We start from the raw sequence: 57,671 nt of genomic DNA, 5'->3' as shown, positions 1-57,671 counted from the left end.
TGATATTTCAAAGTGAATTGGTAAACCGCCGCTATCAACAGCTAAGTGGATTCTTGTCGTTTTACCACTCCGACTGCTGCCAATTGCTTCATTTTGGCTGTTACGAATAGTTGTGCGGTCTTGATGAGCTTTGACAATGCTACCGTCAATAAATACCCACTCAGGGTCATTCGGTGTTCTGGTTTTTTGTAAATTCGGCCCGTTAAATACATCACTCGTGATAGTAAATCCCAGGTTTTATCTGTTAGCATTAGTCTCGGCATTTGAGTTTTGTTCGGCGTCAACTATCTTGGCCGGTCATCCTAATTGTCGCCGAACACATCAACTGCCAATTAAGCTTATGGCAATGGCCTAACCTTGTAAATACCGAGGATCTAATGGCAACACGACCTCAGAGCGCATGCTATACAAATTAATGAGTGCTTATACCGAAAACACTTTACTAAGCAATTGCCAATCGGCGCTAAAGCCAGGTATAACATTAACCAAATAGAATATGCTTGGTATTATCATCTGGTTGCACATTTATCTGGAGTGCTCAATCATGTTTATTTTTCAACTCCTTAAAAAGTGTTTTAGCTTTGTTAAAACAAGTCCGAAACCCCCTGATGCTGGTGGAGTCTAAATCTTCTGATGATTCACAAGAAATGGATAAACTCCGTCACTTCGACGTATCCTTCGCTTGTTCCGAGTTAGTTGATATCGCGGGAATTCGGAGCGCTATATTTCAGTGGAAACACGATGAGAATGAAAAGAGTAACGAAGTATTGCCAAAAGCAGCTGCCAAGCAATCCCAGCTTGATAAAAGCTGAGTTTGTTTCCATAAACTCAGAGATCCTTGCTACAGATTCGGGGTTGACAGCCTGGCAGTGCGCAGTTCTTACCTCTCGTTTAGACGATTACAAAAAAGATCCAGAACAAGGTGAAAACTGGGATTCTGTTATCACTGAACTTCGCTGCTACGCAACATAAGCTTAATCCCATCGAATTCGATGGGATTAGCGGTGTAGTAACAAAAAGCAAAGTCATCGAATTCGAGGTCTTTAAAGGCTTACTTAAATTGAAAAAATCAGCTGGAAATAAAAATCAGTGGCAAGTTAGTACCCGGAATACCGCTGTCTGCCATTAATACCGAAAGCCAAAGCAGAATAGCCAATAAGCCGCAGTAGGCCAGGATAGTGACTAAAATACCGGTGTCTGTCATCGGCTGCAGGGCTTTATCTCGTTCGTTGGCGTCACTTAACAAGTCGAAAGTGCCGAGGATGCCAAACAGCATTAACAGGTAAAAGCCAAAATACCAGGCGGCGCAGGACAGGCCGCCGGTAACCAACAGTAAACCTATTTTTGCGGCTTTACCTTTTCTGCTATAAGCGGCAGCTTGCACGATCCGGCCACCATCCAGTGGCACCATGGGTAATAAATTAAACAGGTTAAGCAATAAACTGATCGCAGCAAATAGCGCCAGTGCTGGCTGCCCGGTTTCCAGCCACAGCCAGTAGGCAACCAGTGCCCCTGCAGTACCAAAAGCTGGCCCGGCTATGGCAATTTTAAAATCCTGCCAACGGCTTACCGCGCGTTCACTGACTGCCACTCCGCCAATAAAAGGTAACAGGTAAATGCCCTTTACTTTTAAACCCGAGCGCTTCATCGCATAAACATGGCCATATTCATGGATCAATAAAGCCAGAATCAAACTGATCGCAAATTCAAGATTAAATAACCAGGCCCAGCCGGCCAGTGCTGTTCCGGCGAGAGCGGCTTTAATAGCGCCCGCACTTTTTGACAACTTTAACAGCAATATGCCAAGCACCAGTAAGGGTCTAAACCAGTTACGATCGCTTTTATTACTGGTCGTTGCGACAGGTTGAGCAGTGGCTAGTGGTTCAGTGGCGTCAACAGCCGGCTGCTCTGGCTCGGGTGAAAGTTTCTGTTCTAATTTACCCAGCCATTTTGGTGGTATGGCCTTGGTTTTACCCTCGCAGAGTAAGGCTGCACTAGTCTCTAAGCGGTAGTTAACTTCAGCAGTTTTTAACGACACTTTAAAGTACAACCGCATTGGCCCATGGGTCGGGCATAAAAAACGGTGATCATTGCTGGTACTAAAAAAAGCCCGTCCCTCAGAGACCAACTGACCATTGCGGAATACTTGCTCTTTACCGAAGTTATTCGCTTTTACCTGATATAAAACCTGGTCGTGATAAAACTCAAATAGCGTTTGCATACGAACGAACTGGAACTGAAAAAATGAATAATGCAGTTTAACAAAATTAACAATTAAGTTAAGGCGCAAAGGGAAAAAGATAAAGAAATGACAAGATGGAGCGGGTGACGGGAATCGAACCCGTATCTCGAGCTTGGGAAGCTGGCATTCTACCACTGAACTACACCCGCAACGCAGAGCGCTAAGATACGGATTACGCTGCAAGTCGTCAAGCATCATGCACTAACGGCAAAGCAGAATTAGCACTGCGCTCCAATCCAGACTGCGACTATGCAGGCCTATGGGCGCAATTTCAACGCCGCAATAAATACCCAGCATTGGGATCTGAGCTGCAGTGAGTTGTTGTTGTATCAAAACAGCTTCAGCTTTGGAGCCTGTCATACGGCCGGCACAATCGAAATACAGTGCGGCTACAGGTTGGCTTTGCTCGGCGCGCATTTGGGTAAACAAGGCTGTTAGTTGGTTGGTAGCAGCAGCCTGAATACTTTGGCTATTGCGCTGCATTAAATGAACGGTAGTGCCTTCGGCCAGATCTGGTTCAAACAGAATAATGCCCTCGTCGTTGGGCAGAATGCCATTTATCAGTCGGGTGACATAGCTAGTGCTGTATAAATTGTGGGTTTGCTCCGGGTATTTAACGCCCAGGGCAAAATCAAGTACCGGCTTTTGATTGCGCCACGATCTGGTACCAATTACTTGGTCCAGCACTGCACAAACGGGTTGTTTATCTAATTCGTAAATAAACTGCCCGAAACTGCGGGTGATAGTAAAGCTACGTGACGTAAAAGGCTCACAGCCATGCATAGCCACTATGTAGGGGCGTAAGTTGCCACTAAATTGCAGTGCCAGAGCTGCATCATCGGTTAGTTGTCGCTGAAAAAACTGTTTCGTTGGTCCAAATACCAGATCTGCTAATAAACCCGCACCAGCGATAGGTAACTTTGCGGGTAAAGGCTTACGCAGAGCCTTAAGTAGCGGGGGCGAGGGGTTTAATATCGCAGGTTGCTGGGCATTGCCGGCATACCGAATTGAATCATAAAACAGAAGTAGCAGCTTGGCATTATTATTGGGAGCTAACTGTTCTGCCAGTGACGCTCCGGCTGCGCTGGGATCACGGCTTAACTGTTCGGCAAGTGCCGGGAAAAAATCCACATCGGTCGCCGCCAGCGCCATAGCGGCAGCAGCTTGACCGCCACTGACCAGGTGATTGTTAGTGATAACGCCCACGGCGGAGCCGCCGATAATAATGGTGTTGCCGCCACAATATTGCCGCGCACCATCCAGCAGGCGCTGATAGTCGGTCGCTGCATTGCAAAATAGCAGTAATACGGCAACTTCGGTAATGTTGCCCTGCGTTGCGGCGTCTTGGGCTAGTTTAAACCCGGCTGCAAAGGGCACTTTGGCGTCACAGTAAGCCACTCCGGCTTGCATAGAAAAATCCTTTTTTAGCAAATTGCTGCTATTTTAGTCTTGTCGGCGGCCTTTTGTAACTTTATTTTTATATTTTATCCCGATGCAGAAAACGCCCCTGATAATCAAAAAACGCCTCGACCAGTTGCCAGTGCTTTTGCTGCTTCTGCAACAGTAATAGTTGCGGTGGCTTAAAATAGACTGCCAGTGCAGCCAGCTCAGTCGCGTTGGTGAATGCAGGCAGTGGTAAGCCAGGTGCTTTGCTGTGTGGTTTGATAAACACAGCGTAAAGCGCCCGGCGCTGAGCCGCAGTGTCCAGTTTAAACCAGCGATAAAACGGCGTGCCATCCACATCATAATAAGTAACTTTTAGCTGACCTTCTTCGGCACTAAGTTGCATAGCGTCACAGCGAAATAGATGATGATGTTGCTGACTTAACACCTCACGCAGTCGTTTGTCGGGATCAACCAGAACTGATTGGCATTGTCCACAACTGCGGGCTGCGATGTCGTTCTCGGCACCACAATCCGGGCATTGGCGGCTGCGAAAGCGAAAGTCGCACTGTTGTTGGCTGTCGGCGATTAAACCCTGACAACGGCGGCCGTAGTGTTCGATAATATCGCCATCATGGTCAGTCAGACCCCAGAATAAGTTAGCAAACCCACAACTGGGGCAGGGTACCTGTACCGGTTTTGCTTTACTATGCGGCTTCGGCGCCCCGACTTCCGGATAAAAGATATCATAGCCATTAGCGGCATAGTCAATGATCAAACATTCGTCTTTACCGGGCGAGAGCCGTAAGCCACGTCCTACCATCTGCTGAAATAAACTGACTGAGGCGGTTGGTCTTAATATCGCAATAAAATCGACATGCGGTGCGTCAAAGCCAGTGGTCAGTACAGCAACGTTTACCAGAAACTTCAGTTGTTGTTGTTTAAACGCCTCTATCAACGCATCCCGCTCTGGATCCGGAGTATCGGCGGTAAGGATGGCGGCGGATTCATCAGCTAACAGTGTCATTATTTCTTTGGCGTGCTTAACGGTAGCCGCGAAAATAATCACTCCGCGGCGGTTAGCGCCTAAGTCGCGGATTTGTTTTACAATTAAGGTGGTGGCGCGGCCCATTTTTCCGAGCAGAGAATCGACAGCAGTTGCTGAGTAATCGCCATCCGGTGCCGGTGATAAGGCACTGAAATCGTACTGCGCGCTTAGCCCATCTAATAAACGCGGTGGTGTTAAGTACCCTTGTTTGATCAGTGGTCGTAACGGGTAATCAAACACACAGTGTTCAAATGCCGGATTGTCGGTATTACCGATTTTTCCAAAATAGTGGCTACGATAGATCCAGCCACTACCCAGCCGGTAGGGGGTGGCAGTGAGTCCCAGCAGTTTCAGCTGTGGATTAACGTTTTTCAGATGGCTAAGTAGTTGTTGATACTGACTGTTTTCGCTAAGGCTAACCCGATGACATTCGTCGATAATCACCAGTGAAAAAGGCTGTTTGAACAGTGTTTTGTTTGGCGTAGCAGACTGGACACTTGCGACCACGGTTTTTCCGGTGGGATCGCGTTGTTGTAAGCCTGCAGAAAAAATACTGGCACTCTGGCCCAGCTGAGCAACCTTATCTGCATTTTGTGCCACCAGTTCTTTAACATGGGTTAGCACCAATACCCTGCCACGCGCCCGGCGGGCTAACTCGGCAATCACTAAGCTTTTGCCGGCACCCGTTGGCAATACAATAACTGCGGACTCATCACGTTGTTTAAAGTGTGAGATGGCTGCCTGTACCGCTTGTTGTTGATAGTCTCGAAGTTTAATCATGGGGTTGTGATGTTCTGCTCGGACCAGGTAACACTATATTTCTTGATCATTCCGGTTATAGTAACAAGACGTTCCACCGGAGGTGTACATGTTATCTAAAAAACCTTTTGCGCTTAAACTGGAGCAGCGAGTTTTATGGGTTTCTGCGCAAGGTCTTTGGACCACTGCCAATGCCGAGCAGTATGTGCAGGAATTTCGGAACCTGGTCAAACCCATAGTCGCAGCGCCATGGGCATTGGTGCTCGATATTCGACAGTGGCAGATTTGCCCGGCAGATGTACTCAAGCTTTGTGTGGAAAATACCGAGTGGTGTTACCGGCACCGATTGGCACATGTTGAAACGATTTATGCTGACAACACTATGGTGCTATGGCAGTTTGCCAAGGCAACCGCAGCCAGTAAACCAGAACAGTTGGTTAGCCAGGCTGCTGCAGATGAACAAAGCGCGCGTCAGGCACTGCAGCGTGCTGGCTTTCTTCAGTAAGCCGCCTAGCCGCGAGGCAGCTGAATTTTCTTATCTTCTGACTGGCGGTACAGCACCAGAATTTTACCAATGACCTGAACTTTCTCCGCCTTGGTTTCGCGGATAATCGCATCCATCACCAGTACTTTTTGCTCACGATCTTCGCCGGGTACTTTAATTTTAATCAGCTCGTGGAAGTTCAGGGCGTTGTCAATTTCGGCAACCACACCTTCGGTGAGGCCATTGGCACCCAGTAAAATAACGGGTTTTAAATCATGGGCTTTACTTTTTAAGAACTGTTTTTGTTTATTGGTTAAACTCATAAGGTTAGAATATCCGGTAAAAGCTTGAATTATGCCTATTGTAGCGCCATCTAAGGCATAACACTATTTAAGAGTGGTAACATGACCAAGAAAAAACGCTCCGCCAGTTCAACCCGCTGGTTGAAAGAGCATTTTGATGACCATTTTGTGCAAAAAGCGCAAAAGCTTGGTCTAAGATCGCGGGCCTTCTTTAAACTGGAGGAAATCCAGCAGCAGGATAAGTTAATCCGCTCTGGGATGACAGTGGTTGATTTGGGTTCAGCGCCTGGCAGCTGGTCGCAATATGTGGCAGGTCTGGTGGGGCAGCAGGGGACGGTAATTGCCTGTGATATCTTGCCGATGGATCCACTGGCCGGTGTGGCATTTTTACAGGGCGATTTTCGCGAAGAGGCGGTTTTACATGCGCTACTGAGCCGGATCGGCGGTAAAAACGTAGATGTGGTACTATCAGATATGGCGCCGAATATGAGTGGCAATGATACCACTGACCAGGCGCGATCCATTTATCTGGTGGAACTGGCGCTGGATATGTGCCATAAAGTGTTGAAGCAAAATGGCAGCTTTGTGGTCAAAGTATTTCAGGGCGATGGCTTTGAACAGTTCCTGAAAGACGTTAGAGCAGTATTTAATACGGTAAAAATACGTAAGCCCGAATCGTCACGTGCCCGTTCACGTGAGACATATATCGTGGCGACCGGCTTCAAACTTTAGTAAAGTGGGCCGGTATTTCGATTTCTAGTTAATGATGAGGTTATAACCTTGAGCGACATGGCAAAAAATCTGATTGTCTGGTTAATTATCGCTGTGGTGCTGATGTCTGTATTTAACAGCTTTAGCCCGAACGAAAATGCGGATCGCCAGACGAGCTATACCCAGTTTGTCAGGGAAGTAAACCAGGGCCTGATCCGCGAAGTAAAGATTGAGCGCAGCGGCGTGATCACTGGTGTGAAACGCAGTGGTGAACGTTTTGAAACCGTGTTGCCGGTTAATGATCCCAAGTTGATGGATGACCTGATCAATAACGACGTACGGGTGCTGGGTGCTAAGCCGGAAGAAACCAGCTGGCTGGCCACGATCTTTATCTCCTGGTTCCCGATGTTGTTACTGATCGGCGTCTGGATTTTCTTTATGCGCCAGATGCAGGGCGGTGGCGGCAAGGGCGCGATGTCTTTTGGTAAGAGCAAAGCCCGCCTGATGAGCGAAGATCAAATTAAAACTACCTTTGCTGACGTTGCCGGTTGTGACGAAGCGAAGGAGGAAGTGTCTGAGCTGGTGGATTACCTGCGTGACCCGTCGCGTTTCCAGAAGCTGGGCGGCAAAATTCCAAAAGGCATTCTGATGGTTGGCCCACCGGGTACCGGTAAAACGTTACTGGCCAAGGCGATTGCCGGCGAAGCCAAGGTGCCGTTCTTCACAATTTCGGGTTCAGACTTCGTAGAAATGTTTGTCGGTGTCGGTGCCTCACGGGTACGCGACATGTTCGAGCAAGCCAAAAAAGCCGCGCCTTGTATCATCTTTATTGATGAAATTGATGCGGTTGGCCGCCAGCGTGGCGCCGGTTTAGGTGGTGGTCATGACGAGCGTGAGCAAACCTTGAACCAGATGCTGGTTGAGATGGACGGCTTCGATGGTAACGAAGGTATTATCATTATCGCTGCCACCAACCGTCCGGACGTGCTGGATGCCGCCTTGTTACGGCCAGGTCGCTTCGACCGCCAGGTGGTAGTAGGCCTGCCAGATGTGCGTGGCCGCGAACAAATTCTGAAAGTACATATGCGCAAAGTGCCGCTGGCTGAAGATGTGAAAGCCAGTGTGATTGCACGCGGTACACCGGGTTTCTCTGGCGCCGATTTAGCTAACCTGGTAAACGAAGCGGCACTGTTTGCTGCGCGCGGCAACCGTCGTGTGGTTAGTATGGAAGAGTTCGAGCGCGCTAAAGATAAAATTATGATGGGTACCGAGCGCCGCTCAATGGTGATGACTGACGCTGAGAAAGAAATGACGGCCTATCATGAAGCCGGTCACGCTATCGTGGGGTACTTGGTGCCGGAGCATGATCCGGTACACAAAGTCACTATTATCCCGCGTGGTCGGGCGCTGGGTGTCACCTTCTTCCTGCCAGAGCAAGACGCCATTAGCGTGAGCCGTCGTAAGCTGGAGAGTAAGATATCCGTCGCCTACGGTGGCCGTTTAGCCGAAGAGATGATTTACGGTACCGATGCCGTGTCAACCGGTGCGTCGCAAGATATTAAATATGCGACCTCGATTGCCCGTAATATGGTGACCCAGTGGGGCTTCTCTGAGAAATTAGGACCGCTGTTGTATGCCGAAGAAGAAGGCGAAGTCTTCCTGGGGCGCAGCATGGCGAAAGCTAAGCATATGTCTGACGAGACAGCATCAATCATCGATTCGGAAATCAAAGCCATTATTGATCGCAACTACGATCGGGCGAAGGAGCTGTTGGAACAGAATATGGATATTCTGCACTCGATGAAAGATGCACTGATGTTGTATGAAACCATTGATTCCCGTCAGATTAAAGAATTAATGGAGCGCCGCCCGGTCAGCCAACCTGAGAACTGGGAACCGCGCGACAAGGGTTCAAAGGATGATGGCGATAGCACTGCCAAATCAGATAAGCCGGCACCAACGGTGACGGATAAACCCTCTGAGGGCAATGTGCACTAAAGCTGTTGCTGATGCTACTCAAACCCCGGTTTACCCTGTCTCTTATACACAAATCCCCCGGTTTTTACTGGGGGATTTTTTGAACTCTCCGCACGCTTTCCGATCAGATCTTTCACTTAATCTAAAGGTGAATACTGATGAACAATGCACAATGGGCAAAAAGTACTTTTGGTCAGGCCGACTTAGGGGATCCCCGCCGAACCACACGTCTGGTAAAGTTAGCGGAAACCTTAGCAAACGATCCAGGAAAGCCATTCGTGTCTATTACACAATCCCCCGCCGATATGGAAGGCGCTTATCGTTTTATCCGTAATGAGCACGTCAATGCTGACGCGATAGCAAAAGCAGGCTATCTGGTCACAGCAGCGCAAGCCGCCAAACATAATTTATTACTGGCTTTAGAGGATACCACTGCCATCACTTACAGCCATCGTTCCGTGCGAGATGAGCTTGGTCATGTCAATCAAGGAAATAACTATCGGGGCATACTTGCGCACAGCGTTTTGTTATTCGCTCCTGAGCAACAAGAGCTTGTTGGATTAATTGAACAATCCCGCTGGACACGGGATATCAGCACGCGCGGAAAGAAACATGTGCGAACACAAACACCTTATGAAGAGAAAGAAAGCTTCAAGTGGCAGTCTGCTTCGGTCAATCTATCGGCACGATTAGGCGCTAAAATGGCCGATGTGATATCCGTCTGCGACCGCGAAGCTGATATCTATGAGTACTTGCAGTATAAGCTCTCAAAGCAACATCGCTTCGTGGTTCGTTCCATGCAGAGTCGCCATATTGAGCAGTCTGAACAGAAGCTCTACGACTATGCTGCAGGTCTTGAAAGCGCCGGACAAAAGCAAATCCATATAGCGCAAAAAGGTGGACGTAAAGCACGTACAGCAACAGTAGACATTGTCTTTGCGCCAGTCACGTTGCAAGTGCCGGCAAATAAGCGTGGCGAATCACTATCGCTTTATTATGTCGGGTGCGAAGAGCGAGCCGATGACAAAAACGCGTTAAATTGGCATTTGCTGACTACCGAACCAGTCCAGAGCAAAGCAGATGCACTGAACATCATCCGTTATTACGAGCATCGCTGGTTAGTAGAAGAATATCACAAAGCCTGGAAAACGGATGGTACAGATATTGAGAATGCCCGCTTACAAAGTAAAGATAACATTGAGCGGCTTGTGACCATCAGCGCCTTTATTGCTGTAAGAATAGTGCAGCTGAAGTTTGCGCGCGAACAACCAGACGAGATAAGTTGTGAACAGGTGCTGTCGCCAAAAGCCTGGAAATTGTTATGGATAAAACGGGTCAGCAGGACCTTACCTGACACCGTCCCCTCGATGAAGTGGGCTTATACCGAGCTTGCAAAGCTCGGTGGGTGGAAAGATACAAAACAAACCGGCAAGGCCTCGGTCAAGGTATTGTGGCAAGGATGGTTCAAACTACAAACCATCCTTGAAGGTTATGACCTAGCAAAGTCTCTTGAGGCTGACTTGTGATCAAGAGACAGGGTTTACCGGGGTTTGTCGTTTAATAAGCAGATCGTTCGACTAAGGTTTTTTGCATGCGTTTAGTTTTGCCTCGCCAGCGTGAGCTGGATTTAAGCCGCCCCCAGGTGATGGGGATATTGAATGTTACCCCGGACTCTTTCTCTGATGGCGGTAAACATCAGCAGCTAGAGCAGGCGGTCGCAGCCGCAGCCCAAATGTTACAGGATGGCGCCACTATTCTGGATATCGGCGGTGAATCAACCCGGCCGGGCGCTGCTGAGGTGGGTCTGGAGCAGGAATTAGAGCGGGTGCTCCCGGTGATTAGCGCGCTGCGCAGCCGCTTTGATTGTGTGATTTCGATTGATACCAGTAAGGCGGCTGTGATGTCAGCCGCGGTTCAGGCTGGCGCCGATATCATTAACGATGTAAGAGCCTTGCAGGAAGATGGCGCCCTGGCAACGGCCGCTGCGCTGCAGGTTCCGGTTTGCCTGATGCATATGCAGGGTGCGCCACGTACTATGCAACAGGCGCCGGACTATCAGGATGTGGTGCAGCAAGTGTTGGCATTTTTATTACAACGGGCGCTTGACTGCCAACAAGCGGGCATAGCGGCAACACAAATAATTCTGGACCCCGGCTTTGGCTTCGGTAAGAATCTGACGCATAACTATCAGCTGTTAGCAGCGATGGATAAATTTGTGCAAAGTGGTTATCCGGTACTCGCCGGAATGTCACGCAAATCTATGATAGGTCAATTATTGGATGTCCCGGTAACTGAACGTCTGGCGGGAAGTCTGGCGTGTGCGACTCTGGCAGCTTATGCCGGGGCGCAAATTATCCGGGTACATGATGTTAAAGAAACTGTGCAGGCTGTGCGGGTAGCCGCAGCGGCACGATACGGAGTCTAAGGAATGAGCAGAAAATATTTTGGTACTGATGGTGTGCGCGGACGAGTTGGGGATTTTCCGATTACCCCGGAGTTTGCGATGAAACTGGGCTGGGCAGCCGGGCGGGTGTTATCTGAGCGAGGTACCCGTAAAGTATTGATTGGTAAAGATACCCGTATTTCAGGTTATTTACTGGAGACCGCTTTAGAGGCTGGTCTGATTGCCGCGGGAATCGATGTACGACTGTTAGGCCCCATGCCAACACCGGCAGTGGCCTATTTAACCCGTACTTTTCGTGCTGAGGCGGGCATTGTGATCAGTGCATCACATAACCCTTATTATGATAACGGTATTAAGTTTTTCTCAGCCGACGGCACCAAACTACCCGATGAGGTTGAGCTGGCCATTGAGCATGAACTGGAACAGCCGATGCTGTGTGAGCCATCGGAAAAGCTGGGTAAGGCAACCCGGATTAATGACGCGGCCGGCCGTTATATTGAATTTTGCAAAAGCCATTTGAGTAACCATTTATCTTTAAACGGATTAAAACTGGTCGTTGATTGTGCCCATGGTGCTACCTACCATATTGCGCCGGCGGTGTTTAAAGAGTTAGGGGCAGAGGTTATTGCTATTGGGTGTAAACCAGATGGTCTGAATATTAACGATCAATGTGGTGCAACCCATACCGACTTACTGCGTGAAACTGTGTTAGCACAGGGCGCAGACCTGGGGATTGCTTACGATGGTGACGGTGACCGGGTAATGATGGTCGATAATTCCGGGCGGGTGCTGGATGGCGATGAAATTGTATACATTATTGCCCGCGCAGCGAAAGAAGGCGGCACCTTACAAGGGGGCGTAGTCGGCACTCTGATGAGCAATATGGGGTTAGAGTTAGCCCTGGCCCGTCTCGACATACCTTTTGTACGCAGTAATGTTGGCGATCGTTACGTGATGGAATTGTTGCGGGAGAAGAATTGGCGTATCGGCGGTGAAAACTCTGGCCATGTGCTGAATCTGGATCACACCTGCACGGGTGATGGCATTATCGCGTCACTACAGGTGCTGAATGCGATGTTGGGTAGTGGTAAGTCGCTGGCGGCACTTTGTGCTGATATGCGCAAACTCCCGCAGGTTCTGGTCAATGTGAAGTTTGCTAAAGGTTCGGCACCGCTGGATAAGTTGAATGTGCAACAAAGTATTCGCGAGGTTGAACAAGCGCTGACGGGTACTGGCCGGGTGTTAATTCGTAAGTCCGGTACCGAGCCCCTGATCCGGGTGATGGTTGAGGGTGAAGATGAAACGCTGGTGCGCCAATACGCTGAGCAAATTGCTGCCGCGGTTAAAATCGCCAGCTAACCAGTTAAAAAATGTGCAACCAAGCGCCATTATGACCGAAAAGCTTGTTCTAACGGACAAGCTTGGTTACTATCAGCCCGTTTTAGTAATGGATAACCATCAATGGCGCTTAAACCTCTGATTGCAGCCAACTGGAAGATGAATGGCAACCGTGAGCTGGTTAGCACGGTAACAGAGGCTGTCGCCTCGCTTTCGGCTGCGGTAGATGTGTTGGTATGTCCGCCGGCTACCTTGCTGCCGGTGTTTAAGGCGCAACGAAACTTTGCGTTAGGTGGGCAGGATGTTAGCGCAGCGCAAGCAGGTGCTTATACCGGTCAGTTAAGCGTTGCGTTGTTAAAAGAGGCATCAGCCAGCTATTGCCTGGTTGGTCACTCAGAGCGGCGGCAATATCAGTTTGAAAGCGATAGCTTGATTGCCCAGAAAGTGGCTGCGGCTATTGCCGGTGGCATTACACCGGTGCTCTGTATCGGTGAAACGCTGGCCGAGCGGCAGCAAGAAAAAACTGAGCAGGTTCTTGCGAAACAACTAGCTGCAGTGTATGCTTCGCAGCCCGAATTACTGAGCAAATCGGTAATTGCCTATGAGCCAATTTGGGCCATTGGTACCGGCGAGTCGGCAACACCGGAGCAGGCGCAGCTAACACATGCGTTTATCCGGGCGGAATTAAGCCGTTATGATGCCGAAGCGGCAACGCAGTTACGAATTTTATATGGCGGCAGTGTCAATGCAGCGAACAGCGCAGCACTTTTTGCACAGCCAGACATAAATGGTGCTTTGGTTGGCGGAGCCAGCTTAAAGCCTGATGAGTTTGTACAAATTTGCCTGAGCGCAAAGGACTAAGTATGTACGAGATTTTTATTGCTTTATATTTGTTAATTTCACTGGCTTTGATTGGCCTGGTACTGATTCAGCACGGTAAAGGCGCCAGCATGGGCGCAGCGTTCGGTGCAGGCGCTTCGGCAACAGTATTTGGTTCTTCAGGTACCGGTAATTTCCTGACCAAGACTACTACAGTACTGGCGACTTTGTTTTTTGTGCTGAGTATTGTGCTGGGTAACTTTACTGCTAAGCAAAGCAAGCCAGATGATGGCAGCGATTTCTTTCAGTCTGTTCCGGTAACGACCGAGCAGGCCCCTGCCAAAAAAGATGACGTCAACGACATTCCGGTAGGCAATTAAGTTTTACGCCGAGATGGTGAAATTGGTAGACACGCTATCTTGAGGGGGTAGTGTCTTCGGACGTGCGGGTTCAAGTCCCGCTCTCGGCACCAAATTAACGCAAGCATGCCTTGCGGACACAGTTCAGGCACGTTATAATGTGCGCCAGTTACGGACGCGGGATGGAGCAGCCTGGTAGCTCGTCGGGCTCATAACCCGAAGGTCGTCGGTTCAAATCCGGCTCCCGCAACCAACTTGATTGTTAGAAGTGATTATAGAAAGTCGCCCTCGGGCTCCTCTTTATAACCACGGGGCGAAGGTCGAAATCCGGCTCCCGCAACCAACTTGATTGTGAGAAGTGATTATAGAAAGCGCCTTCGGGCTCCTCTTTATAACCACGGGGCGAAGGTCGAAATCCGGCTAGCGCAACCAAATTTAAAACATTAATCATTGGCGATATGGTTAGTGTCTGGATACTGATTCGCCCCGCTCGTTCGGGGCGTTTTCGCATCTGGAGTCCGTGTTTTAAGTAGTAATGGGCGCTTCGCCCATTTTTTATTTGTGTTTCGGAGGTCTTTTTTGGCTAAACAAGAACAGCAACTAACTGAGCTGCTGACACCGACTGTGGAAGCAGCCGGTTATCAATTATGGGGTATCGAGCTGGTCCGTGCTGGCCGCCATACCACCCTGCGAATCTTTATCGATAAAGACGATGGCATCACTGTTGATGATTGTGCCGTGGTCAGTCGTGAAGTTAGTGCTCTGCTAGATGTTGAAGATCCTATCCCAACGGAATATACGCTGGAAGTCTCGTCTCCCGGCCTGGATCGCCCATTATTTACCGAAGCACAATTCGCACGCTACGTTGGCCAGAAAATCGAGGTTAAATTGACTGTACCTCAGGACGGCCGGCGCAAATTTAAAGGCATACTAACGGCGCTTGATGGCGATATGTTGGTAATGGAAGTAGATGGCAAACCCTTTAGTTTGCTTGTCGATAACATTGATAAAGCAAACGTGGTGCCGGTATTTTAACCGGCCCGGGTAGCATCAGAACGAGGCATAGACCATGGCAAAAGAAATATTATTAGTTGTTGATGCGGTGTCGAATGAAAAATCCGTGCCGCGGGAAAAAATTTTCCAGGCGCTGGAATTCGCATTAGCTGCAGCCACCAAAAAGAAAAATGAAGGCGATATCGAAGTTCGCGTTAGCATTGACCGCAAAACCGGCTCTTATGAAACTTTCCGCCGTTGGGAAGTGGTTGCCGATGACGCCGTAATGGAACATCCGTACCGCGAAATCACCTTATCGGCAGCACAGTACGACGAACCGAATCTGAAAATTGGTGACTTTGTCGAAGAGCAAATTCCATCAATTGAGTTTGACCGCATCACCACCCAGATGGCCAAGCAGGTGATCGTGCAGAAAGTCCGCGAAGCAGAACGTTCACAAGTGGTAGAGGCTTACCTGGACCAGGTCGGCGAGCTGGTGACTGGCGTGGTTAAAAAAGTTAACCGTGACAGCATCATCGTTGACCTGGGTAACAATGCCGAAGCCATGTTACCGCGCGAAGAAATGTTACCACGCGAAACCTACCGTCCGGGTGATCGTATTCGCGCCTTATTATTTGATGTGAAGCCGGAAGCCCGAGGTGCTCAGCTGTTTTTAAGCCGTGCCAAACCGGAAATGCTGCTGGAATTATTCCGCATCGAAGTGCCGGAAATTGGTGAAGAAATGATTGAACTGCGTGGTGCCGCCCGCGACCCAGGTTCACGCGCCAAGATCGCGGTGAAGAGCAACGATCGCCGCATTGATCCTGTCGGTGCCTGCGTAGGTATGCGCGGTTCCCGGGTGCAGGCCGTGTCTAACGAGCTGGGTGGTGAACGGGTTGATATCGTACTGTATGACGATAATGACGCCCAGTTTGTCATTAATGCGATGGCACCGGCGGAAGTGGCCTCCATTATTGTTGATGAAGACGCCCACTCGATGGATATCGCGGTTGAGGATTCTAACCTAGCGATGGCCATCGGCCGCAGCGGCCAGAACGTGCGTTTAGCCAGCCAGTTAACCGGTTGGGAGCTGAACGTGATGTCGGTTTCTGATATGAAGAAAAAGCATCAGGAAGAAACCGAAAAAGTTCGCCAGCAGTTTATGGACGCGTTGGAAATCGATGAGGATTTCGCAGAAGTGCTGGTTGAAGAAGGTTTCTCAACACTGGAAGAAATCGCCTACGTGCCGATCAGTGAGCTGTTATCAATTGACGGTCTGGACGAAGAAACCGTTGAATTGCTGCGTAGTCGTGCCAAGGACGTGTTAACTACCCGCGCCCTGGCCAATGAAGAATCACTGGAAGGTGCTAAGCCGTCTGAGGCGTTACTGGCACTGGAAGGTTTAGATACCCATACTGCTTATGTTATTGCCAGCAAAGGTGTCACCACGCTGGATGACCTGGCAGAATTAGGAACCGACGATTTGTTAGAAATTGTAGAAATGCCTGAAGAAAAAGCTGCAGCCCTGATTATGGCTGCCCGTAATATCGTCTGGTTTAATGAAAGTAACTAAGTAGTCAACGGAGGTAACAACACAAATGGCAGAAGTCACCATAGAAAAACTGGCCAGTGATGTCGGTACTACTGTTGATCGGTTAGTGCAACAATTTGCTGATGCAGGTATTACCAAGGCCCAGGGCCAGACGGTAACCGAAGACGAGAAAAAGGCGTTATTAGAGCACCTGAGCAAGCAGCATGGCGGCAAGCCAGCTGAGCCGGCAAAACTGACGTTAAAGCGCAAAGAAAAAACCACCCTGAGTGTGGCCGGCGGCGCTGGCCGTAACCGGGAAATCCAGGTGGAAGTGCGTAAGCAAAAAACCTATATCAAAAAGCCAATGCTGGATGAAGCCACGCTAAAAGCGCAGGAAGAAGCCCGCATCGCCGAAGAGCAGGCCGAAGCCGCACGACTGGAAGCAGAACGTAAAGCGCGTGAAGCCGCCCAGTTAAAGGCGAAAGAAGAAGCCGAGCGTCGTGCCGCTGAAGCGAAGAAACGCGAAGAGCAAAAAACGGCAGCGCCGGTCAATAAAGATGACCCGGAAGAAGCGGCTCGCCGTGCTGCGAAAGAAGAAGCCCGCAAAGAAGCGGAGCGTATTCGTAAGCAGCAGGAAGCGGAAGCTCTGCGTAAGCTGGAAGAAGAAGCTGCGCGTCAGGTTGAAGCCGCCCGCAAGCTGGCCGAAGAAAATGGTGAGCGCTGGTCACAGCAGGAAACAACCCGTTCTGATGCCGACGATTACCATCTGACCAGCAATAAATTCGCCAAGCAGGCTGAAGATGAAGTCGATGCTAAAGAAGAGCGTGCGGGTCGTCGTGGCGTAGGTAAAAAAGCCCCGGTAGCAAAAGCGAAGAAAGGTAAAGATGAGGCCAATGATAAAGAAGCCTTTAACCGCGCGAACCGGCATGCCAAGAAAAAGAAAACCCCTACCAGCATGCAGCACGGCTTTAATAAGCCAGCACAGCCGGTAGAGCGTGAAGTTAAGATTGGTGAAACCATCACCGTGGCCGAATTGGCAGCGAAAATGGCGGTCAAAGCGTCGGAAGTGATCAAAGTGATGATGAAGATGGGCGCTATGGCTACCATCAACCAGGTCATTGATCAGGAAACTGCGGCTATTGTCTGTGAAGAAATGGGCCATAAGTTTATTCTGACCAAGGAAAACGAACTGGAAGAAGCAGTGATGTCGGACCGTGAAGGTCAGGGCGAGCTGGAGCCACGCGCACCTGTGGTGACTGTTATGGGTCACGTTGACCACGGTAAGACCTCATTACTGGATTATATCCGTAAAGCCAAGGTCGCAGCCGGTGAAGCCGGTGGTATTACTCAGCATATCGGTGCTTATCATGTAGAAACGCCACGCGGTATGGTGACTTTCCTGGATACACCGGGTCACGCCGCCTTTACCTCGATGCGGGCACGTGGTGCCAAAGCAACAGATATTGTTATTCTGGTTGTGGCCGCCGACGACGGTGTGATGCCGCAAACCAAAGAAGCGATCCAGCACGCCAAAGCCGGTAATGCACCGTTAGTGGTTGCGGTAACGAAAGTCGATAAACCGACTGCTGATATCGACCGGGTGCGGAATGAGTTGTCGCAGTATGGCGTCATTTCGGAAGAATGGGGCGGCGATACGCAGTTTGTACCGGTGTCGGCTAAAACCGGTCAGGGCATCGACGACCTGCTGGAAGCCATTCTGAACCAGGCGGAACTGCTGGAATTACAAGCTGTCCATAAAGGCCTGGCGAAGGGCGTGGTCATCGAATCCCGCTTGGACAAAGGCCGTGGTCCGGTCGCCTCTATCCTGGTACAGGAAGGCACCCTGACTCAGGGCGATGTGGTGCTGTGTGGCTTTGAGTACGGCCGCGTGCGCGCCATGCGTGACGAAAACGGTAAAGAAGTGAAAACTGCCGGCCCGTCAATTCCGGTCGAGATTTTAGGTCTGTCCGGTGTACCGCAAGCTGGTGACGAGGTAACAGTGGTGAAAGACGAGCGTAAAGCCCGTGAAGTAGCGCTGTACCGTCAGGGCAAGTTCCGCGATGTGAAACTGGCGCGGCAGCAGAAAGCGAAGCTGGAGAATATGTTCGCCAACATGTCTGAAGGCGATGTATCTGAGCTGAATATCGTGCTGAAAGCAGACGTACAAGGTTCAGTGGAAGCGATCACAGAATCGTTGATGAAGCTGTCAACGGACGAAGTGAAGGTGAAGATTGTCGGTTCAGGTGTAGGCGGTATTACTGAAACTGACGTCTCGCTGGCTGCGGCCTCTTCTGCCATTATTATCGGCTTTAACGTCCGTGCTGATGGTTCGGCCCGTAAACTGGTCGAGGACGAAGGTCTGGATCTGCGTTACTACAGCATCATTTATGAGCTGTTAGACGAAGTGAAACAGGCAATGACCGGTATGCTGGCGCCAGAGTTTAAGCAACAGATCATTGGTCTGGCTCAGGTGCGCGATGTGTTCCGCTCACCGAAGTTTGGCGCTATCGCCGGCTGTATGGTGACCGAAGGTATCATCAAGCGCAATGCGCCAATCCGTGTACTGCGTGATAACGTGGTGATCTTTGAAGGCGAACTGGAATCGCTGCGTCGCTTTAAAGATGACGTTAGCGAAGTACGTCAGGGCTTTGAATGTGGTATCGGTGTGAAGAACTACAACGATGTGCGCGAAGGCGATCAGATCGAAGTGTTTGAAACGATCCAGGTAGAACGTACGCTATAATAGCAACGGCTTACCGATAAACAGGGGCACAGGTTGCCCCTGTTGTGTTTAAGTCTCGGCAGCACTACGCTGCGGCATGAGACTAAGGATAAGATAATGAAAGAATTTTCCCGTGTTGACCGTCTGTCACAACAGATGAAGAAAGAGATGGCGGTGATCCTGCAACGTGAAATTAAAGATCCACGGCTGCATACCATGATCACCGTCTCCGATGTTGAAGTGTCACGTGACTTATCACATGCCAAGGTGTTTGTGACCTTTCTTGGTATGGATGACAGCAAGGTCGAAGATAACCTGAAGATCCTGAATGATGCTTCAGGTTTTATCCGTAGTTTAATTGGCAAAAGGATCCAAACCCGTATCGTGCCACATATTCGCTTTGCCTTCGATCAGTCGCTGAATGAGGGCATTCGGATGGCCAATCTGGTGGATACGGTACGCAAGGATGACGAGCGTAAGCGTCAACAAGCTGGCCCGAACCCGGAAGCGGAAGAACTGGAATAATGCGCGCCCGTAAAAATGCCCGGCCAGTGCATGGCATCTTGCTGCTGGATAAGCCGTTAGAAGTCAGTAGTAACGGTATTTTACAACGGGTACGTTGGTTATATCAGGCACAAAAAGCCGGCCATACCGGCGCGCTGGATCCAATGGCGTCCGGTTTGCTCCCCATCTGTTTTGGCGAGGCCACTAAGTTTAGCCAATTTTTGCTGGATACCGATAAAACCTATCAGGTGACGGCCACCTTTGGTATCCGCACCACCACCAGTGATGCCGAAGGCGAAGTGGTGAGTGAAAAAGCGGTCAGTTTTAGCGACGCGCAGCTAGCAGCTGCGATGCAGCAATTGAGCGGGGATATTTTACAGGTGCCGACGATGTTCTCGGCGTTGAAGTATCAGGGGCAGCCCCTGTACAAATACGCCCGGCAGGGCATTGAGGTGCCACGCGAAGCGCGCCCGATCAGTATCTATCGTTTTGAGTTGCTGTCACGTACGGCACAGACCGCAGATTTTATTGTGCATTGCTCCAAAGGCACCTATATCCGCACTCTGATCGACGATCTGGGTGAACTACTGGGCTGTGGGGCTCATGTCAGCCGGTTGCACCGGGTGCAGGTAGGGCCTTTTCAGGCGGCGCAAATGGTCACACCGCAACAGCTGGAAGGGCTTAATGAACAGCAGGACTGGGCGGCGTTGGATGCATTACTGTTACCGATGGATGCCGGGTTACAGGGCTTACCCAGCCAGGTTCTGGATGCTGCGCAGCAAAAAGCCATTATGCATGGCCAGAGTTGTCAGGTTGCCGCCGCTGATGCCGAAGTGGTAAAGCTTTATGCCGAATCAGGTCAGTTGTTGGGTATTGGTGAAATTGTGTCTGGCGAACTGAGTAGCCGGCGACTGATTAATCTGGCGGCGTTAGCACCGACAGTTGCCGACGACAGCAGTTTACTTGCTTAAAACAGGCCGGCCCTGTACAATGCGTCGGCAGTTTTGCTGCCGCTGGATGAGTGATCGGCGGTTAGCGTATCTTAGTTCACTCACATTTGGAGACATACCATGTCATTAAGCGCTGCTCAAAAAGCACAAATCGTTGCTGAATACGCTGTTAAAGCGGGCGACACCGGTTCACCAGAAGTACAGGTTGCTCTGTTAACCGCTTCTATCAACCACCTGCAAGGCCACTTTGCCGAGCACAAGCACGACTTCCACTCACGTCGTGGTCTGCTGCGCATGGTTAGCCAGCGCCGTAAACTGTTAGACTACCTGAAAGGCAAAGATCTGGCGCGTTACAGCAGCCTGATCGAGCGTTTAGGCTTACGTCGTTAATCGACGTCAGTAAAAGAAGAGGCTTTCGGGCCTCTTTTTTTATGGCCAAAATTTTTTCTGGCAAAAGAACGGAACTATCTTTTGTCACAGCTTACAGAGTATACTAAGCAAGCAAATAAAACAGAGCAACACATCGCAATTCGGCGATTAAGACAAAGGAAAACACCACGTGACTCCCATCGTAAAATCATTCCAGTTCGGCCAACACACCTTTACTTTAGAAACCGGCGTTATCGCCCGTCAGGCAGATGCCGCAGTGCTGGCCAGTCTGGGAGATACTGCTGTTTTAGTAACAGTAGTGGGCAAAAAAGAAGCTAAGCCTGGTCAGGACTTCTTTCCGTTAACCGTAAACTACCAGGAAAAAATGTATGCAGCTGGCCGGATCCCGGGTGGCTTTTTCAAACGTGAAGGCCGACCAAGCGAAGGCGAGACGTTAACCTCACGTCTAATCGACCGGCCAATTCGCCCACTGTTCCCGGAAGGCTTCACTAACGAAGTACAGGTTGTTGCCACTGTGGTGTCAGTACAGCCGGAAATTCAGCCGGATATCGTTGCGCTGATTGGTACATCTGCCGCCTTAGCCATCTCTGGGATCCCGTTCAGTGGCCCTATCGGTGCGGCCCGTGTCGGTTATATCAATAACCAGTACGTGTTAAACCCATCAGAAGAAGAACTGAAAACCTCTAAGTTGGACTTAGTGGTTGCCGGTACGCAGAACGCGGTGTTAATGGTGGAATCAGAAGCCGGTATCCTGTCAGAAGACGTGATGTTAGGCGCCGTTATGTACGGTCACCAGCAAATGCAAACTGCGATCAATGCCATCGTTGAATTTGCCGGCGAAGCTGCTAAGCCAGCCTGGAACTGGGTTGCTCCAGCGAAGAACGACGCCCTGATCGCAAAAATCGCCGAGCTGGCGACTGCCGATTTGGGCGATGCTTACCGCATTACCGAAAAAGCCAAACGCTATGAGCGGATTGGTGAAATCAAAGCCGCGCTGATTGAAAAATTATCCGCTGAGCTGGCAGAGGGCGAAGCGCTGAACCTGACTGAAGTCGGCGAAATTTTCCATAATCTGGAATCAAAAGTGGTACGCGGCCGTATTACCAAAGGTGAGCCGCGTATCGATGGCCGTGATCCGGAAATGATCCGTGGTTTAAGCGTGATGACCGGTGTGTTACCACGTACTCACGGTTCAGCCCTGTTCACCCGGGGGGAAACTCAGGCGCTGGTGACTGCGACCTTAGGTACGGCGCGCGATGCGCAAAGTGTTGACGATTTACTGAGTGCCAAAAACGATACCTTTATGCTGCACTACAACTTCCCTCCGTACTCAGTGGGCGAAACCGGCATGATGGGCTCACCAAAGCGCCGTGAAATCGGCCACGGTCGTCTGGCTAAGCGTGGTGTGCAGGCGGTAATGCCGTCGTTTGATGAGTTCCCGTACACGGTGCGTGTGGTTTCAGAAATTACTGAATCAAATGGTTCAAGCTCAATGGCGTCAGTCTGTGGTTCGTCGCTGGCGCTGATGGATGCCGGTGTACCGATCAAAGCCTCAGTGGCCGGTATTGCCATGGGTCTGGTCAAAGAAGGTGATGACTTCGTCGTGCTGTCTGACATTCTGGGCGATGAAGATCACCTGGGCGATATGGACTTTAAAGTGGCCGGTACAGCTGAAGGTATCACAGCACTGCAGATGGATATCAAGATCGATGGTATCACTCAGGAAATTATGCAAATCGCGCTGAAGCAAGCGAAAGCGGCTCGTCTGCATATTCTGAATGTGATGGATCAGGCAATTAGCTCGCACCGCTCAGAGATGTCTGAGTATGCACCGCGCATCTACACCATGAAGATTAACCCGGAGAAAATCCGTGAAGTTATCGGTAAAGGTGGCGCCGTAATCCGTCAGATCACTGAAGAGTCCGGTACCACTATCGAGCTGGAAGATGACGGTAGCATTAAGATTGCTGCCACCACCGCGAAAGCGGCGCAGATTGCCATCGATAAGATCAATGCTATTACTGCAGAGATTGAAGTTGGTGCTATCTACCAGGGCGAAGTAGTACGGATCGTTGATTTCGGTGCTTTCGTTAATGTGCTGCCAGGTAAAGATGGTCTGGTGCATATTTCACAAATCTCTGATGAGCGCGTAGCGAATGTTGCCGACCATCTGCAGGTTGGCCAGAAAGTGGCAGTGAAAGTACTGGAAGTGGATAAGCAAGGCCGCGTGCGTCTGAGCATCAAAGAAGCCACGGCGAAACCAGCTGCAGAAGCGGCTACAGAAGCTTAATGTGACCAAAACGCTGTATAAGCTAGCCCTGCTTGCAGGGCTTATTACCCTAACCGGCTGCGCACAGCGGCCGGTAACACCGGCAGAGGCCTGGCTGACGCCAGAGCCACTGCAGGTGCCTTACCGTAATGAGTTGGCGATCGCCCGCTTATCTGAAATTCTGCAACGGGCTGAACTGACTGAAGCACAAAGTGCCCAGTTATTTTATGACCGTGGCGTGATGTACGACAGTGTAGGCTTGCGCTCACTGGCCCGGCTCGACTTTATGCGCGCTCTGCGTTTAAAGCCGGATATGCCGGAAGTCTATAATCTGCTGGGTATTCATTACACCCTGAGCGGTCAATTCAGCGAGGCGTATGAAGCCTTTGATTCTGCGCTGGAGTTGGCGCCGGATTATGATTTCCCGTATTTGAATCGTGCCATTGCCTTTTACTATGCAGGCCGGCTGGATTTGGCAGAAGCTGACTTTGCCCAGTTTTACCAGTTAAAACCCAATGATCCCTACCGGGTGTTGTGGTGGTACATAGGTGTGGCAGAAACCAGACCTGAGCAGGCGCAGCAGCAGCTGCGGCAACAGCTGAGTTTGCTGGATCCGGATGATTGGGCCACCAATCTGGTGCGTTTCTACGCCGGACAACTGTCAGAGCAGGCGCTGCTGCAATCCATTCTGCAGGGACTGAATAATCCGCGTCATCTGGCAGAGCGTTTATGCGAAGCGTATTTTTACCTGGCGAAGTGGCATCAGGCGCGGGGTAATCTGGAGCAGGCACTGATTTATTACCATAAAACGCTGTCGACCAATGTCTACGAGTTTGTCGAACATCGCTATGCCAGAATGGAAATAGCCAGGATCCGCGGCGATGAGCCGAGCCATGAACAGCATGAGCAGCACTAGCGCTGCGACTGTATTTAAAAAAAGCCGGCTTGCTGGCTTTTTTCTTTTGCTTGGTGTTGTCGCCTGTCAGGACGCGCCCACGACCGAACAACAGCTACTTTCCCGCGCCAGCACTGACGGCGCCGCTGCTGCGCAATTAGCCCGCTTACGACTGGCCGAGAACGATCTGACTGCGGCCTTACAGTGGTGGCGTCAGGCTGCTGCGTTGGATGCCCCCGGTGCGCTGGAGCATGCGCTGATGCTGCAAGTCCGGCTGGAAGGTAAACTGGCGACGGCACATTGGCTTACTGCGCAGCAAGCTGCGGGGCAAGACTATACTCATCAGCTGCAACCCCAGTTACTGGCGGAACTCGGGCTCTGGGCTATGCCACCGCAAACCGAGTTTAGCGCGGCGGAAAATCTGGCGGGCGCCAGTTGTAGTTTAAGGATCCAGCCGGTGGTGACCTCAGCCGCGGCTGAGCGTACCTATCAACTGTTAGCGCAGCAGTGGCAGCAGGATCCGCAACTCAGCCAACTGCCGGTTTGTTTTGCCGCTGTGGTCAGAGTGCAGTCAACCTTATTAAATTGCAGCGAACAAGCAGCCAGCCGGATCCATTGTGAGTATCAGCAATTGCAGCAGCTGGTGCAGCAAGGCCAGTTTCAACAGCTGTTATTACTGGGTGGTCGCGGTATTGCCAGTTTTAATAATGGCATTATCCAACTGCCAGAAGATGCCAATCTGGCTTTACTACGGCATGAATTTTTACATATTGCCGGTTTTCTTGACGAATATGCGCTCTCTGCGCTGGCTGCCCGCGCCGTTTGCCAGAGCGGGCGGATCGCCCCTAATCTGTTAGTCGGAGCGGATAACAGCACATTAGCGCGCTATCGGCAGCGGTATCGGGTTGCTACGCAGGATATCGAGCTGACCGCCGTTGACACCTGCCAGGCCGTGGGCCTGCAGGCTTATCGGCCGGTGGCGGCGGTAAACAGTATGCGGCATTTTGAGGCCCCGTTACCCCAACTGTATTTTGACTTGTTGCAACAAGAGTTAGAGCAGGCGGCGTTGTTAATGCCAGTGCAGTATTATTTTGCTTATCTGGCACGGCAGCAGGAGGCGTGGCAGGATTGGTATCAGTTGATGCACACCGCGGCGGGGTTCGGTTATCCGCCGGCGATCCGGGCTTTGAGTAAGCTTAATCAGACGACAACAGCCGCTGCCGCAGCAGCAGAAGACTAATCGTGACTGCTTAACTCGGCCAGCTCACGTTCCAGCAAGGCCGCATCACCCAGGTTTAGCTCCAGTAAACGGCGCAGATGACTGATACTATCAATATCGATTTTCTGGCAGTACAGACCCAGCAGGTCCTGATGCTGATGCGCGATTAACACCTGCATCGAGATTTCTTCTACACTATCACTTAGCTGCAGCCGCAATAGCATCGGCTCTGTCGTTAGCGGCAGGCTCTGCGCCGGGTTGCGGACCAGGGCGCCTTTCAGCGACAAGTCCAGTACTTCGGTCGGGTAGCTATGGCCAGCAACGTCCAAATGAGCTCTGCTGAAAAAGCGCACTCTTTTATAATGTCTCTGCTCCATACTACCCCCTAAGTTTTTAATTAGCTTAGCAGATATCTTCACCTGCTGCCTGACGGTCTGCATGATAGCTGGAGCGGACAAAAGGGCCGCAGGCAGCATGTTTAAAACCTAACTCATCGGCATAGGCTTTGATCTCTGCAAACTCTGCTGGTGGCATATAGCGTTTTACCGGCAGGTGGTGCTTACTTGGTTGCAGATACTGCCCCACGGTTAACATATCTACCTGATGTTCGCGTAGATCGCGCAGCACTTCTAATAACTCTTCAGTGGTTTCACCCAAACCCACCATTAGGCCAGACTTGGTCGCCACCTGCGGGTGTAATTGCTTAAAGCGCTGTAGCAGGGTCAGTGACCATTTATAGTCCGCTCCCGGCCGTGCCAGCTTATACAGACGCGGTGCCGTCTCCAGATTGTGGTTAAACACATCAGGTGGGTTTTTACTTAAGATCTCCAGTGCCACATCCATCCGGCCGCGGAAGTCCGGCACCAGCACTTCAATTTTAATCTCCGGGCTATATTTACGGATAGCGGCAATACAATCGGCAAAATGCTGGGCACCGCCATCACGTAAGTCGTCGCGGTCTACTGAGGTAATCACCACATACTTTAACTTCATATCGCGAATGGTCAGTGCCAGCTTTTCCGGCTCTTCAGCACTGGGTGGCAGCGGCCGGCCATGGGCGACATCACAGAACGGGCAGCGACGGGTACAGATGGCACCCAAAATCATAAAGGTGGCAGTACCGTGGTTAAAACACTCGGATAAATTGGGACAGGAGGCTTCTTCGCAAACTGAATGCAGGCCGTGTTTGCGCAGTGCGCCTTTGATTTCGTCGATCCGCTCGGTGCTTTTCGGCAGTTTGATCTTCAGCCATTCTGGCTTGCGTAACATCTCGTCGCGCTCGGTGGGCAGTACCTTTACCGGGATTAATGCCATTTTCTCCGCATCGCGCAGCTTAACGCCGGGTTCCATACGTGCTGTTTTGGTCATTTTAGTTCTCTAACCCTGTTTTAACCACCGGGCTGCTAATTGCCAGATGTTGTTGAAAAAGTTCGGCCATGACGGTTGCGGCCTCAGAGACTTGAAGCGGTCCGCCCAGCTCACTACATTGTACCATTTGCATACCGGCATAACCGCACGGGTTGATCCGGCTAAAGGGTTCCATATCCATCTGCACATTCAACGCCAGACCGTGAAAGGTACAGCCTTTACGTACCCGCAGCCCGAGCGAGGCGATCTTCGCTCCCGCAACATAGACGCCAGGTGCATCGGGTCGGGCTTCGGCGTTGATGTTATAACGGCGCAACAGCTCAATCAGAATATTTTCCAGCATGCTGACCAGCTGGCGCACGCCCAGATTACGGCGCTTGATATCCAACAGTACATAAGCCACCAACTGGCCCGGGCCGTGGTAGGTGACCTGACCGCCGCGATCAACCTGTACCACCGGAATGTCTCCCGGAAAGAGCAGATGTTCGGCTTTACCGGCCTGCCCCTGGGTAAAGACCGGTGGATGCTCTAACAACCAGATTTCGTCCGGCGTGTTACTGTCGCGCAGATCGGTAAACTGCTGCATGGCCTGCCAGATCCGGCTGTAGTCTTGCAGACCCAGCTGGCGGATCACCAGTTGCTCGGTAATAGACAAGGTAAGCTCCGTGCTGATTTAAGCGGGCATTATACTGGATAAGTCGCGGATTTCGAGTACCTCTGGCGGCGTAAACTGCTCAGAGTACGTAGCGCACCAGCTCAATTTTGCCAAGCTCAGTGTACAGTAATTCAATATGCGACTTACTGGTGACTGTCACCTGTACTGTCACCGAATGGTAGTTGCCTTTACCGCTGGGTTTAACACTGGGGCTGTAATCAGCGGCGTCGGCATGTTGGCGGATCACCATCATCACCTCGTCAACCAGCCGCGCATCGGCCAGACCCAGTACTTTAAAATTAAACTGGCAGGGAAATTCCAGAAACTCATCAAAACGGGTATTTTTAACTTCAGTGACCATGTGCTTTACTCAGTAAAAATAAAAAAGTCCCGGCCAGGCCGGGACTTAGCTTAATCTCGGTGTGGCGTTATTGAAACTTTAACTTCACAGCATCAACCAGCCGGCTGAAAAAGCCTGCCTGTTCAATACTTTCCAGGGCCACAAGCGGGTAGCTGCCAAGCTGTTCATTGTTCAGCTGCAGCACCACCTTGCCAACCACGTCGCCCTTGTTAATGGGGGCGATCAGTTGCTGATCCAACTGGATGTCTGCTTTTAAATTCCGACGCTGACCGCGTTGTAAGGTCACAGTCGCATTTTCCGCCAGACCGACTGCCACCGTTGACTGCTGACCTTTCCACAGTCGTTCGTCGGCCAGTTTTTCACCGGCCTGATGGGTAGTGACAGTTTCAAAAAAGCGGAAACCGTAGGTCAGTAACTTTTTATTTTCGGCGGCGCGGGCGCGTTCGTTAGCCGTGCCCATGACTACCGACACCAGACGCATACCTTCACGGGTGGCTGAGGTGATCAGGCTAAAGCCAGCTTCTTTAGTATAACCGGTTTTGATGCCATCCACTTCCAGGCTGCGATCCCATAGCAGGGAGTTACGGTTGTGCTGGGTAATGTTATTAAAGGTGAACTGCCGCTCAGAATACAGGGCGTATAAGTCTGGTACATCCCGGATCAGTGCCCGCGATAGCACGGCCATATCACGCGGCGTTGTGTACTGCTCGTCCAGATGTAAACCATGACTATTACCAAAGCGGGTATTGACCATGCCTAGCCGCTCGGCGTGCGCATTCATCAGATCGACAAAGGCACTTTCGGTACCGGCGATATGTTCCGCCATGGCAACACAGGCATCATTGCCTGACTGGATCATAATACCGCGCGCCAGATCTGCGACTTTGACCTGAGCGCCCACTTCAATAAACATCAGCGAAGAGCCGGGGAAGTTTCTCGACCAGGCGCGTTCGCTAACCGTGACCATATCGTCCAGACTGATATTGCCCTGTTTCAGCTCCATACCGATAACATAGATGGTCATCATCTTGGTTAAACTGGCAGGAGCCAGTGACATATCGGCATTTTCTTCCGACAGTACCGCGCCGGTATCATAATCGACCAGGATATGTCCTTTCGCTGCCACTTGCGGCGCTTGTGGCATTACACTTTGTGCGCTGGCTTGCGCTACCAGAAATGCACTGCTTACGGCTAAGGTTGCCGCACCAAAAACCTGATAATAACTGTTCATAGCACCTTTCTTATAAGTTCGGGACTAGCTGAAGTGATCAGCCGCACTGACCACCATCGACAAAAAATGCCTGCGGATAGCTGCCGGTGCGGAACTGATTCAGCCATTGTTGCGCCAGTTGGCTATCCGAGGTTGGACCTATTAACAGCCGGTGTAAGCCGTTACCGGAGCGGATCTCCGTTGGTACTGACCACTGGCTGGCAATTTGTTGCTGCAACTGACGCGCTCTGTTGTTGTCACTGATCGCAAACAGTTGGATATAGCATTGTCTGTTCGGTAGTTCAGCACTTCTAATCCGTGTTTCACCGGCACTGGGCGGCGCCGCGCGCTGCATCGGAATGCCTTGTTGCCCTTGTTGCTGCGCCAGCATCGCCGGCGATTTTAGCAGCTCAACCTTAACCCTGGCTGTACCGCGTTGCAGCATGCCGATTTTATGGGCTGCTGAATAAGAGAGGTCAATAATCCGGTCCTGGTGGAAAGGGCCACGGTCATTGACTCGGACAATAGCGCTCTGGTTATTATCCAGATTGGTTACCCGCACATAAGACGGCAACGGCAGGGTTTTATGGGCCGCGGTCATGGCGAACATATTGTAGATCTCGCCATTCGAGGTATGGTAACCGTGAAATTTATTGCCATACCAGGAAGCAATACCGACTTCGGTATGTTCGGTCAGCTGTTGTAACGGCAGGTAATCCTGGCCGAAAATATTGTAAGGGTTATTACCACCGCGGCTCAACGGCTCGGCCTTGGGTATCGGATCGGTCATTTCCAGCAAGGTCGGTAAGCGGGGTGGTTTACTGTCGGTTTCATCACGGTAGCGACCGGCATTCGGTGATACCATCGATGGTGGTTTTGCCGCCGGTGTACCCGGGGCTGGTGGTTTACTGCTGCAGGCCGCCAGGGTAGCGGCAGCAAGCAGTGTGATTAGGCTGAGGCGTAATTTAGTCATATCAGGTTTGGGCCATACTGCGTTTATGTGTACTTACCGACATAATAATGCCAAAAGCGGCCATCATGGTCACCATCGAAGTGCCACCAAAACTGACCAGCGGTAACGGCACCCCAACAACCGGTAACAGCCCGGAAACCATGCCTATATTTACGAACACATAGACGAAAAATGTCAGGGTAAAGCTGCCGGCAACCAATTTGCCATAATTATCCTGTGCCCGGGTGGCGATAAGCAAGCCCCGGCCAATAATAAACAAATAAATTGCCAGTAAAAACAATACGCCTACCAGGCCAAATTCTTCACTTAGCACTGAGAAAATAAAATCAGTGTGACGCTCCGGCAAAAATTCCAGCTGCGACTGGGTACCCTGCAGCCAGCCTTTACCATGCACGCCGCCAGAGCCAATGGCGATCTTGGATTGGATAATATGATAGCCTGAGCCCAAGGGGTCACTCTCCGGGTTGAGAAAGGTCAGAACCCGGCGCCGCTGATAATCGTGCATGCCAAACAGCCAGAGCACGGGCGCAAAGGCAGAGATCAGTGCCACGATAAAGGTGATGAGCTTCCAGCTCATCCCGGCCAGAAATAAGACGAAAATGCCGGCAGCAGCAATCAGGATAGCAGTGCCCAGATCCGGTTGCTTAGCAATCAGCAGCGTTGGGATCACACACATCAAAAAGCCGACGGTCAGATGGCGCTTTTTCGGTGGCAGGTTGTGCGAGGCGATAAACCAGGCAATCGCCATCGGTACTGCCAGCTTCATAATTTCGGACGGCTGAAACTTCATAAAACCCAGGTCCAGCCAGCGTTGGGCACCTTTACCGACATGACCAAACAGCAATACCGCCACCAATAGCAGGGTACCGACAATAAACAGCGGCAATGACCAACGCCGGATAGTGAGCGGGTTGATTTGCGCTACCCCGATCATTACCGCAAAGGCCAGACCCAGGCGGATAATCTGCGCTTCGACCATCCGCTCGCTCTGGCCAGAGGCGCTGTAAAGCACCAGCAGACCATAGCCGATCAGCGCCAGTAGGCCCAGTAACAGCGGCGTATCGATATGAAAAAACGCCAGCCGGCTGATGCGGGTTTTCGGGTTAACCAGACTGTCATTCATTGCTATTGACTCCGGCACTGAAATAATAATCCATCAACTGACGGGCAATGGGCGCGGCTGTGCTGCCACCACCGCCAATATTTTCTACGGTAACGGCGACAATAATGGTTGGATCAACCGCCGGTGCATAACCGACATACATGGCATTATCGCGCAGCCGCTCATCCAGTGCATTGGCATCGTATTTGGCATCCTGCGCAATTTTTACCAGCTGGGCAGTACCGGTTTTGCCGCCTGAGCTATAACTGGCGCCACGAAAGGCGTTAAAGGCGGTACCCTTTTGCGTACTGACGGTTTGCTCCATCGCATCGCGGATCACTTGCCAGTTGCGTGGGTTAACCACATTGACGGTCGGTTGCAATTCGGTACTGACCTGCTCGGTGCCGGCATCATTCGTCAGAGTTTTCGCCATATGGGGGATCGGCAGCATGCCATTATTCAGTAAGGCGGCGGTGGTGGTCATCAGCTGGATTGGTGTAGAAGTCCAGTAGCCTTGGCCGATACTGACCGCGACGGTGTCACCATGATACCAGGGCTGGTTATGCCGGGCGCGTTTCCAACCCCGTGACGGCATATTGGTGTTGGATTCTTCCAGAATATCAATACCGGTTTTTTCACCAAAGCCAAGCCTGTTCATATAGTCAGAAATGCGGTCAATACCGAGTTTAACCCCCATATCATAAAAGAAGGTATCACAGCTCTCGATAATGGCACTGTAAACATCGACCCAGCCATGGCCCCAGCGTTTCCAGTCGCGGTAACGATGCTCGACGCCGGGTAGCTGAAAGAAGCCCGGATCCCAGATCCGGGTGCTGGGAGTAATAGTATTGGTTTCCAGCCCTAATAATGCCAGATGCGGCTTAATGGTAGAGGCCGGCGGATATACGCCTTGCGTCACCCGGTTAATCAGCGGCCGGTCCGGGGAATTTAATAACGCATTGTAATTGGTACTGCTGATCCCATGCACAAAGAGGTTAGGGTCGTAGCTGGGGTTACTGTAAAACGCCATCACGGCCCCATCGCGGGGATCCATTGCAACAATAGCCCCGCGCTTACCTTCCAGTAACTGCTGGGCGGTGAGTTGCAGGCCCACATCCAGATTAAGCTGAATATTTTTACCCGATTGCGCCGGTACCGAGCGTAATACCCGGATCAGGCGGCCGCGGTTATTCACTTCAACTTCCTGATAACCCATGGTGCCGTGTAATTCGGTTTCGTAGTAGCGCTCTAAGCCAATTTTGCCGATATCGCGGGTGGCGGCGTAATTTGCCAGTTGGTCGCTCTCTTCCAGCCGTTTCAGATCGTTGGTATTGATGCGGCCGATATAGCCCAGTGCATGGGTAAACAAATTACCAAAAGGGTAGTGGCGGCTAAGACGGGCTTCGACAGTGACGCCGGGAAAACGGTGCAGGTTAACCGAGATGATTGCCACTTCTTCATCATTGAGCTGCTCTTTCAGCGCTATGCTATTAAAGCGACGCTGTTGGCGCACATCACGCAGGAAGCTTTGTTGTAACTCGTCCGGGATCTCGATTAGTTGTGCCAGCTCTGCCAGTGTTTCGGTCATATTTTCGACCTGCTCTGGTACTAATTCGAGGGAGAACACCGGCCGGTTCTCAGCCAGCAAAATACCGTTACGGTCAGTGATCATGCCGCGGTTTGGCGCCAGTGGCACCACTTTAATCCGGTTACCCTCGGAGCGGGTTTGGTAGACCTGATAGGATTTCACCTGCAGGTGATACATATTAACAATTAACACGCAAAACAGCAGGCTAACTACCAGCATAGCGGTCAGCGCCCGCCGGCTGAACAAGCGGGCTTCGGCAGCAACATCCTGCATAGTGACGCGTTTTTTCAGCATGCCTACTCGCGGTGATAAGGGTGATTGGTACTAATACTCCAGGCGCGGTACAGGGCTTCTGCCATCACCACCCTGACCAGCGGATGCGGCAGCGTCAGCGCCGAGAGTGACCATTTGGCTTCGCTGGCTGCAATACAGGCTGGCGCCAAACCTTCCGGGCCGCCCACCAGTAAGCAGACATCACGGCCATCCTGTTGCCATTCCTGTAACTTGCCGGCCAGCTGCGGGCTGGTCCAGTTTTGACCCAGCACTTCCAGCGTCACGATGCGGCTACCTTTGGGCACTGCCGCCAGCATTTTTTCGCCTTCTTGCTCTAAAATGCGTTTGATATCCGCATTTTTACCGCGCTTACCAGCGGCAATTTCAATCAGTTCGAACGGCAGATCACGGGGAAAGCGACGGGCATATTCCTCAAAGCCGGTTTGTACCCAGGCAGGCATCTTGGTACCCACGGCAATCAGGATCAACTTCATAACTACTTAACCGCCCCAGAGCTTTTCCAACTGATAAAAATGCCGGCTTTCTTCCTGCATCACATGCACGACAACACTGTCCAGATCCAGTAATACCCATTCCCCCGAGGCTTCACCTTCGATGCCCAGTGGTTGAACGCCTTGTTTCTTCACTTCTTGCGCCAGGTACCCGGCAATAGACTTCGCGTGGCGGCTGGAAGTTCCAGAGCAGATCACCATAAATTCGGTGACGCTGGATTTACCCCGGACATCTAAGGTCACGATATCGCGGGCTTTCATGTCATCAACCTTGTCTACGACAAAGGCGACCAGTTCGTTTGTTTGCACCCTTATTCCTCATGCAAGCTAAAAGGGCGCTATTTTATCACACTTTGGCAGCGGAAACAGCGCAACCATAGAGCCCGTGTTGCTGAATATAACTAAGTACCGCTGGCGGTAGCATGGCCTGCACGGCTGGGTCCACGGCTAACTGCTCACGGACAAAGGTTGCGCTTTGTGGAAAATCCGGATTATCCAACAGCAGGATGCCACCGGCTGGCAGTGTGCTGAGCTCTGGCAGGCTGATGCCGTATTGGGTGAGTAGCGCTGGTGCGTCGCCATCCTGTGCGCTATAGCCGGGGCGCTTAAGTACGATCAGATGGGCCAATGTCAGGATCTGCTGCCACTGATGCCAGCTGCGAAAATACTGCAGTGAGTCCATGCCAATAATAAAACACAAGTGCGCAGCAGGATCTTGCTGCTTTAGCAGCGTCAGGCTATTTACCGTGTAAGACGGTTGTTGCAGGCTCAGTTCCAGCGGTTCGAGCTGCAGCTTTGGCTCTGCACTGATAGCCAGCTCGACCATCCGTGCCCGCTCGACACTGCTGACGCCCGGACTGGCACGGTGCGGCGGCAGATGGCAGGGCATCAGCTTAACGCTATCTAAAGCGCAGTGCGTCAGCACATAACGTGCAACTGCCAGATGGCCAAGATGGATCGGATCGAAGGTGCCGCCAAAAATCCCTACTAGTTTAGTCTGCGTCATACTGTTGCAAAGCAAAGGTTTTGGCGACCGGATGGCAGAATAAGGTCACCAGATGTAATAACGCCAGCGTGGTGTTAGTCAGCCGGCCGGCTTTAAATAAGCGATCAAAGGCCGCCAGTTCCTGTAACAAATAGTTTTGCCAACCCCGGCTAAGTCGCTGCAGGGCTTGTTGATATAATGGCTGGCGTTTCGGCCAGATCGCCAATTGTTTAAACTGTGCGCTCAGTTGGCCTTGTTGCTCCGCCTGGGCCAGCTGTTGCAGGATGCTCAGCTCTTTATGTAATTGCCAGGCGATAATCACCGGCTCAGTGTCCTGTTCCAGCAAGCGCTGCAGCCGGTGTGCGGCTTCGGCACTATGCCCGGCTAATACCGAATCGGTCAGTTGAAACACGTTGTAGCTGGAATGATCGGCTAAAAAGCGGCTAAAGGTCTCGGCATCAATGCGGCTATCCGGATGGGTCAGTGCCAGCTTTTCCAGCTCCTGCCGGGCGGCCAGCAGGTTGCCGGCACAGTGTTGTTGCAGCAAATTCAGCGCATCAGAGCTTAGCTGCAACTGTAACTGGCGGGCGCGTTGCTGCAGCCATTGCAGTTGTTGCCGCTCATCCAGTGGGTAAATTGCCACTTGCACTGCCTGCTCTGACAGTTGTTTAAACCAGGCCAGTTTGCTGACTTCACTAAAGCTGCGACTGCCATGCACCACCAGCACGATATCGGGATGCAGTTTGGCAGCCAGTTGCTTCAGTTGTTCGTTGACGGCAGCCGGCGGTTTGGCTTGTGCCAGTTCCAGTTCAATCAGCCGCCGCTCGGCAAACAAGGACATGGCACTGAGTTCGTTATCCAGCTGCTGCCAGTCGAACTGGGCATCAGCGCTAAAGCTCAGCCGCTCCAAAAAGCCTTGCGGTTTGGCCGCGTGCCGGATCGCTTCGATGGCTTCCAGTTTTTGCAGTGGCTCTTCGCCAAAAATCAGATAACAGGGCGCCAGCCCCTGTTGCAGCTGGGCTGGCAATTGATTGGCGTACAGCTTCTGCATCAGCCCAGGCGAGCCAGTTGGCGGATAATACGGTTGGCAGCCTGCTGGCGTAATTCGCTTAACAGCAGCTCCAGTTCCTGGGCTTTCGCCAGGGCCTGATTCGGATCATCCTGATAATCACGGTATAACTCGAACTGATAAAATTGTTCCTGTTCGCCGGGTAATTGGATCCGATATTCGACTTTGTAAATCAGCTCATATTCGGCGACCTGGCCATTGGCAAACAGCGACAGGGTCCGCCGCTCCAGCGTGTCGCGCACCAGCTGCAGCGCCGGTCGGTCTTGCTGGTAACTGCCCAGTAACTCGACCTGATTTTGACTAAAGCGCTGTTTTAACAGCGCGGCCAGCTCAGAGTGCGCTTCGCTTTGCACATAGATGGCCGGAAACTGACTGAGCGGCAGATTGCCGCGCAGGTGAAAGCCGCAGCTGCTCAGCAGACTGAGCAGCAGCGCCAGCAGTGTCAGGCGCCAGGCCATCTTAGCCTACCACCAGATTAAGCAGTTTACCCGGTACGTAAATCACCTTTTTCATGGCGACGCCGTCCAGATAACGCTGCACATTCTCATCCAGTTTGGCAATCGCCAGTACCGCATCCTGCTCTGCAGCAGCCGGTACGGTAATTTTAGCGCGCACCTTACCGTTGATTTGCACCACCACCAGTTTCTCGTCTTCGACCAGGGCGCTCTCGTCGACGCCAGGCCAGGCGACATGTTCAATCAGGCTGCTGTTACCCAGCTCGGCCCATAGATACTGCGCTACATGGGGCACGATCGGGTTTAATAACTGCAGCAGCGCGTTACAGGCCTCGTGCATCACTGCACGGTCCAGTGGCGTGGCCAGACTGGCTTTTTGCAGCTTGTTACTCAGCTCCATTACCGCCGCGATTGCAGTATTAAAGGTATAGCGACGACCGATATCGTCGGTAACCTTAGCAATGGTTTTATGCAGCTCGCGGCGCAGGGTTTTCTGCTCGTCATTTAGCGCGTCTAGCTGCAGTTCGCCTGGCGCACCCGCTGCCAGCACATCATGGATCAGCGTATAGATCCGCTTGATAAAGCGGTGCGCGCCTTCAACGGCGGAATCTGACCATTCCAGCGTTTGCTCTGGCGGTGCAGTAAACATCATAAACAAGCGCACGGTATCGGCACCGTACAGATCGATAACTTTTTGCGGGTCGATACCGTTGTTTTTCGATTTCGACATCTTGCTCATGCCGGCAGATAACACCGGCTGGCCGTCGGTTTTCAGGATGGCCTGGGTAATGCGGCCCTTCTCATCGCGCTCAACCTGTACGTCTTGCGGCGAGAACCATTCTTTGCCGCCATTGTCGGTTTCGCGGTAGAAGGTTTCGGCCAATACCATGCCCTGACATAACAAGCGTTTAAACGGTTCGTCGCTTTGCACCAGACCGACATCGCGTAACAGTTTATGGAAAAAGCGGGCATACAGCAGGTGCAGGATGGCGTGTTCAATGCCACCGATATACTGATCAACCGGTAACCAGTAGTTGGCTTTCTCCGGATCCAGCATCGCCTGATCATAATCCGGGCTGCAGTAGCGGGCATAGTACCAGCTCGATTCCATAAAGGTGTCGAAGGTATCGGTTTCATGGAAAGCGGCTGCGCCCTGATATTGGGTTTTCGCCCATTCCGGATCGGCTTTAATCGGCGAAGTCACGCCGTTCATCACCACATCTTCCGGTAAACGCACCGGCAGCTGCTCGGCCGGAACCGGCACCACGCTGCCATCTGCCAGATTTAACATTGGGATCGGCGTACCCCAGTAGCGTTGGCGTGATACCCCCCAATCGCGTAAGCGGTAGTTCACTTTAACTTCGCCCTTGCCCAGTTGTTGCAGCTTGGCTGCAATGGCGCTAAAGGCGGCGGCAAAGTCCAGGCCGTTAAATTCGGCTGAGTTAATCAGCAGACCTTTTTCGGTATAAGCTGCGTGCTCCAGTGTGACACTGCTGCCATCCGCTGCGGTAACCACTTGCTTAATCGGCAACTGGTACTTGGTGGCAAACTCGTAATCACGTTGGTCGTGGCCTGGCACCGCCATCACGGCACCTGAACCGTAGTCCATCAGGACAAAGTTGGCGACCCAAATCGGGACCTGCTCGCCGGTCAGCGGATGAATGGCGTACAGGCCGGTGGCACAGCCTTTTTTCTCCATCGTCGCCATTTCGGCTTCGCTGACCTTGCTGCCTTTAATATCTTCGATAAAGGCGGCCAGGGTACTGTTGCGCAGTGCCGCTTGCTGCGCCAGCGGGTGCTGGGCGGCTACCGCGACATAGGTCACACCATACAGCGTGTCCGGACGGGTAGTATAGACTTCCAGCTCAGTGTCACTGTCAGCGACGCCAAAACGGATATTGACGCCCTCGGAGCGGCCAATCCAGTTTTTCTGCATCGTGCGGACTTGTTCCGGCCACTCGGTTAGCTGCTCCAGATCCTCTAATAACTCTTCGGCATACTGGGTAATACGAATAAACCACTGTGCCAGCTCGCGCTGCTCAACTAAGGCGCCGGAGCGCCAGCCACGGCCATCAATAACTTGTTCGTTCGCCAGTACGCACTGATCCACCGGGTCCCAGTTTACCGTTGCCATCTTTTTATAAACCAGGCCTTTTTCATACAGCTTGGTGAAAAACCATTGTTCCCAGCGATAGTAATCCGGTTTGCAGGTAGCAATTTCCCGATCCCAGTCGTAACCAAAACCCAGCCGTTTCAGCTGTGTTTTCATATAATCGATATTGGCGTAGGTCCACTTAGCCGGCGCGGTCTTGTTATTAATCGCAGCGTTTTCAGCCGGTAAACCAAAGGCATCCCAACCCATAGGTTGCAGCACATTTTTCCCCTGCATCCGCTGAAAGCGGCTGATCACATCACCGATGGTGTAATTGCGCACATGGCCCATATGCAGGCGGCCACTTGGATAAGGGAACATCGATAAACAGTAAAATTTCTCTTTGTTTGGATCTTCAGTTACTTTAAAAACATTCTGATCCTGCCACTGCTGCTGCAGGGCGGTTTCAATCTGCTGCGGGTTATATTGCTGTTGCATTGAGCTCTTCCAGAAAAGTCGGGGACGACCCGGCCTCAGCCTCAGGCTGAAATGGGTAAAAAAAGTGGCTATAGCATACCTTAGCCGCGGTTTGACAACAATAAGCTACCCTTTGTCTATACTCAGAATAGCGTTGCTAAATTACCAGTGGAGTACAAGATGGCAGACTTTAACGCGAAATACCGCAACTGGCTTAAAGACCTGAGTCAGACACTGCAACAGGCAGGGCAGGAACAGCTGCAAAGTATGCTGGATGTTGCCGACACTCTGAAAGCTTATCTGAAAGCTGGCAAGGAGCTCAGTGCCTATGAGACGCAACTGTTTCTGGAAACGCTGAAAAGTCAGTGGCAGCAAGGGGCTGCCGAGGAGCAGCAACCTTCGATGTGGACTGAGGAGCTGTGGGAGCAATTAAGCCAAATTACCGACCGGACACAAGTAGAGTGGGCCGAGCTGATTGACGATTTCCAACATCAGGGCGTGTATTATCAGGGCGAATATGTTGGCATGGGTCGCTATCGCTGCAGTCAATGTCAGCACAGTATCGATTATACGCACCCGGCCGAGCTGTTAAGTTGCAGCCACTGTGGTGGCGTACAATTTTTCCGTGATGGCTTGCCGGTATAGCAGACTGGTAGCACGCTTAATCGCTACAAAGAAGATAATTGGCTGCCGCAGAGATTTGCAATGCTTTACTTAGCGAACGGCATGTTTTATTCGTTTTTAGTCGTTAAAACTGCTAAAATCTGCGGTACTTTCTTGCTGTTCGTTAACAGCTGCCTCAAAAAAATCCGTTCTAATTGATTGAAATACAACGAGGGTAGGCCGGTGTAAATAACGCAATATCTGGATAATTTGCCTGGTGCAGTTATTTTTTATGTCTGTAACGTACTAAAGCGAAAAAGCTGTTATTCGCTGGTCGCTACCGGCAGCCATTTCTGTGGTAACAGTAAAGTCACTGCCGACAGGCAACTGTCATTTTGTTGTTATCGATACTGTCAGACTCTTGTTGGATGCTCTATGTTAAATTCCTTACGCCAAACCTGGTTTTCCAATGTGCGGGGCGATGTGCTTTCTGCCTTGGTGGTCGCGCTGGCCTTAATTCCTGAAGCCATTGCCTTTTCGATTATTGCTGGCGTCGATCCTAAGGTCGGCCTTTATGCCTCTTTTTGTATCGCGGTGATTACCGCCTTTGCCGGTGGTCGGCCGGCGATGATTTCGGCGGCAACCGGTGCCATGGCGCTACTGATGATTACGCTGGTGCGGGAACATGGCCTCGAATATTTATTAGCCGCAACCTTATTAACTGGGTTACTACAAATCCTGTTTGGTTTACTAAAGCTGGGCGAGCTGATGCGTTTTGTGTCACGCTCTGTGGTTACCGGCTTTGTTAATGCACTGGCGATCCTGATTTTTATGGCACAACTGCCGGAACTAAGTGGGCAACATGGTACCTTGCTGGTGTATGGCATGACCGCGGCGGGCCTGGCCATTATCTATTTGTTTCCTTATGTCACCAAAACCATTCCATCCCCTCTGGTGTGTATAGTGGTGTTAACCGCTATCGCTGTTTATTTCCAGCTCGATCTGCGTACTGTCGCCGATATGGGTGAGCTGCCTGATAGCTTACCAGTCTTTTTATGGCCTGATGTGCCGCTGAATGTTGCAACGCTGCAAATCATCTTCCCTTATGCGTTGGCGCTGGCCGTGGTGGGTTTACTCGAGTCACTGATGACCGCCACCATTGTTGATGATCTGACCGATACCAGCAGTGATAAGAATCGGGAATGTGTCGGCCAGGGTATCGCCAATATTGGTTCTGGTTTACTGGGTGGCATGGCTGGCTGTGCCATGATCGGGCAGTCGGTGATTAATGTGAAATCCGGTGGCCGCACCCGCCTCTCGACCCTACTGGCTGGTATTTTCTTGCTGCTGTTTATTGTATTTTTAAGTGACTATGTCGGCATGATCCCGATGGCGGCGCTGGTTGCTGTGATGATTATGGTGTCTATTGGTACCTTTAGCTGGAGCTCGGTGCGGGACTTACGTAAAAACCCGCTAAGTTCCAGTATCGTGATGATCGCGACGGTGGTGGTAGTGGTCTTTACGCATAATCTGGCTTATGGTGTACTGCTTGGTGTGTTACTCAGTGCCTTGTTTTTCGCCAATAAAGTGGGCCAGATCCTCTACATCAGTTCTAGCCTGCAAGCCGGTGGCCGCGAGCGGCATTATCAGGTGGTAGGGCAGGTATTTTTTACCTCGGCCGAGCAATTTGTCGCCGCCTTTGACTTTAAAGAGGCGCTGGATAAGGTGCAGATCGATCTGAGCCGGGCGCATTTCTGGGATATTACTGCGGTAAGTTCACTGGATAAGGTCGTACTAAAGTTCCGCCGTGAAGGTACCATGGTTGAGCTGCTGGGGTTAAATGAAGCCAGCGCCACCCTGGTGGATAAATTTGCTGTGCATCAACAGCCTGACGCAGTCGAAAAATTGATGGGACACTAACGATGACAAAGCATGTCTACGCCTGTATTGATGCCTCACCCTATGCTGAGGCGGTTTGTGATGGTGCGATCTGGGCCGCTAAGGCGCTGACCGCGCCCCTTAGTCTGGTGCATGTGATTGACCGGGCACAGCATACCCAGACGCCGGATCTCAGTGGCAGTATTGGCTTGGGATCGCAGGAAGTGTTACTGCAACAACTGGCAGAGCTGGATGAACAACACAGCAAGCTGGCATTGCAGCGTGGCCATCATATTCTGGATGCGGCACATGCCCGGGCTACCGCCGCCGCAGTCGCTGAAATCAGTGAACTGATGCGACACGGTCCGTTACTGGAGTCATTAAAGGCACTGCAGGATGATACCCGGTTATTGGTATTGGGTAAGCGAGGCTTAAGCAGTACCGATGCGCATGGGCAACTGGGGATGCATATCGAGATGATTATCCGCAGTATGCAAAAGCCTATTTTACTGACGCAGCAGCGTTTTTCCGCGCCGAAGCGGGTGATGCTGGCCTATGATGGCAGTGCTACTGCGCAAAAGAGTCTGGAAATGCTGGCTGCCAGCCCGCTGTGTCGTGGCCTACCGGTCCATCTGGTAATGGCCGCAGTAAGCAGTGAACAAGCCGAAAAACAGCTGGCCGAAGCCGCCAGTGTGCTAACGCTGGCCGGTTTTGATACCCGTACCGCGATAGTGACCGGTGAGCCGGACGAAGCCCTGCACCAGTACCAGCAGGAACAGGTTATTGATCTGCTGGTAATGGGCGCCTACGGCCATTCGCGGATCCGGCAGTTTATTTTGGGCAGTACCACCACGGCGATGCTAAGTAAGGCGCGCTGCGCGATGCTGGTACTGCGCTAAACCAGTCGGGGCTGACTGCTGGTGCAGGCCTGTTGTGATTGCTAGTTGTTTATCGCTGCATGTTGTTAGCCGTTGCTGAGTGCATTCGACCAAAGTCATTCCACTAACTGCAAATTCTGTTGCAGTTAGTGCTATTAAAGCGCAAAAAAGGGCGTATCATATGCGCTCAATATCAGGCATCAGCCCGATAGAGACCTTTCTGCTTAATCCAATCCCAGTGATTACCATGTCTTATTTAAAAGTTGTGTCTATCTTGTTGCTCAGCCTGTTGTGCTGGCCGAATATTGCTATGGCGGCGACCGGTCCGTTGCCGTTAACCGACAGTGCTCTTGGCATCACTGCCATCGTCATTTTCCTGCTGGCGTATTTGCTGGTCATGGCCGAAGAGAAAATTCATTTACGTAAATCCAAACCGGTGCTGGTGGCCGCTGGCATCATCTGGGCGATGATTGGCTGGCATTATATGCAGGCTGGCATGCCGACCGAGGCGGAATCGGCCTTTCGCCATACGCTGCTGGAATTCTCCGAGCTGATGTTATTTTTATTGGTGGCGATGACCTATATCAATGCTCTGGAGGAGCGGCGCTTATTCGATGCCCTGCGCGCCTGGTTGATCCGCACCGGCTTTAGTTATCGCAGCTTATTTTGGATCAGCGGCGTGCTGGCCTTTGCGATTTCGTCTTTTGCCAACAATATGACCACGGCCATGCTGATGTGTGCTGTGGTGATGAAAGTGGCCGAAGGCGATAAACGCTTTATCAACCTGACCTGTGTCAATATCGTGGTGGCAGCCAATGCCGGCGGCGCCTTTATCCCCTTTGGTGATATTACTACCCTGATGGTGTGGCAGGCCGGTATCGTCACCTTTAATGAGTTCTTCACGCTGTTCTTACCGGCTGTGGTCAACTTTGGTGTGCCGGCGCTGATTATGAGCTTTTTTGTGGAGAAGCGCTCACCGGGTGGTCATGCGGAAGAAGTTGAGTTAAAACGCGGCGCACTTAGGATCCTGACCTTATTTTTATTAACCATTGCCACTGCCGTGGCCTTTCACTCTTATCTCGGCTTACCGCCGGTCTTGGGGATGATGACAGGCCTGGGTTACCTGCAGTTCTTCGGCTTCTTCCTGCGTAAAACCTTACCGGGCAGTCTGGCGCGCAAGCGGGCACTGGCTGAGCGCGCCGGTGATATGGAGCGGATCCGTGCACTGGGGCAAGTGGTGCCTTTTGATGTGTTTAGCCGGGTAGCGCGGGCTGAGTGGGATACCTTACTGTTTTTCTACGGTGTGGTGGTTTGCGTCGGCGGGCTGGGCTTTATCGGTTATCTGGAGCTGCTCTCGACTGCGTTATATACCAACTGGAACCCGACTGCAGCCAATGTGGTGCTGGGACTGATGTCGGCGGTGGTAGATAATATCCCGGTGATGTTTGCGGTATTAACGATGAACCCGGAGATGTCTCATGGTCACTGGCTGCTGATTACCCTTACTGCTGGTGTTGGCGGCAGTCTGTTGTCTATCGGTTCTGCCGCGGGGGTAGCACTGATGGGACAGGCCAGAGGCTACTATACCTTCGTTGGCCATTTAAAATGGGCACCGGTGATTTTACTGGGCTACGCCGCCAGTGTACTCTGTCATTTATGGCTTAATGCCGAGCTGTTTACGGTATTTGGCCGCCATTAATACTCTGTTGCCTGCCGCTATATGCGGCAGGCTCGCTTAATAAGGGATGCTGATGTCAAAGAAAGTTTATTGTGTTGCCCAATTTTTGCCTAAGGTGGGAAAAGAAGCCGAGTTATTCCGGATATTGCAAAGCCTGGAGCCAAATACCTTACGTGAGGACGGCTGTCTACAGTATGTGGTGACCCGGCAAATCCAGAGTCCTTTTGCTGACGGTAAGAGTTTCCCGATTGCCTTTAATGAAATCTGGGCGGATTTGGCCAGCTTTGAAGCTCACTGTCAGCGCGCGGAAATTCAAGCCTTTTTTGCGCAATATTGCTTAGCGGAGGATGGGCTGGTTGCAGAGTGGAATGTTTGTATCTATAGCGATGAACCTGCCAACTACGATGCGCCCAAGTTGGGTTAAGCACGGCACGCAGCAAATGCCGCCAAAGCAGGTCGCTTAAGCAACCTGCTTTTCTGCCAGATGTAACTCCATCAGCGCCTTTAATAGCCGGAACAAGCGGATAGAGGCATCGATTTCTTCCTTGCGGTTGGTCAGGCTTTCAACGTTCAGGCCCAGCGGCACCTCCAAATTCGCGCAGTGGGTTAAGATCTGCGTCAGATTGTCGCGGCAGATCTTAATCGATTCGTTCAGTGGGTTTTCGGCATCCAGAATACGATAACGCGAGGCCTGTGGCACCGAAATACCGAGCCATTGCATAAAATCCAGCGTCTGTTCACTGCCGCACGGGGTAAAGGTTAAAATCAGACGTTTTGGCGTCAGGCCCTGCTGTTTGCAGCTGCGGGCATAGCTGGTGATCAGATCAATGGTCGCCTGGGCGTTATATACCGCCTGCGAAATAAAGAATTGACAGCCCTGGGCCGCTTTATCAATTAAGCGTAAATGTTCATCGCCTTTTTTGGCATGGCGTTCGGCAATGGCAACCCCACCCAAAAAGAAGCTTGCCGGATGGGCGGCGAGCTGCTGATAGGCATGCGGTAAACTGAGTTTGATCTGGCCATGTGATGAAGGGCTACCCACTAACACCAGATTTTTCAGGGCAAAGGTTGCGGCACTTTCACTAAGCCAGTGCTCAAATTCGCTGCTATCACGCTGAGCCACACTTTTATAGGTAATGACATCCTGCGCCGAAAGCTCGCGTAACAACCGGCTGTATTCGCGCGGGTCCAGAGTGCTCTGAAACGGGAAAGGACGCTCGGTGGCAACCCGGCTACTTTCATCCTGAATATCATAGACAATCAGGCCATCGTATTCGAGCTGTTGCAAACGGCCTAACAACTTACCCGCGATCCGCGAGCTTTTATCAGCAGCGGTGCCGGCTTTGGGCGGGGTAGTACCAATCAGATACACCCCTTGCTGTGGATCTGCAATTTTCTCTGCCAGTGATAATGCCATAATGCTGTTACTCCAAAACCTGATAGCATAAGTATACAGCTATTTAGACGTCTGGCTATCCATTTGGTGTGAAAGTTTTTCCAATCAAGATGAAAAAAATTCAAGTTGGGCCGGCTAAGGCGACAAGGCCAACTTAGCCGCCATCGTGCAGCAGAGCGCCCTTAACGGCCAACTCTGTCAGTAAGGGTAGCGCAAATTCGGTCAGTTGCGCTGCGCTGTAGGGCGCGAGTTGTAGTGCCAGGCTGGCAGTCAGTTGTGGCAAGGTTTGTCCCGGCTGCTCCGTCAGCTGATGTAACAGCAGTAAGCTGGCCTGATTTAACTGCACAAAGATCACTTCATCCTGCCAATCGCGGTAGATCAGAAAGGCCTGGCCTGGTCCGGGTTCGTTAACCTGATAATCCGGGCTCAGGTGCTGTACCGGATACTGGTATACGGCTAACAGGCTGGCTTCGGTTAGCCTTAACCTGGCCGACATTAGTTGTGCCGGTGTAACGGCCTGCTGTGCTGATGTGATGGCTAGTGTCCCGACATAAAGCTCAGCCCATTCGTAATGGGCCAGTTCGGCTAAAAACGGCGGATCGGCGGCAGCGGGCTGATATTGCTGCAGAAAATCGACAAATTGCTGGGCAATATGCAAGAAATAGGGCGAGTGACAGCGATAATCGGCGAAAAAGCGTTGTTTCAGGCTTAGCCAGGCATCGGGCTGATAAAGGGTGCTGAGCACCGGGAAGGCATTATCGATAAAGCCGCTGACATTATTGAAGAACAGCTGCTGATAGATCTGCAGCCGTGCTGTTGGCACTGTCTGCTCCGCATAGGGCTCTTGGGGGTGGCGAATGGCCCGGGCGAACGCCAGTTGGGTTTGCTGTAAGTTAGGGGTTGTAGGCTCAGTCATACTGCGGCTGGTCTCGGGCTGGCAACTTGCTGCAACTGCTTAATCTGCGACAGTTCCTGGCAAAGGTCGGCCAGCGGCGGGATATTAAAGTCGCGCTCGTATAAGGTCGGTTTTACACCATGCTGCTGATAGCTAAGGCGCAACAATTGCCAAACCGGATCAGGAATGGCAGCGCCATGGGTATCAATCAGTAAGTCGGCCGCTTGCTGGTAATGTCCGGCAATATGGTAGTAGGCAATGCGCTCGCTTGGCATCGCAGCTAAAAAGGCACCGGCATCGTAGCCATGGTTGATGGAATTGACATAGATATTATTTACGTCCAGCAGCAGCGGGCAGTCGGCTTCCGTAAGCACGGCTAACAGAAATTCCAGTTCACTTAATTGCTGTGCTGGCGCGGCATAGTAGGAGACATTCTCGATAATCAACGGCCGCTCCAGGATCTGCTGCACCTGTTTAATCCGGGCCGCCACATAATGTACCGCTTCCTCAGTAAAGGGGATCGGCATCAGGTCATACAGATGGCCGTCGGCAGCGCAATAACTCAGATGTTCGCTATAGCGCAGGATCTGATGCTGGTCGAGAAAGTGTTTTAACTGCTGCAAGAAATCCAGATCCAACGGGTCCGGGCCACCAATATTTAACGACAGGCCATGACAAAAAAACGCATAGCGTTCGGTCAGTTGCCGAAAGTCTTTCGCCAGTTTACCGCCATAAGGTAACCAGTTCTCTGGCGCAACCTCAAAGAAATCGATGATAGCCGGCTTATCTGCTAACAGTTCTGGCAGCAGCTCGCGGCGCAGGCCAAGGCCTGCGCTGCTGCTACTAAAGTGAGCGAGTGGTTTCATTTGGCGTTAGATAGAGCCGCATTTACCTTCGCCGCACTTCATTTCTTTGGCTTTATCACTGGCTTTTTTCTTGGCATCAGCGGCTTTTTCCTGACCGGCAGCTTTAGCTTCAGCGGCCTTAGCTTTGGCATCGGCTTTATGCATTTCGGCACCGCACTTGCCTTCACCGCATTTACCTTCGCCACATTTCATTTCTTTGGCTTTGTCGGCAGCCTGCTTTTTGGCATCCGCCATTTTTTGCTGCATTTCGGCGCCGCATTTGCCTTCGCCACACTTGCCTTCACCGCATTTCATTTCTTTGGCTTTATCGGTGGCTTGCTCTTTTACCTTAACCTTAACCCCGGTATTGTCCTGGGTGGTCACTTGATAGGCCATACTCAGTTGCTGCGCCTGAAACGGGTTACTATCCGCCAGGGCACTGCCAGATGCCAAGGTTATGGCACCCAAAGCGAGAGTCAATTGGGCTTTATTCAGTTTATTCATTGCATTATCTCCAGCATAACGGTGTATTGCAAAAGGCCCGCGCTGACAACTAAGCGGACTAGGTATGAAGTAATACTAAGACAGAAACGCGTTTCAGGGAAGTCGATGCGGTCTAAATCGTTGGCGACATGACAGGACGGGCGTCAGTCTGCGTTGACGCCCGGTTTAGGTGGTTGTTAATGCACCCGGTAATAACGACAGAAGTAATCCACAATGGCTGAGGCATCCAGGCGCTGAAATTTCAGCTGATGCCGCTCCATCAGGGCTTTACCAAGGGTGCGCAGCGTATGATCCAGCGGTGCACCGGTCGGCCGTTCTAACTGGTGCTCTTTAAACAAAAAGTCCAGCGCTACCGAGGTATAGGATTTGCCAGGCTGCGGTCTGGCCAGCTCCAGCTCCTGCAGGCGCACCCCCAGGTTACGGATTTTTTGCAGGCAGTCGCGCTCGTTCATCTGATACTCCGGTTAACAGTTATCGCACTTACCAGCTTATCGGCGTTAGCACAGAAAACTTTAGCGACAGCCTACAGCGCAGTAACCGGCTTTTTGTTACTATATAAAAAACTTACCTTTATTGTTAAGGCACTAGATGACGCAATTACAGCAGCAACTGGCATTGACGCCGGCACAACTTGGCCCGCAACTGGATTCAGTACTGGTCTCCCACATTCTGCAGCAACCTGCTGTTCCAGCCGCCTTTATCGGTCAGGACCGCGCCCGAACCGCACTGGAGTTTGCCATTGGGATGGATATGCCGGGCTATAACCTCTATGTGATGGGGGAGCCGGCTTTGGGGCGCTTTACGCTGGTACAGGAAATTCTGCAGCTGGCCGCCAGTGAAAAAGCCACGCCGGAAGAGTGGTGCTACCTGAACAATTTTGATGACGAACGGGTACCCATTACGCTGCGTTTACTACCGGGTGAAGGCCGGGTACTGGTCAAAAAGCTGGAAAGTCTGATTGATGATTTGCTGGATACCTTTCCGGCCGCCTTTGATAACCCTGGCTATCAACGCAAGAAAAAAGCCATTCACCGGGCCTTTGACGAACGTTATGAACAGGCTATCGAACAGGTTGAAAAGAAAGCGCTGGAAAAGCAGGTTGTGTTATACGAAGAAAACGGTGCGGTGAGCTTTTCGCCAATCATTGATGGCAAGCCTTTGAATGATCAGGAATTTACTAAGCTATCTGAAGAGCAGCGGCAGTATTTCTATGATTTGGTATCGGAGCTGGAAACCATCCTCAACGAACAGCTGTTGGAGTTGCCGCAGTGGAAGCGGGAATTGTCGGAGAATTTGCGGGCGCTGCGCAAAGATACCATTGAGCAAGCGATTAAGCCGATGCTGAAAAAGCTGGAGCATCACTACAATGCCGAGTTGGGGGTCTTAAAATACCTGCGTGAGATGCGGCCGGAACTGGTGAAAGCGGTAATGGAGCTGCTGCCGGATGAGTCGGAAGGCGAGAAGGGTGAGGAGCCGGTTAGCCGCGAAATCTTTATTGAAGAGTTTGTGCCTAATGTGCTGGTGCATCATGAGACGATGTCTGGCGCACCGATTATTTTTGAACCCAACCCCAGCTATGGCAACCTGTTTGGCCGGGTGGAATACAGCTCGGCCGGAGGTTCTTTATTTACCAATTACCGGATGATCCGCCCCGGTGCCCTGCACAAAGCCAATGGCGGTTATCTGATCCTGGATGCCGATCGGCTATTAACCCAGCCCGCCGTGTGGGATGCGTTAAAACTGGCATTAAAGGCCGGTGAAGTGGTGATTGATACCCTTAGCGATCATGCGGTGACGAACTCAACTATTATTACGCCGCGCGCCATCCCACTCAGCGTTAAGGTGGTGTTGTTGGGGTCGCGTGATCTGTACTATTTAGTGCAGGATTTCGACGAAGAATTTAATGAGTTATTCCGGGTATTAGCTGATTTTGAACACTATTTACCATATTTGCCGCAAACCTTAAGCGATATGGCAGCGCAAATTCAATTGCAATTACAGGAAATGGGCTTGCAGTCGTTAAGTAGCTGCGGGCTGCAGCAGCTATTACAGTTTAGTTTCCGTCAGGCTGAACATCAGCGTAAGCTGTCTGCCCGTTTTGCCGACGTGCTGGAGTTAGTGCGTGAAGCCTGCTTTTTTGCCCGGCAGCAACAGGCCGAACAACTTACCAGTGAGCATGTCCGCCAGGCGCTGGCAGGGAAAAAATACCGCACCGGCCGCATCAGTGAGGCGTTTTTAGAAGATATTCAGGAAGGGCATATTCTGATTGATACTGACGGCCTGGCAGTCGGTAAGATCAATGGCCTGACGGTACTGGAAATCGGTGATACCGCCTTCGGTACCCCAGCGCGGATCAGCGCGACGGTATTCGCCGGTTCCAGTGGCGTAGTGGATATCGAGCGAGAGGTGGAGCTGGGTAAAGCGATCCACTCCAAGGGTGTATTATTACTAACCGGTTATCTGGGGGCCAAATATGCCCGCGATTTTCCGCTGACCTTAAGCGCGAATATTGCAATGGAGCAGTCCTACGGCCACATTGACGGTGACAGCGCCTCACTGGCTGAAGTCTGTGCCCTGATCTCGGCCATTACCGAGATTCCAATCCGGCAAAGTCTGGCAGTGACCGGCTCGATTAACCAATATGGTCAGGTACAGGCAATAGGCGGCGTGAATGAAAAAATTGAAGGTTATTTCCGGCTCTGTCAGTCACGAGGCCTGACTGGTGAGCAAGGGGTGATTATTCCGGCCAGTAATCAGTTAAATCTGGTGCTGGATCAGGATGTGGTGACTGCGGTTGCTGCCGGGCAGTTCCATATTTACACCGTCAAAACCGTGGATCAGGCGTTGGAGCTATTAACCGGTGAAGTCGCAGGTGAACGTAATAACCGCGGTCAGTATCCGAAAAAATCACTTAATGGTCGGGCTTTGTTGCGGCTTGCCGAAATCGCCGAAATCGTTAACGGCAGTAGCGAAGAATAAGCTGCTACTGTCAGTAACTCAAACGCCGCTGTTAACGCGGCGTTTATACCAGCTCAGCACCAGTAATATCAGGCAAAACAAGTACAGCGGACTGTTTCCCAGCAAGCTATACAGCGTTGCTGCATCTGTCAGCTGCATGCTGTCACTGATCACCGCCTCAGAAAACTGCGGCGCGCGTTGCCGGATCTGGCCATCGGCATCTATGGTCGCGGTGATGCCATTATTGGTGGCGCGTAACAGCGGTAAACCAAATTCCAGTGCCCGCATACGGGCAATTTGCAGGTGCTGATGCGGGCCTATGCTATCGCCAAACCAGGCATCATTACTGACGGTCAGTAACAGCTGGGTCTCGCTGGTCAGATTGGCGCGGATCTGCGCCGGGAAGGCAATTTCAAAGCAGATCGCAGGCAATAAATGAAAGCCATTGGCAGTCAGGTTGGGTTGCACATAGCTGCCGCGGTTAAAAGAGCTCATCGGTAAATCGAAAATCGGTGCCAGCTGGCGCAGAAAGCTCTCAAATGGCACGAATTCGCCAATCGGCAGTAAATGATGTTTGCTAAAGCGGTTGGCGTGGCCATGGAAATAGTGACCACTATTGGCATCGGCAGTTTGTTTACCCAATACAATCAGATTATTCCACGCTTCCTGGGTTTTCAGGTTGTAATCGATAATGCCGGTAATGACCGCGGTATCGCTATAAAACGCTGATTTATCCAGGTTCTCCAGAAAGTCATCGGCCAGAGGTTCAATACGCGGCACGGCAGCCTCCGGCCAGATCACCAGTTGGTGTTGACTCAGATGCGGCCGGGTCAGATCCAGATACTTCAGCATGGTCGGCCATTCCTGCTCCGGCACCCAGCGCAGCTCCTGCTGCACATTGCCCTGTACCAGCAACACACTTAACTGCTCGTTATTGTGGTGCCAGCCTTTAAACTGCACCAGCAGTGGGCTCAGCAGGCAAAGTAGTACACTGACTACGGCTGGCCAGCAGCGCGCAGGCCAGGAGAGACGCTGTAGCAGATTGGCCAGACTGGCGGCGATAAAAACCAGCACGGCGCTGATACCGATTTCACCCAGCAGCGGCGCATAGTGCCTGAACAGTGAATCCGTTTGACTGTAGCCGAGCGATAACCAGGGAAAGCCAGTAAGCAATACGCTGCGCAGCCACTCACTAAGGGTCCAGCACGCCATTAGCAGCAGTGGTAAGGAGAGAGTGCCCAGCAGGCGACGACTGAGCCAGGCGGTATAGGCCGGAAACAGTGCCAGATAGGCGACTAATAGCGCCATTAAACTCAGACTGCCAGCCAGCGGCAAACCGCCAAACTGGTCGATACTGACATGTACCCAGCTGATGCCTAGCCCAAACCAACCGACACCATAGCTAAAGCCATAGCCCGCGGCCTGGCGCGGGGTGGTGCTGTTGGCAATGGCTGCGCTAAACCAGGCCAGCGTTAATAGCGGCAACCACCAGAGGGTATAGGGAGCGAAGGCCAGAGTATTGGCTAAACCGGCCAGCAGTAAACTGACGGCAACCAACCAGGGCCGGGACCACAGCGCTTTGATGATTAGCTTCCTTCTGCTTCGCTCGGGCGCGAGCGGATCACCTGTAACTGCATCAGGCGGCGGCTATTGGCTTTACTGACTTTAAAGGTCAGATCGCCCAGCGTAATCGCTTCGCCCTTTGCTGGCATATGGCCAAAGGCATGCAACACAATACCGCCAATGGTATCGGCATCTTCCTCGTCAAACTGGGTACCAAAGGTTTCGTTAAATTCATCCAGTGGCGTCAGAGCGCTCACCTGAAAAACCCGCGAAGCCATCTTCTTGATATCGTGCTCTTCTTCATCGTCGTGCTCATCTTCAATCTCGCCGACAATTTGCTCCAGAATATCTTCAATCGTCAGCAGGCCGGAAACGCCACCGTATTCATCCACGACGATTGCCATATGGTAGCGTTTTTGCCGGAATTCCCGCAGCAGGGCATCGACTTTCTTACTTTCCGGGATGATGACCGCCGGGCGCACCAGATCGCGCCACTGCCAATCGGTATTGCTGAGGTCCAGTGCATACTGCAGCAGATCTTTGACTATCAGAATGCCTTCGATATGGTCTTTATCTTCATTTACCACCGGATAACGGCTGTGATTGTTTTCCAGCAGAATGGGTAGGACTTCGGCCAGCGGTTGCTCGATATCCAGCGTGGCCATCTGGGAGCGGGGGATCATAATGTCGCGGGCCCGCATATTGGATACGTCCAATACACCCTGCAACATATTCTTGGTATCGGTATCAATCAGCTCGCGTACGGCGGCTTCGCTGATAATGTCTTCCAGATCCGAGATATCCTGTGGCTCTGCGCTAAAAATGCTGGCAATACGTTCTAACCAGCTACGCGACGCAGAGCCGCGACTAGAGTGGGGATTGTCGTCACTCATCAGTGAACTTTAGCTCCATAACAATTGAACATCAGATTTCATCCAGTAAATAGGGGTTGCTGATACCAAGTTGCTGCAGAATCTGAATTTCTTCTGCTTCCATCTGCTCAGCATCAGCGTCATTTATATGGTCAAATCCCAATAAATGCAAGCAGCCGTGCACCACCATATGTGCCCAGTGTGACGCCAGCGGCTTGCCCTGCTCAGCTGCTTCCGTAGCAACGACTTGCGCACAAATCACCAGATCGCCAAGCAGCGGCAGCTCAATACCGGGAGGGCATTGAAACGGAAAACTCAGCACATTAGTCGGTTTGTCTTTGCCGCGGTATTGCAGATTCAGTTGCTGGCTCTCTGCGGCATCCACAACCCGGATTGTGACCTCAGCCTGCTCCTGAAACGGCAAGATGGCCGCGTCCAGCCAGGTTTGAAACTGAGTTGTGTCAGGCAGATCCTGAGCACTGCTGGCCAGTTGTAAATCCAGGATAATACTCATCGGCGACTCCCGCTACGTGCTGGCTCTTCAGTTTTTGGTTGCGCCGCTTCATAGGCTTCATAGGCCATCACAATGCGCTGCACTATCGGATGGCGCACCACATCTTTGGCATTAAAGAAGTTAAAGCTGATTTCCGGCACGGCACTGAGCACATCAATCGCATGTTTCAGGCCTGAATACTGACCGCGGGGCAAGTCGACCTGCGTGACATCACCGGTGATCACGGCTTTAGCGCTAAAACCGATGCGGGTTAGAAACATCTTCATCTGCTCGATGGTGGTATTCTGGCTTTCATCCAGAATAATAAAGGCATCATTTAGCGTACGGCCGCGCATATAGGCCAGCGGCGCAATTTCAATCACGCCACGTTCCAGATATTTCTCGACCTTTTCAAAACCGAGCATTTCAAACAGGGCGTCGTACAGCGGGCGCAGGTAAGGGTCGACTTTTTGCGCCAGATCACCGGGTAAAAAGCCCAGTTTTTCGCCGGCTTCTACCGCCGGACGGGTTAACACTATCCGTTTGACCTGGCCACTTTCCAGCGCATCCACCGCACAGGCCACGGCCAGATAGGTTTTACCGGTACCAGCCGGGCCAATGCCGAAACTAACATCATGTTGCAGCACGTTTGCCACATAGGCAGCCTGATTCGGGTTGCGGGGTTTGATTAAGCCTTTTTTGGTTTTTAGTGAAAATTCGCGCTGGGTGCCTTCCTGCCCCTGATACTGAATATCAAAGTGTTCACTAATAGTCAGATGTACCTGCTCCGGGCTGATAGCTTGCACTTGTTGCTGGCCATTCAGCGTTTGCTGATACAGCTCACGCAGGATCAGGGCGGCGGCGTCAATATTAGCTGTGGGACCGTCGATGCGGATCTGGCCGGCGCGATGGCTGATCTCGACCAGTAAGCGCCGTTCCAGATGCTTCAGATTATCGTCATAGGGGCCGCAGAGTAAGGTGAGCCGCCGGTGGTCGGCAGGCTCAAGTTGTAATTCAATACTGCTACTGTCGCTGTTCAAGCTGGCTCTCTCTATTGGTTCAGACGCAGGCTTAGGGGACGTATGCCGTCACGCCTAACTCATCGGTTTTTGGCTGCCGGGCCAGAATTTGTGCCGGGGCAGTCTGGCGGCGCAGTTCCATTTGTTGCTCAGTTCGCAATACAGTACCACGCAATGAGTTACTGAATACATCGGTGATTTTGACATCAACAAACTGACCAATCATCTCGGGTGAGCCTTCGAAATTTACCACCCGGTTATTTTCGGTGCGGCCGGTCAGCTCCATAATATTCTTTTTTGACGGTCCTTCTACCAGGATCCGCTGCTCCGTTCCCAGCATACCACGGGCGATTTTCAATGCCTGCTGGTTAATCCGGTCCTGCAGAATATAAAGGCGCTGCTTTTTGGTGTCTTCGCTGACATCATCCGGCAGATCGGCGGCCGGCGTACCGGGGCGGGCGCTATAGATAAAACTAAAGCTCATATCAAAGTCAATCGCCTGGATCAGATCCATGGTCGCCTGAAAATCTTCATCGCTTTCACCGGGGAAGCCGATAATAAAATCGGATGACATGCTGAGGTGAGGGCGGATCTTCTTCAGTTTACGGATCTGCGCTTTATATTCCAGCGCGGTATGACCGCGCTTCATCAGCGTTAAAATCCGATCCGAGCCAGACTGCACCGGCAGGTGTAAATGGTCTACCAGCTCCGGCACATCACGATACACTTCAATAATATCGTCAGTAAATTCCACCGGATGCGAGGTGGTATAACGAATACGGTCAATACCGTCGATGGCGGCCACTAAGCGCAGTAATTCGGAGAAATGACAAATACCGCCATCATGGGTGGCACCACGATAGGCATTAACGTTCTGCCCCAGCAGATTGACTTCACGTACCCCTTGTTGGGCCAGTTGGGCAATTTCAAATAACACATCATCCAGTGGCCGGCTGACTTCTTCACCGCGGGTATAGGGCACCACGCAGAAGGTACAGTATTTCGAACAGCCTTCCATAATGGAGACAAAAGCAGTCGGACCTTCGGCCTTTGGCTCTGGCAGACGGTCAAATTTCTCGATTTCCGGGAAGGAGACATCAACTACCGGTGAGCGGTCACCGCGCACGGCATTGATCATCTCCGGTAACCGGTGCAGGGTTTGCGGGCCAAATACGATATCAACAAAGGGGGCCCGCTCACGGATGGCACTGCCTTCCTGTGACGCCACGCAGCCGCCAACACCGATAATCAGCTCCGGATTCTTTTCTTTCAGTGGCCGCCAACGGCCCAACTGGTGAAACACCTTTTCCTGAGCCTTTTCACGAATCGAGCAGGTATTCAGCAAGATCACATCGGCCTCTTCTGCCTCTTCGGTCAGCGTATAGCCATGTGTGGCATCCAGCAGGTCCGCCATTTTCGATGAATCGTATTCGTTCATCTGGCAGCCCCAGGTTTTAATATGCAGCTTCTTACCCATTATTCTTGCCTGTGTTGTCGCCTGTAAAAAAGGGAGCGTATTTTAGCCTGTCTGACGACGCAGTACCAGAGCGGGACGCTAAAGTATTCCATTCAGAGTAAGCGCTGGCGCGTCGTAATATAACCAGCATAGAAAATCACCAGCACCCCGGCAGCCCAGCTCATGGTGACCGGCTCCTGCCAGAACAGGTAACCAAAGGCGCCGGCAAAGATCACACTGCTGTAAGTCCACATGCCAATATCACTGGCCGGCGCGATGGCATAGGCACGGGTCATCGCTAACTGACCCACCGCGGCCAATACCCCCATACCCAAAAATGCCAGCCAGACTTCGGTATTTAGCGGCTGCCAGTAAAAAGGCACCGGCACCGCCGACAGCACGGCCGTTAACAGCGAAAAATAAAAGACGATACGCACCGCCGGCTCGGTATCAGACATATAGCGGATAGTGGTTTTGGTCACCGCGACCAGGATCGCAGACGCCAGCGCCACCAGTAAGATCAGATTCAGATTGGGATCCGGGGTGGGTAATGCCAGTACCACGCCGGCAAAGCCGAGCACAATGCCGGCCAGCGTGATGCGCGAGGGCCGCTCTTTTAGCCAGAAGCGGGCGATGATTGGCACCACAAAGGGGGAAAGCAGCAGCACCAGCATGCCCTGTGCCAGTGGCAAGCGGGCCAGTACATAGAAAAAACAGTACATCGAAATAATGCCGGTCAGGGCCCGGCTGGCATGCAGATACCAACGCCGTGTTTTCAGAAGGCTAAAACCGTGTTTAAACAAAAACGGCAGCATTAGCAGCAAGGCAAAGAAATTACGGAAAAACACCACCTGGGCTTCACTGGCGGTGGCGCTGGTAAACTTTACTACGGCGCCAATGCCGGCAAAACAGGCCTCGGCCAGCAATAACAGCAGGGCACCTTTAACGAGATGGGGAGCCATAATGCATCCGGCGAATTACAAAGCCGCCAGTATACCGCTGAATCGTGACAAAAGCCTGAACCAGCGACTAAACAGCGTTTAAATCTGCCAGTTTTCGTTTTCACTGTAAGGCGCTGGTGCAAATTGTTCTGATTGCAGCAACGCCAGCAGGGCCTCGGCAGGTAAGGGTTTGCTAAACAGGAAGCCCTGGATCAGATAGCAATGGCGTTTATTAAAAAACGCCAGTTGCTGTTCGGTTTCTACCCCTTCCGCCACGCAATACAGGCCGAGACTGCCAGCCATGCTAAGCATGGCATCAATAATGGTTTCGTCGTTATGGTCGATACCGATGTCCTGCACAAAGCTACGATCAATTTTAATTGCATCCAGTGGCAGCTCTTTTAGGTATTTCAGTGAAGAGTAGCCGGTACCAAAATCATCCAGCGCCAGCTTAATACCGGCGTCGCTAAGTGATTGCATGGTGCGGATCGCACTTTGCTGATCGCGCATCAGCGCACTTTCGGTAATTTCAAAGCGTAAACTACAGGCGGGGAGTTGATATTTTCTTAATAATGCGAGGACATTTTCCGTTAGCTTGGGTTGCTCCAAATGCTGTGTCGTAAGGTTGACCGATAAGTAGAGTTGGAAACCGGCGCGCAGCCATTGCTGCATATTATACAAGGCTCGCTCTAGTAGCTGTTGTGTCATTTCGACAATTAACCTTAGCTCCTCTGCTAGCGGAATAAATGCAGCGGGAGATACCAAACCATCGCTACTTTGCCAACGCAACAAAACCTCCACGCCAACGATGCTTTGGTCTCGGCTATCGACAATAGGTTGATAATAATTGACAAATTCGTTTTGCTGAATGGCTTTACGCAGCCTGGTTTCTCTGGCGAGTTGCATATGCGCTTTTTCATTCATCTCGCGAATGAAAAATTGGAAGTTATTGCGGCCGGCGTCTTTGGCATGATACATCGCCACGTCAGCATGTTTCATTAACTCAGTACCGTTAATGGCATCATCGGGATACAGTGCAATTCCGATGCTGGGAGACACCGCTACCGTCTCACTGCCAAGTTGCATTGGCTCACTGATAGCTTGCAACATTTTTCTTGCGACATGGCTGATATTGTCATTCGTTTTGTAGCTCTCCAGTAAGACGACAAATTCATCTCCGCCTAACCGCGCTACAGTATCGCTATCTCTTAATGTCAGTTTTAATCTTCTGGCGACCTCTTTGAGCATGAGATCGCCAATATCATGCCCCAAT

At 51.6% G+C, this 57,671-nt stretch carries 55 protein-coding genes, 3 tRNA genes and 1 pseudogene (2 of these 59 cut by a window edge); 27 read left to right on the top strand and 32 right to left on the bottom strand.

Going from position 1 to position 57,671, the window contains the following annotated elements; all coding sequences use genetic code 11:
* Positions 1–263, bottom strand: a pseudogene (locus AJE_RS18070) (transposase); its annotated part reaches 96 nt to the left of the window's first position; the annotation flags it as partial.
* 318 nt (positions 264–581) lie between these two features.
* Between AJE_RS18070 and AJE_RS18585 the strand changes: the two are divergent.
* The gene (locus tag AJE_RS18585) at positions 582–812 is read left to right on the top strand and encodes a hypothetical protein (RefSeq protein ID WP_162097743.1); all 231 of its coding nucleotides are present in this window, start codon (positions 582–584) and stop codon (positions 810–812) included.
* Positions 742–972, top strand: a complete 231-nt coding sequence (locus tag AJE_RS18980; protein WP_138984194.1) for an addiction module protein — start codon at positions 742–744, stop codon at positions 970–972. The genes AJE_RS18585 and AJE_RS18980 overlap by 71 nt, the downstream gene beginning before the upstream one ends.
* A gap of 97 nt (positions 973–1,069) precedes the next feature.
* On the opposite strand, the gene AJE_RS04745 is transcribed toward AJE_RS18980, so the two are convergent.
* The 4 genes from AJE_RS04745 to radD form a co-directional block, all read right to left on the bottom strand.
* Positions 1,070–2,221: a site-2 protease family protein gene (locus tag AJE_RS04745; protein WP_008949893.1), complete on the bottom strand. Its 1,152-nt coding sequence runs from the start codon at positions 2,219–2,221 to the stop codon at positions 1,070–1,072.
* A gap of 96 nt (positions 2,222–2,317) precedes the next feature.
* Positions 2,318–2,391 (bottom strand) — tRNA-Gly (locus AJE_RS04740).
* A gap of 52 nt (positions 2,392–2,443) precedes the next feature.
* Positions 2,444–3,652, bottom strand: coding sequence for an FIST signal transduction protein (locus AJE_RS04735; protein WP_008608772.1), 1,209 nt, complete (start codon positions 3,650–3,652; stop codon positions 2,444–2,446).
* Positions 3,653–3,719: 67 nt separating this feature from the next.
* A complete protein-coding gene (radD, locus tag AJE_RS04730; protein ID WP_008949892.1) occupies positions 3,720–5,453 on the bottom strand; it encodes a DNA repair helicase RadD in 1,734 nt (577 codons plus the stop codon).
* A gap of 88 nt (positions 5,454–5,541) precedes the next feature.
* Between radD and AJE_RS04725 the strand changes: the two genes are divergently transcribed.
* Entirely contained in the window at positions 5,542–5,937 is a 396-nt protein-coding gene (locus tag AJE_RS04725; RefSeq protein ID WP_008608770.1) for a hypothetical protein, read from the top strand.
* Positions 5,938–5,942: 5 nt separating this feature from the next.
* On the opposite strand, the gene yhbY is transcribed toward AJE_RS04725, so the two are convergent.
* Positions 5,943–6,239 carry a ribosome assembly RNA-binding protein YhbY gene (gene yhbY, locus AJE_RS04720; protein WP_008608769.1) on the bottom strand — a complete coding sequence of 99 codons (297 nt, stop codon included), beginning with the start codon at positions 6,237–6,239 and terminating at the stop codon, positions 5,943–5,945.
* A gap of 81 nt (positions 6,240–6,320) precedes the next feature.
* Between yhbY and rlmE the strand changes: the two genes are divergently transcribed.
* The 18 genes from rlmE to AJE_RS04630 all read left to right on the top strand — a co-directional run bounded on the left by rlmE (position 6,321) and on the right by AJE_RS04630 (position 25,320).
* Positions 6,321–6,950, top strand: coding sequence for a 23S rRNA (uridine(2552)-2'-O)-methyltransferase RlmE (gene rlmE, locus AJE_RS04715; protein ID WP_008949891.1), 630 nt, complete (start codon positions 6,321–6,323; stop codon positions 6,948–6,950).
* Between the two features lie 48 nt (positions 6,951–6,998).
* On the top strand, positions 6,999–8,927 hold the full coding sequence (gene ftsH, locus AJE_RS04710; protein ID WP_083216284.1) for an ATP-dependent zinc metalloprotease FtsH: 1,929 nt from the start codon (positions 6,999–7,001) through the stop codon (positions 8,925–8,927).
* 137 nt (positions 8,928–9,064) lie between these two features.
* Complete coding sequence (locus AJE_RS04705; RefSeq protein ID WP_008949889.1) at positions 9,065–10,432, top strand: IS4 family transposase; 1,368 nt, start codon at positions 9,065–9,067, stop codon at positions 10,430–10,432.
* 65 nt (positions 10,433–10,497) lie between these two features.
* A complete protein-coding gene (folP, locus tag AJE_RS04700) occupies positions 10,498–11,331 on the top strand; it encodes a dihydropteroate synthase (RefSeq protein WP_008608764.1) in 834 nt (277 codons plus the stop codon).
* A gap of 3 nt (positions 11,332–11,334) precedes the next feature.
* Positions 11,335–12,669, top strand: a complete 1,335-nt coding sequence (glmM, locus tag AJE_RS04695; protein ID WP_008608762.1) for a phosphoglucosamine mutase — start codon at positions 11,335–11,337, stop codon at positions 12,667–12,669.
* 102 nt (positions 12,670–12,771) lie between these two features.
* Positions 12,772–13,509, top strand: coding sequence for a triose-phosphate isomerase (gene tpiA, locus AJE_RS04690; RefSeq protein ID WP_008608760.1), 738 nt, complete (start codon positions 12,772–12,774; stop codon positions 13,507–13,509).
* Between the two features lie 2 nt (positions 13,510–13,511).
* Positions 13,512–13,847, top strand: coding sequence for a preprotein translocase subunit SecG (secG, locus tag AJE_RS04685; RefSeq protein ID WP_008608759.1), 336 nt, complete (start codon positions 13,512–13,514; stop codon positions 13,845–13,847).
* A 7-nt stretch (positions 13,848–13,854) separates the two neighbouring features.
* Positions 13,855–13,939, top strand: a tRNA-Leu gene (locus AJE_RS04680).
* A 63-nt stretch (positions 13,940–14,002) separates the two neighbouring features.
* A tRNA-Met gene (locus AJE_RS04675) sits at positions 14,003–14,079 on the top strand.
* Between the two features lie 326 nt (positions 14,080–14,405).
* Positions 14,406–14,861 carry a ribosome maturation factor RimP gene (rimP, locus tag AJE_RS04670; protein ID WP_008949888.1) on the top strand — a complete coding sequence of 152 codons (456 nt, stop codon included), beginning with the start codon at positions 14,406–14,408 and terminating at the stop codon, positions 14,859–14,861.
* A 34-nt stretch (positions 14,862–14,895) separates the two neighbouring features.
* Positions 14,896–16,392: a transcription termination factor NusA gene (gene nusA / locus AJE_RS04665; protein WP_008608756.1), complete on the top strand. Its 1,497-nt coding sequence runs from the start codon at positions 14,896–14,898 to the stop codon at positions 16,390–16,392.
* Positions 16,393–16,417: 25 nt separating this feature from the next.
* Positions 16,418–19,093 carry a translation initiation factor IF-2 gene (gene infB / locus AJE_RS04660; protein ID WP_008949887.1) on the top strand — a complete coding sequence of 892 codons (2,676 nt, stop codon included), beginning with the start codon at positions 16,418–16,420 and terminating at the stop codon, positions 19,091–19,093.
* Positions 19,094–19,186: 93 nt separating this feature from the next.
* Positions 19,187–19,597, top strand: coding sequence for a 30S ribosome-binding factor RbfA (gene rbfA, locus AJE_RS04655; RefSeq protein ID WP_202799372.1), 411 nt, complete (start codon positions 19,187–19,189; stop codon positions 19,595–19,597).
* On the top strand, positions 19,597–20,547 hold the full coding sequence (gene truB / locus AJE_RS04650; protein WP_008949885.1) for a tRNA pseudouridine(55) synthase TruB: 951 nt from the start codon (positions 19,597–19,599) through the stop codon (positions 20,545–20,547). Before rbfA ends, truB begins: the two co-directional genes overlap by 1 nt.
* Positions 20,548–20,646: 99 nt before the next feature.
* On the top strand, positions 20,647–20,916 hold the full coding sequence (rpsO, locus tag AJE_RS04645) for a 30S ribosomal protein S15 (RefSeq protein ID WP_008608749.1): 270 nt from the start codon (positions 20,647–20,649) through the stop codon (positions 20,914–20,916).
* Positions 20,917–21,085: 169 nt separating this feature from the next.
* Entirely contained in the window at positions 21,086–23,206 is a 2,121-nt protein-coding gene (pnp, locus tag AJE_RS04640) for a polyribonucleotide nucleotidyltransferase (protein WP_008949884.1), read from the top strand.
* A gap of 1 nt (position 23,207) precedes the next feature.
* Positions 23,208–24,101: a lipoprotein NlpI gene (nlpI, locus tag AJE_RS04635; protein WP_008949883.1), complete on the top strand. Its 894-nt coding sequence runs from the start codon at positions 23,208–23,210 to the stop codon at positions 24,099–24,101.
* The gene (locus AJE_RS04630) at positions 24,067–25,320 is read left to right on the top strand and encodes a hypothetical protein (protein ID WP_008949882.1); all 1,254 of its coding nucleotides are present in this window, start codon (positions 24,067–24,069) and stop codon (positions 25,318–25,320) included. Before nlpI ends, AJE_RS04630 begins: the two co-directional genes overlap by 35 nt.
* Here AJE_RS04630 and AJE_RS04625 read toward each other — a convergent pair.
* The 14 genes from AJE_RS04625 to leuS form a co-directional block, all read right to left on the bottom strand.
* Entirely contained in the window at positions 25,317–25,676 is a 360-nt protein-coding gene (locus AJE_RS04625) for a PilZ domain-containing protein (protein WP_083835093.1), read from the bottom strand. The genes AJE_RS04630 and AJE_RS04625 overlap by 4 nt on opposite strands.
* A gap of 25 nt (positions 25,677–25,701) precedes the next feature.
* Positions 25,702–26,667, bottom strand: coding sequence for a lipoyl synthase (lipA, locus tag AJE_RS04620; RefSeq protein WP_008949880.1), 966 nt, complete (start codon positions 26,665–26,667; stop codon positions 25,702–25,704).
* Position 26,668: 1 nt separating this feature from the next.
* The gene (lipB, locus tag AJE_RS04615) at positions 26,669–27,322 is read right to left on the bottom strand and encodes a lipoyl(octanoyl) transferase LipB (protein WP_008608723.1); all 654 of its coding nucleotides are present in this window, start codon (positions 27,320–27,322) and stop codon (positions 26,669–26,671) included.
* Between the two features lie 79 nt (positions 27,323–27,401).
* On the bottom strand, positions 27,402–27,683 hold the full coding sequence (ybeD, locus tag AJE_RS04610; protein WP_008608722.1) for a DUF493 family protein YbeD: 282 nt from the start codon (positions 27,681–27,683) through the stop codon (positions 27,402–27,404).
* Positions 27,684–27,750: 67 nt separating this feature from the next.
* Positions 27,751–28,914 carry a D-alanyl-D-alanine carboxypeptidase family protein gene (locus AJE_RS04605; RefSeq protein ID WP_008949879.1) on the bottom strand — a complete coding sequence of 388 codons (1,164 nt, stop codon included), beginning with the start codon at positions 28,912–28,914 and terminating at the stop codon, positions 27,751–27,753.
* A gap of 37 nt (positions 28,915–28,951) precedes the next feature.
* Positions 28,952–29,866: a septal ring lytic transglycosylase RlpA family protein gene (locus AJE_RS04600; protein ID WP_008608719.1), complete on the bottom strand. Its 915-nt coding sequence runs from the start codon at positions 29,864–29,866 to the stop codon at positions 28,952–28,954.
* A gap of 1 nt (position 29,867) precedes the next feature.
* Complete coding sequence (gene rodA, locus AJE_RS04595; RefSeq protein WP_008949878.1) at positions 29,868–30,989, bottom strand: rod shape-determining protein RodA; 1,122 nt, start codon at positions 30,987–30,989, stop codon at positions 29,868–29,870.
* On the bottom strand, positions 30,982–32,850 hold the full coding sequence (mrdA, locus tag AJE_RS04590; RefSeq protein WP_008949877.1) for a penicillin-binding protein 2: 1,869 nt from the start codon (positions 32,848–32,850) through the stop codon (positions 30,982–30,984). The genes rodA and mrdA overlap by 8 nt, the downstream gene beginning before the upstream one ends.
* 2 nt (positions 32,851–32,852) lie before the next feature.
* Entirely contained in the window at positions 32,853–33,323 is a 471-nt protein-coding gene (gene rlmH / locus AJE_RS04585) for a 23S rRNA (pseudouridine(1915)-N(3))-methyltransferase RlmH (protein ID WP_008608716.1), read from the bottom strand.
* 6 nt (positions 33,324–33,329) lie between these two features.
* Positions 33,330–33,650 carry a ribosome silencing factor gene (gene rsfS / locus AJE_RS04580; RefSeq protein WP_008949876.1) on the bottom strand — a complete coding sequence of 107 codons (321 nt, stop codon included), beginning with the start codon at positions 33,648–33,650 and terminating at the stop codon, positions 33,330–33,332.
* 37 nt (positions 33,651–33,687) lie between these two features.
* Complete coding sequence (gene nadD / locus AJE_RS04575; RefSeq protein WP_008949875.1) at positions 33,688–34,347, bottom strand: nicotinate-nucleotide adenylyltransferase; 660 nt, start codon at positions 34,345–34,347, stop codon at positions 33,688–33,690.
* Positions 34,334–35,377, bottom strand: a complete 1,044-nt coding sequence (gene holA / locus AJE_RS04570) for a DNA polymerase III subunit delta (protein ID WP_008949874.1) — start codon at positions 35,375–35,377, stop codon at positions 34,334–34,336. The genes nadD and holA overlap by 14 nt, the downstream gene beginning before the upstream one ends.
* Positions 35,377–35,853, bottom strand: a complete 477-nt coding sequence (locus AJE_RS04565; protein WP_008949873.1) for an LPS-assembly lipoprotein LptE — start codon at positions 35,851–35,853, stop codon at positions 35,377–35,379. The genes holA and AJE_RS04565 overlap by 1 nt, the downstream gene beginning before the upstream one ends.
* A 1-nt stretch (position 35,854) precedes the next feature.
* Positions 35,855–38,440: a leucine--tRNA ligase gene (gene leuS / locus AJE_RS04560; protein ID WP_008949872.1), complete on the bottom strand. Its 2,586-nt coding sequence runs from the start codon at positions 38,438–38,440 to the stop codon at positions 35,855–35,857.
* Between the two features lie 159 nt (positions 38,441–38,599).
* On the opposite strand from leuS, the gene AJE_RS04555 reads away from it, so the two are divergent.
* From AJE_RS04555 to AJE_RS04535, 5 genes are all read left to right on the top strand, one after another.
* A complete protein-coding gene (locus AJE_RS04555; RefSeq protein ID WP_008608708.1) occupies positions 38,600–39,064 on the top strand; it encodes a zinc ribbon-containing protein in 465 nt (154 codons plus the stop codon).
* A gap of 393 nt (positions 39,065–39,457) precedes the next feature.
* On the top strand, positions 39,458–40,942 hold the full coding sequence (locus AJE_RS04550) for a SulP family inorganic anion transporter (protein WP_008949871.1): 1,485 nt from the start codon (positions 39,458–39,460) through the stop codon (positions 40,940–40,942).
* 2 nt (positions 40,943–40,944) lie between these two features.
* Complete coding sequence (locus AJE_RS04545; protein WP_008949870.1) at positions 40,945–41,799, top strand: universal stress protein; 855 nt, start codon at positions 40,945–40,947, stop codon at positions 41,797–41,799.
* A gap of 226 nt (positions 41,800–42,025) precedes the next feature.
* The gene (nhaD, locus tag AJE_RS04540) at positions 42,026–43,477 is read left to right on the top strand and encodes a sodium:proton antiporter NhaD (protein WP_050858381.1); all 1,452 of its coding nucleotides are present in this window, start codon (positions 42,026–42,028) and stop codon (positions 43,475–43,477) included.
* Positions 43,478–43,529: 52 nt separating this feature from the next.
* Entirely contained in the window at positions 43,530–43,880 is a 351-nt protein-coding gene (locus AJE_RS04535) for a putative quinol monooxygenase (RefSeq protein WP_008949868.1), read from the top strand.
* Positions 43,881–43,916: 36 nt separating this feature from the next.
* Here the strand turns inward: AJE_RS04535 and AJE_RS04530 are convergent, their stop codons facing one another.
* From AJE_RS04530 to AJE_RS04510, 5 genes are all read right to left on the bottom strand, one after another.
* Positions 43,917–44,873, bottom strand: coding sequence for a hypothetical protein (locus AJE_RS04530; protein ID WP_008608704.1), 957 nt, complete (start codon positions 44,871–44,873; stop codon positions 43,917–43,919).
* Positions 44,874–45,006: 133 nt separating this feature from the next.
* Positions 45,007–45,768 carry an HvfC family RiPP maturation protein gene (locus AJE_RS04525; RefSeq protein WP_008949867.1) on the bottom strand — a complete coding sequence of 254 codons (762 nt, stop codon included), beginning with the start codon at positions 45,766–45,768 and terminating at the stop codon, positions 45,007–45,009.
* Positions 45,765–46,613 carry an HvfB family MNIO-type RiPP peptide maturase gene (locus AJE_RS04520; protein ID WP_008608702.1) on the bottom strand — a complete coding sequence of 283 codons (849 nt, stop codon included), beginning with the start codon at positions 46,611–46,613 and terminating at the stop codon, positions 45,765–45,767. Before AJE_RS04520 ends, AJE_RS04525 begins: the two co-directional genes overlap by 4 nt.
* 6 nt (positions 46,614–46,619) lie before the next feature.
* Positions 46,620–47,096 carry an HvfA family oxazolone/thioamide-modified RiPP metallophore gene (locus AJE_RS04515; RefSeq protein ID WP_008949866.1) on the bottom strand — a complete coding sequence of 159 codons (477 nt, stop codon included), beginning with the start codon at positions 47,094–47,096 and terminating at the stop codon, positions 46,620–46,622.
* Between the two features lie 176 nt (positions 47,097–47,272).
* Positions 47,273–47,548, bottom strand: coding sequence for a hypothetical protein (locus AJE_RS04510; protein WP_008949865.1), 276 nt, complete (start codon positions 47,546–47,548; stop codon positions 47,273–47,275).
* 136 nt (positions 47,549–47,684) lie between these two features.
* On the opposite strand from AJE_RS04510, the gene AJE_RS04505 reads away from it, so the two are divergent.
* On the top strand, positions 47,685–50,075 hold the full coding sequence (locus tag AJE_RS04505) for a Lon protease family protein (protein WP_008949864.1): 2,391 nt from the start codon (positions 47,685–47,687) through the stop codon (positions 50,073–50,075).
* Positions 50,076–50,093: 18 nt separating this feature from the next.
* On the opposite strand, the gene lnt is transcribed toward AJE_RS04505, so the two are convergent.
* From lnt to AJE_RS04470, 7 genes are all read right to left on the bottom strand, one after another.
* On the bottom strand, positions 50,094–51,611 hold the full coding sequence (gene lnt, locus AJE_RS04500) for an apolipoprotein N-acyltransferase (RefSeq protein ID WP_008949863.1): 1,518 nt from the start codon (positions 51,609–51,611) through the stop codon (positions 50,094–50,096).
* A gap of 29 nt (positions 51,612–51,640) precedes the next feature.
* Positions 51,641–52,510, bottom strand: a complete 870-nt coding sequence (locus AJE_RS04495) for an HlyC/CorC family transporter (protein ID WP_008949862.1) — start codon at positions 52,508–52,510, stop codon at positions 51,641–51,643.
* Between the two features lie 31 nt (positions 52,511–52,541).
* Positions 52,542–53,003 carry an rRNA maturation RNase YbeY gene (gene ybeY / locus AJE_RS04490; protein WP_008949861.1) on the bottom strand — a complete coding sequence of 154 codons (462 nt, stop codon included), beginning with the start codon at positions 53,001–53,003 and terminating at the stop codon, positions 52,542–52,544.
* Positions 53,000–54,022, bottom strand: a complete 1,023-nt coding sequence (locus tag AJE_RS04485; RefSeq protein WP_008949860.1) for a PhoH family protein — start codon at positions 54,020–54,022, stop codon at positions 53,000–53,002. The genes ybeY and AJE_RS04485 overlap by 4 nt, the downstream gene beginning before the upstream one ends.
* 31 nt (positions 54,023–54,053) lie before the next feature.
* The gene (gene miaB / locus AJE_RS04480) at positions 54,054–55,478 is read right to left on the bottom strand and encodes a tRNA (N6-isopentenyl adenosine(37)-C2)-methylthiotransferase MiaB (protein ID WP_008949859.1); all 1,425 of its coding nucleotides are present in this window, start codon (positions 55,476–55,478) and stop codon (positions 54,054–54,056) included.
* Between the two features lie 92 nt (positions 55,479–55,570).
* The gene (locus tag AJE_RS04475) at positions 55,571–56,419 is read right to left on the bottom strand and encodes a DMT family transporter (protein ID WP_008949858.1); all 849 of its coding nucleotides are present in this window, start codon (positions 56,417–56,419) and stop codon (positions 55,571–55,573) included.
* Between the two features lie 78 nt (positions 56,420–56,497).
* Positions 56,498–57,671, bottom strand: partial view of an EAL domain-containing protein gene (locus tag AJE_RS04470; RefSeq protein ID WP_237709303.1) — the 3' end only. Its footprint extends 2,537 nt past the window's final position; only the last 1,174 of its 3,711 coding nucleotides appear in the window; its start codon lies beyond the right edge, outside the window — the gene reads right to left on this strand; the stop codon is at positions 56,498–56,500.

It is taken from the genome of Alishewanella jeotgali KCTC 22429 (assembly GCF_000245735.1).
GTDB classification, from domain to species: domain Bacteria; phylum Pseudomonadota; class Gammaproteobacteria; order Enterobacterales; family Alteromonadaceae; genus Alishewanella; species Alishewanella jeotgali.
This window is presented reverse-complemented; position numbering and strand designations above follow the sequence as displayed.

Excerpts from the sequence above, each read along its gene's own strand:
- AJE_RS04630 (WP_008949882.1), top strand. The coding sequence starts at position 24,067 with ATGAGCCGAGCCATGAACAGCATGAGCAGCACTAGCGCTGCGACTGTA.
- AJE_RS04545 (WP_008949870.1), top strand. The coding sequence starts at position 40,945 with ATGACAAAGCATGTCTACGCCTGTATTGATGCCTCACCCTATGCTGAG.
- leuS (WP_008949872.1), bottom strand. The coding sequence starts at position 38,440 with ATGCAACAGCAATATAACCCGCAGCAGATTGAAACCGCCCTGCAGCAG.
- AJE_RS04515 (WP_008949866.1), bottom strand. The coding sequence starts at position 47,096 with ATGAATAAACTGAATAAAGCCCAATTGACTCTCGCTTTGGGTGCCATA.
- truB (WP_008949885.1), top strand. The coding sequence starts at position 19,597 with ATGCGCGCCCGTAAAAATGCCCGGCCAGTGCATGGCATCTTGCTGCTG.
- tpiA (WP_008608760.1), top strand. The coding sequence starts at position 12,772 with ATGGCGCTTAAACCTCTGATTGCAGCCAACTGGAAGATGAATGGCAAC.
- radD (WP_008949892.1), bottom strand. The coding sequence starts at position 5,453 with ATGATTAAACTTCGAGACTATCAACAACAAGCGGTACAGGCAGCCATC.
- AJE_RS04600 (WP_008608719.1), bottom strand. The coding sequence starts at position 29,866 with ATGACTAAATTACGCCTCAGCCTAATCACACTGCTTGCTGCCGCTACC.
- folP (WP_008608764.1), top strand. The coding sequence starts at position 10,498 with ATGCGTTTAGTTTTGCCTCGCCAGCGTGAGCTGGATTTAAGCCGCCCC.
- AJE_RS04565 (WP_008949873.1), bottom strand. The coding sequence starts at position 35,853 with ATGGCCTGGCGCCTGACACTGCTGGCGCTGCTGCTCAGTCTGCTGAGC.
- AJE_RS04745 (WP_008949893.1), bottom strand. The coding sequence starts at position 2,221 with ATGCAAACGCTATTTGAGTTTTATCACGACCAGGTTTTATATCAGGTA.
- infB (WP_008949887.1), top strand. The coding sequence starts at position 16,418 with ATGGCAGAAGTCACCATAGAAAAACTGGCCAGTGATGTCGGTACTACT.
- secG (WP_008608759.1), top strand. The coding sequence starts at position 13,512 with ATGTACGAGATTTTTATTGCTTTATATTTGTTAATTTCACTGGCTTTG.
- AJE_RS04705 (WP_008949889.1), top strand. The coding sequence starts at position 9,065 with ATGAACAATGCACAATGGGCAAAAAGTACTTTTGGTCAGGCCGACTTA.
- AJE_RS04525 (WP_008949867.1), bottom strand. The coding sequence starts at position 45,768 with ATGACTGAGCCTACAACCCCTAACTTACAGCAAACCCAACTGGCGTTC.
- AJE_RS04550 (WP_008949871.1), top strand. The coding sequence starts at position 39,458 with ATGTTAAATTCCTTACGCCAAACCTGGTTTTCCAATGTGCGGGGCGAT.
- rlmE (WP_008949891.1), top strand. The coding sequence starts at position 6,321 with ATGACCAAGAAAAAACGCTCCGCCAGTTCAACCCGCTGGTTGAAAGAG.
- rlmH (WP_008608716.1), bottom strand. The coding sequence starts at position 33,323 with ATGAAGTTGATCCTGATTGCCGTGGGTACCAAGATGCCTGCCTGGGTA.
- miaB (WP_008949859.1), bottom strand. The coding sequence starts at position 55,478 with ATGGGTAAGAAGCTGCATATTAAAACCTGGGGCTGCCAGATGAACGAA.
- AJE_RS04530 (WP_008608704.1), bottom strand. The coding sequence starts at position 44,873 with ATGGCATTATCACTGGCAGAGAAAATTGCAGATCCACAGCAAGGGGTG.
- AJE_RS04520 (WP_008608702.1), bottom strand. The coding sequence starts at position 46,613 with ATGAAACCACTCGCTCACTTTAGTAGCAGCAGCGCAGGCCTTGGCCTG.
- AJE_RS04505 (WP_008949864.1), top strand. The coding sequence starts at position 47,685 with ATGACGCAATTACAGCAGCAACTGGCATTGACGCCGGCACAACTTGGC.
- AJE_RS04535 (WP_008949868.1), top strand. The coding sequence starts at position 43,530 with ATGTCAAAGAAAGTTTATTGTGTTGCCCAATTTTTGCCTAAGGTGGGA.
- holA (WP_008949874.1), bottom strand. The coding sequence starts at position 35,377 with ATGCAGAAGCTGTACGCCAATCAATTGCCAGCCCAGCTGCAACAGGGG.
- AJE_RS04725 (WP_008608770.1), top strand. The coding sequence starts at position 5,542 with ATGTTATCTAAAAAACCTTTTGCGCTTAAACTGGAGCAGCGAGTTTTA.
- nusA (WP_008608756.1), top strand. The coding sequence starts at position 14,896 with ATGGCAAAAGAAATATTATTAGTTGTTGATGCGGTGTCGAATGAAAAA.
- AJE_RS04495 (WP_008949862.1), bottom strand. The coding sequence starts at position 52,510 with ATGAGTGACGACAATCCCCACTCTAGTCGCGGCTCTGCGTCGCGTAGC.
- AJE_RS04735 (WP_008608772.1), bottom strand. The coding sequence starts at position 3,652 with ATGCAAGCCGGAGTGGCTTACTGTGACGCCAAAGTGCCCTTTGCAGCC.
- AJE_RS04510 (WP_008949865.1), bottom strand. The coding sequence starts at position 47,548 with ATGAACGAGCGCGACTGCCTGCAAAAAATCCGTAACCTGGGGGTGCGC.
- AJE_RS04475 (WP_008949858.1), bottom strand. The coding sequence starts at position 56,419 with ATGGCTCCCCATCTCGTTAAAGGTGCCCTGCTGTTATTGCTGGCCGAG.
- AJE_RS18980 (WP_138984194.1), top strand. The coding sequence starts at position 742 with ATGAGAATGAAAAGAGTAACGAAGTATTGCCAAAAGCAGCTGCCAAGC.
- AJE_RS04605 (WP_008949879.1), bottom strand. The coding sequence starts at position 28,914 with ATGAACAGTTATTATCAGGTTTTTGGTGCGGCAACCTTAGCCGTAAGC.
- rpsO (WP_008608749.1), top strand. The coding sequence starts at position 20,647 with ATGTCATTAAGCGCTGCTCAAAAAGCACAAATCGTTGCTGAATACGCT.
- rodA (WP_008949878.1), bottom strand. The coding sequence starts at position 30,989 with ATGAATGACAGTCTGGTTAACCCGAAAACCCGCATCAGCCGGCTGGCG.
- nhaD (WP_050858381.1), top strand. The coding sequence starts at position 42,026 with ATGTCTTATTTAAAAGTTGTGTCTATCTTGTTGCTCAGCCTGTTGTGC.
- AJE_RS04555 (WP_008608708.1), top strand. The coding sequence starts at position 38,600 with ATGGCAGACTTTAACGCGAAATACCGCAACTGGCTTAAAGACCTGAGT.
- glmM (WP_008608762.1), top strand. The coding sequence starts at position 11,335 with ATGAGCAGAAAATATTTTGGTACTGATGGTGTGCGCGGACGAGTTGGG.
- yhbY (WP_008608769.1), bottom strand. The coding sequence starts at position 6,239 with ATGAGTTTAACCAATAAACAAAAACAGTTCTTAAAAAGTAAAGCCCAT.
- nadD (WP_008949875.1), bottom strand. The coding sequence starts at position 34,347 with ATGACGCAGACTAAACTAGTAGGGATTTTTGGCGGCACCTTCGATCCG.
- AJE_RS04625 (WP_083835093.1), bottom strand. The coding sequence starts at position 25,676 with ATGGAGCAGAGACATTATAAAAGAGTGCGCTTTTTCAGCAGAGCTCAT.
- lipA (WP_008949880.1), bottom strand. The coding sequence starts at position 26,667 with ATGACCAAAACAGCACGTATGGAACCCGGCGTTAAGCTGCGCGATGCG.
- ybeD (WP_008608722.1), bottom strand. The coding sequence starts at position 27,683 with ATGGTCACTGAAGTTAAAAATACCCGTTTTGATGAGTTTCTGGAATTT.
- ybeY (WP_008949861.1), bottom strand. The coding sequence starts at position 53,003 with ATGAGTATTATCCTGGATTTACAACTGGCCAGCAGTGCTCAGGATCTG.
- mrdA (WP_008949877.1), bottom strand. The coding sequence starts at position 32,850 with ATGCTGAAAAAACGCGTCACTATGCAGGATGTTGCTGCCGAAGCCCGC.